A 45,160-nucleotide genomic window follows, 5' to 3' on the forward strand; every position below is an offset into this window, starting at 1 on the left:
CCCTTGCGCCCGTTGTGTCCTGTCGGCACGCAGACATGTCTATATGCTTCAGAATTCCCCTAAAATTGGGCATTCTTCGCATGTGGTGACCTTGGACGTACGGCCTCAGCTGCTCGACACACTCTCCGCCCTGCGCGACCGTGTCGCTGCCGCACGCTTCCCGCTGCCCCTGGCGGGGGCTCCACGCGCGCGTGCCAACCGCGACGAACTCCTCGCCCAGCTCGACGACTATCTGGTGCCCCGCCTCAGAGAGCCCGAAGCGCCTCTGCTGGCCGTCGTGGGCGGCTCCACGGGCGCCGGCAAGTCGACCCTCGTCAACTCACTCGTGGGCCGCCGGGTCAGCGAGGCCGGCGTGCTGCGGCCGACCACCCGCACGCCGGTCCTGGTCTGCCATCCCGAGGACCATCACTGGTTCAGCGGCATGCGCGTGCTGCCCGACCTCACCCGCGAGTGGGTACCACGTCAGGAGCCCTGCGACGACCCCTTCCTTCCCGGAGAGAACCCCGCGCGCATGCTGCGCGTCGAGACCGCGGACAGCATCCCGCGCGGCCTCGCCCTGCTCGACGCCCCCGACATCGACTCCCTGGTCGTCGACAACCGGGTCCTCGCGGCGGAGCTCATCTGCGCCGCCGACATCTGGGTGATGGTGACCACGGCCGCCCGCTACGCCGACGCCATCCCCTGGCACCTGCTGCGCACCGCAAAGGAGTACGACGCCACCCTGGTGACCGTCCTGGACCGGGTCCCGCACACGGTCGTCTCCGAGGTCTCCCGGCAGTACGGCGCCCTCCTCACCAAGGCCGGACTCGGCGACGTACCCCGGTTCACCGTGCCCGAGCTGCCCGAGTCGGCCTGGGGCGGCGGGCTGCTCCCGGCCACCGCGGTCGCCCCGCTGCGCGCCTGGCTCCTCCACCAGGCCCAGGACCCCGGCGCCCGCAGCCACACCCTGGCCCGCACCGCGCACGGCCTCCTCGACTCCCTCAAGGCCCGCATGCCCGAGCTGGCCGCTGCCGCCGCCGCCCAGTACGCCGCCGCGCTGCGCCTGACCTCCGCCGTCGACACGGCGTACGACAGCGAGCACGCGCGCGTGCGCGGACGCCTGCAGAGCGGCGCCGTCCTGGCCGGGGACGCCCTCAAGCGCTGGCGCGCCTACCCCCTGGACTGCACCGCCGGTGAACTCCTGGACGCCCTGGTGGAGAGCCTGGCCGCGCTGCTGCTGTGCGCCGTCACCGCCGCCGACGAACGCGTCGACGACGCCTGGCGCCGCGAACCGGCCTCCGCCGCTCCCGGCCTCGGCGACCGCGACCCCTCCCCGGAGAGCGCCGAGCACCGCATCGGCCTCGCCGTCCGGCGCTGGCGGCGCGAGCTGGAGGAGTACGCCGAGGACGAGGTGCGCGAGCTCGACCGCAGCGTCGCCCCGGACCCCGAGGCCGTCGCCGCCCTGGTGGCCACCGCGCTGCTCGGCGGACGGCGCACCAGGGTGGCGGGGGAGCGGCTGGCCGAGCGCATCGGCGCCCACGGCGCGCTGCGGCTGCGCGACCGGGCGGGACGGCTGCTCACCGAGCACGTCGACCGGGTCCTGTACGCCGAACGCGAGCGCCGCATCGCCCCCCTGGACGCACTCGACGTGCACCCCGAACCCCAGGCCGAACTCATCGCCGCCCTGTCCGTCCTGCAGAAGGAGAGGTGACCGGTGACCGCCGTCACTGACCACGACCACACGGATCGCATGGACCACATGGATCACACCAGTGACTACACCGGTGACTACGCCGGCGACTTCGGGACCGGCCTGACCGCGGCGGACTCCGCACCGGACACCGGCCGGAAGCGCCGGGACGGGGCCGAGACGGAGCCCAGGGCGTCCGCAGCGTCCACAGCGTCGAAAACGTCCGGAGCGTCCGGAGCGTCCGGCGAGCCCCGGGTGCCCAGGGAGGCGAAGGAGGCCGCGGACACGCGCAGGGCCACCGGGAGTCCCCAGGCTTCCGAAGCCGCCGGAACCGCGCAGGCCGTCGAGGAGGCCGGGGCCGTCGAGGGGGCGCCCGCCTCCGCCGCCGGAACGGAGAACGTCCCGCACGCGCGCGTGCGGGAGCGACGGGACCCGGCCGCCGACACCCCTGCTGCCGCTGCCGCTGCCGCTGCCGCTGCCGCTGCCGAGGCCGAAGCCGCCGCTGCCGACGACGATCCGGCCTCGGCCGACGACGTCTGGGACGACGGCCTCATCGCCCGCCGCGTCACCGAGACCGCGAAAGCCGCCGTTCCCGTCCTGGAGACCCGCGGCCCCGGCGCCCCGCCCCCCGCCCCGCTCGCCTACGACGGCCCGCTGCGCTCCCGCCTCGACGCCCTGCGCGAGCTCGTCGGCCTCTCCCGCACCCGCCTCGACAGCGCCACCCTCGCCGAGGCCGGCCGGGTCCTGGACGAGGCGGCCAGCCGGCGCCGGCTCTCCGGCCAGCACACCGTCGTCGCCCTCGCCGGCGCCACCGGCAGCGGCAAGTCCCAGCTGTTCAACGCGCTCGCCGGGGTCGCCATCTCGGAGACCGGAGTACGCCGGCCCACCACCGCCGCGCCCATCGCGTGCAGTTGGAGCGACGGCAGCGCGGCCCTGATCGACCGGCTCGGCATCCCGGGCCGGCTGCGCCGCCGCCCCGTGCACAACCCGGAGGCGGACGCGCAGCTGCGCGGCCTGATCCTGATCGACCTGCCCGACCACGACTCGGCCGCCGTTCAGCACCGCGAACAGGTCGACCGGATCCTGAAACTGGTCGACGCGGTGATCTGGGTCGTCGACCCCGAGAAGTACGCCGACGCGGTCCTCCACGAACGCTATCTGCGGCCCATGGCGGGCCACGCCGAGGTCATGTTCATCGTCCTCAACCAGACCGACCGGCTGCCCGGCGAGGCCACCGACCAGGTCCTGGACGACCTGCGCCGACTGCTCGACGACGACGGCATCGCGCTCGGCGAGTACGGCGACCCGGGCGCGACCGTGCTCGCGCTGTCCGCCCTCACCGGCGACGGCGTCGGCGAACTGCGCGAAGTGCTCGGCCAGTTCGTGTCCGAGCGGGGCGCCGCGGCCCGCCGTGTCGCCGCCGACGTGGACGCCGCCGCGGCCCGGCTGCGGCCCGTCTACGCCACCGGGCGGCGCGCCGGACTCAGCGAGGAGGCGCGCGACGAGTTCGCGGCGCGGCTCGCGGACGCGGTCGGCGCCACCGCCGCCGGCGAGGCCGCCGAACGGGCCTGGCGGCGCAATGCCAACCGGGCCTGCGGCACACCCTGGCTGCGACTGCTGCGCTGGTACCAGAAGCGCGGCGAGCCGCCGACCGGCCGCCTGCAGAAGGCCCAGCCGGAGGAGGAGGCCGCGGCGCGGCAGCGCGTCGAGCAGGCGGTGCGCACGGTCTCCGAGCGTGCCTCGGCCGGGCTGCCTGCGCCCTGGGCGCAGGCGGTGCGCGAGGCGGCGGTACGCGGCTCGCAGGGCCTTCCCGAGGCGCTCGACGAGCTGGCCGCACGGGCCGGGCTGCCGCCGGGGCGGCCACCGCGGCCGGGCTGGTGGCCGGTGGCGGTGCTCGCCCAGGCCGCCATGACGCTCCTTCAGGTGCTCGGCGGGCTGTGGCTGGTGGGGCAGATCGCCGGGGTGATGGCGCCCAACCTGGGCGTTCCGGTGCTGCTGATGGTCGCCGGGATCGCCGGCGGACCGCTGGTCGAGTGGGGCTGCCGGATCGCCGCCCGCGGACCGGCCCGCCGGTACGGCCTGGAGGCGGAACGCCGGCTCCGGGAGGCGGCGGCCGGCTGCGGCCGGGCCCGCGTACTGGACCCGGTGGCCGCGGAGCTGTTGCGCTACCAGGAGGTGCGGGAGCAGTACGGGCGGGTGACGGGGGCGAGCGCCGGGGTGCGCTGACGGAGCGGCGCGGGGCGGGGGAGGCTCCGCCCGGGGGAGGCAGGCTCCGCCCGGGGGACGCGGCTCACTCTGCGGGGTGGCGGAGTTCTCCACAGGGCGACGGCGGTCCACAGCGCCCGGCGGTCCCGGGCCGACGGCGGCAGTCTGGTTCCGCGGCGATCACGACGCACAGGGATGAACCGGGGCCCGAACGGACGCCCACGGGCTCACACGAGCCCCTTGGTGCCCGCAAGCCCCATGGGGCCCACGGAGCACGCACGGATCCGCTCCGCGCACACGGGCGCGCACGCATCCCCGGCACGCGGTCGCCGCGGTGGAGACAGCCGTACGGGACGGACCCGTACGCGGATCCGCCCGGCCCCGGCGGCCGGGCGAGGGAGGGGTTCGTGATGAACGAGACGATGGTCTGCGCGGTGGGCAACGTGGCGACGCAGCCGGTCTTCCGCGAGCTGGCGGCGGGAGCGTCGGCGCGCTTCCGGCTGGCGGTGACCGCGCGTTACTGGGACCGCGAGAAGAACGCCTGGACCGACGGCCACACCAACTTCTTCACGGTCTGGGCCAACCGGCAGCTCGCCACCAACGCGGCTACCTCGCTGGCGGTCGGCGACCCGGTCGTCGTGCAGGGACGCCTGAAGGTGCGCACCGAGACCCGGGAGGGCCAGCAGTGGACCTCCGCCGACATCGACGCGGTGGCGATCGGCCACGACCTCGCCCGCGGCACGACCGCCTTCCGGCGCACCGGCAAGCCGGACGCGCCGACATCGGCAACGGCACCGCCACCACCGCGCCCGGAACCGCACTGGGAGACACCGGCGGAGTCCTCCGACCCGCCCGCGCAGGCACTGCCGGAGCCGGTGGCGGTGGCCTGACACGACGCCGGCCGACCTCACGGCCCGCTCCGGCCGACGGCCCGCCACGGCCGACCGGCCCGCCGTGGAAGGCCTCTGACGACACGGCGGCCTCTGGCGGCGGAGCGGCATTGACGGCACGACGGCCTTTGACGGCGGAGCGGCGTTCGACGGCACGACGGCCCGTTGACGGCACGACGGCGTTGGCGAAGCGAAGGCCGTTGACGAAGCGAAGGCCGTCGTCGACCAGAGTGCCGTGCACGGCCTTTGACGGCTCGTCGGCGCACGCGCTCCCCGGCGCAGGCCCCACCACCGCTGCTGCCGAAGCGACTTGCCGACGACCTCGCTCGCCGGCGCTCCCGCGATAACGATTGCGGATCGGATCGCTCATCGGACCATCTCACCGGGAAAGGCCGGTCCGGCTGATCCATAGGATGCCGGGCATGGCCCCTGGGGCCGCTGATTCTGCTGGTGGGACCATCCCCCCCGTCCAACGGGTCCTGCTCGAAGGGGAGTTCTGTGCTCGCTGCGTTCTCTGGTTCCTCGGCGCCCCGCGCGTCCACCAGGCCCTACGGCACCGCCGTGGCCGCGAGAGGCACGGCCCGCCTCGCCGCCGCGACCCTGGTGTCCGGGCTGGTGGCCGTCGTCGCGCTGACCTGCGCCGGCCGGGCCGCGGCCGACGACGGGACCGCCGCGAGCCAGAGCGGGGCGACGGCGACCATGAGCGGGCTGAAGACCTACGGCGAAGCCGTCGTCCACGGCGGCAGCGGCGACGAGCAGGTGGCCGCCGGTCTGTTCGAGATGTCCGTGGACGGCGGCGGGACGCTCCAGACGTACTGCGTCGATCTCCACAACCCCGCCCAGCGGGACGCCAAGTACCACGAGACGGCGTGGAGCGGCACCTCGCTCGGTGCCAACCGGAACGCCGGCAACATCCGCTGGATCCTGCAGAACTCCTACCCGCAGGTCAACGATCTCGCCGCGCTGGCCCGCAAGGCCGGCGCCGGCAGCCTCACCGAGCAGGACGCGGCGGCCGGCACCCAGGTGGCGATCTGGCGCTACTCGGACGGCGCGGACGTCGACGCCGTCGACCCGCAGGCCGAGAAGCTGGCCGACTACCTGGAGAAGAGCGCCCGCGGGCAGAACGAGCCGCCGGCCTCGCTGACCTTCTCCCCGGCGGCCGTCTCCGGCCGTCCGGGCGGCCTGCTCGGCCCGGTGACGGTGCACACCAACGCGCGCACGGTCACCGTGATCCCGCCGTCGGACGCGGCCCTGACCGGTGTACGGATCACCGACAAGGCCGGCAAGCCGGTCACCACCGCCCAGGACGGCAGCCGTCTCTACTTCAAGGTCCCCGACGACGCCGCGGACGGCTCCGCCGAACTGACCGTCCAGGCGTCGACGACGGTCCCCGTCGGCCGTGCCTTCACCTCCGACAGCCGCAGCCAGACGCAGATCCTGGCCGGCTCCAGCGAGTCGACGGTCGCCGCCACCGCGAACGCGACGTGGGCGGAGCAGGGCGCGATACCGGCGCTGTCGGCCGAGAAGGACTGCGTCCGCGGCAGCGTGGACATCACCGCGGCCAACACCGGGGACAAGCCGTTCACCTTCGAGCTGGTGAGCACCGAGTACACCATCCCGGCCGGCACCTCGCGGACGGTGACCGTCCCGCTCCAGGAGGACCAGGCCTACGACTTCACGATCACCGGCGCGAACGGTCTCGAGCGCCGCTTCACCGGTGTCCTCGACTGCAAGACCCAGGGCAACGCCGGCCTGACCGCCCAGACCCTCAGCGAGCCCAGCCCGGCCTCGGTCGGCGGCACCGGGACCGGCGTCAACCTCGCCGCGACCGGCGGCGGCTCCGCGAGCGGTGCGATCGCGGGGGTGGCCATCGGCCTGGTGGTTATCGGCGGCGCCGTCCTGGTGATCCTGCGCGGGCGTGAGAACCAGCGGACGGACTGAGCCCGGGAGGGGCACCATGACGTCATGACCAACTCTCCCGCACCAGGCGCACCCGGCAGGCCGTGGTCATCCTCGGACTCCATCCTGTCCCTGTGGTCGCACGACTCGGTGCTGTCGATCGGCTCGGTGGGCTCCGTGCTCTCCATCGGCTCGGTGGGTTCGGCCCTCTCCGTCGGCTCGATCGGCAGCGCCCTCTCGGCGGGCTCGATCGGCTCGGCGCTGTCCCTCGTCTCGGCCGGCTCCTGGCTGAGCACGGGCTCGGTGCTCTCGGCCAACTCCCGCTGGTCCACCCTGTCCTGGCGCTCCACCCGCGCCTTCCGCTCGACCGGCCCCGGGGAAGCGGTGGGGGTGCTGGCGACGGTGGGAACCTTGGCCGCGACCGCCCTCCTCCTCCACAAAGCCCTGCACAAGCCCGCCACCTAGGGCGTGAACCGGGGCCGCCGGCACCCGGATCCCCGACTGGCCGGCCCCCAGCAGTGGGGACCGGCCGGGACTCCAGCCGCACCAGCGCTTCGCCTGATAAGTACTCGCCCGCGCCACCTCCGGTGCCCCAGAATTCCCTCGTGGCAGACACGGAACCCACCGAAGGAACGGGACCCGCCGAAGAAGAGGAGAAGGCCGGGCTGCTGGGCTGGTGCTTGGTGGCCAACGTGGCGCGGGAGACCCTGCACGGCGAGGGCGGCCTCGACCTCCAGCACGGCATGAAGCACTTCGCCGCGGGCGCCCTGCTGTGGATCCCGCCCGTCCCCTGGGACCCCGGCCACTGCCGCTGGCCTGCCGTGGGACGGCACCGCGGCAACAGCCGCCGGTACGTCAGCATGGTCGTACGCGCCGAAGACCTGGAGAACTTCCGGGTCAAGGGTGTCTACAGCGAGGCCCTCGTCCGCAGGCTCAACGGGCGCCGGCACGACCCGGCCGCCCCGCGGACCCTGCAGAACCCGTGGTCCCGCGAGGACGCCCAGAACTGGGCGGACAGGTGGAACCAGCCCCGGGAAGCCCTCCGCATCGACGGCCGCTCGTACCCGTGGATGACCGTCACCAACCCTCCGCCGGCCGAACTGTGCGTGGACGGCGAAACGCTGCACCTCGCCCACTACGGCACCAGGGGAGCCCACTACAGCCGCACCCCACCTCCGGTGGAACGAACGCCTGGGCCCTGAACGGGTCCTGGCGGTTCACGCGGTGGCGACGGCCGTCGCGGCGTGTACGACCGTCAGCAGCGCGGCACCCGCGATCTGCTCGCGGTCCCGCGGTCGGCGACCCGCAGCGACGACCCGGTCGAACGGATCGGTCAGGCCGCGGAGATCCTGGGCCGGGCGGTGCTGCGCAGGCAGGGCACCGTACGGGTGGTCGTCGCCTCGACGATCGCGAAGCCCTCGGCCGCCAAGGAGCGCCCCGCCCACCGTTTCGGGTTCATCAGGCACGCCCTGGCCCCCTGGGCCGACAGGTGTGACCCCGCGGCCCATGCGGACGTGGAACGACTGGTCCACGGCCTCGCCCTCGTGATCAGCGCCGAGTCCCTGTTCGCCCTCATCGACCTCTGCGACCTGCCCCCCGACGACGCGATCACCACCCTGGCGGCCACCGCACGACACATGACCGCGGCAGCGGTCGCGGCCATCCCCACCGTCCCCGCCGCCGACTGAACCCCCTCGCGTCTCACGCCGGGGTGACGTCCGTACCGCCGTCGGCCAGGACGTCCAGGACCTCGGCGAACGCCGCCGGCCGGTCGCGGTGGGGGCGTCCGCAGGCCCGATCGCGGACAGGATCGAGCCAGGCCCGGCGGCGGTGGGCGCCGAGGTCCGCCCAGGCAGGTGACCCGTTCCCCCGCACACCGGCCATCATGCCCAGGTCGGCCACCTGCGGCGAAGTCGTTCTCCTGTGCGGCGCTTTTCACCCGAACGGCCCAACAGTGCGTGCCACCCGCATGGGTGAAGATCAAGCTGACTAGTGCCCCAAGACGAGGCAATCCGTGAAAGGGGAACCACATGCGCATCCGACGAATCCTCGCCGCCGTCATCGCGACGGCGGCCCTCACCGGAGTCGGCCTCACCGGCGCCGCCAGCGCCACCGCTGCCACTGCACAGGGCCCGTCCTATGTCACCCCGTCCCAGTGCAGGCAGGGCGGCGGAACGCCCGCGATCAACGAGCCGGGCAACCTGTGCAAGGGCGGTATGTACGACGGGGAGCAGGTCGACTGAACCCCGCAGAGCGCCCCGCCGCCACCCGCGGCGGGGCGCTCCCGCCTGAGCGCGGCGTCTGCGGGACGCCGTCCACATCGGGCACTCCAGGGGCGGCGGCGAGGTCGGAGTCATCGACAACTGGTGGCGGCAGGCCATGGACTCATGCGACAGTCCCATTCGAGCCACCAAGCGGTTTAAACCCGTATAGAGTCCCCCTGCACTTGTTCGATTTCAAAAGGGGGGGTCCCTTTGCGTACTCGTCTTGCCACCTCAGCCATAGCCGTCGCCGTGGCCGGCGTCTTCTTCAGCGCACCGACCGCCTTCGCGGCGACGCTGCCGTCCACCAACACCGCCCATCACTGTGTCTCCCACACCACGGGCCTGTGCGGCTGGACGCACCACCAGAAGCCCAAGGACAAGTACGAGACCGCGAAGTGCAAGGACGCCACGCTGTCCTACTCACGGCACTCGCAGGGCACGTGCTCCCACCACCATGGCGTCCACTACTGGTTCAAGTAGACCGCCGGACAAGCGCCGCACGCACCCGAGTGGCCCCGTGCCCGCAGCTTCCCAAGCTGAGAGCTGCAGCCGGATGTCTGACGAACGGTCGTTGACCTGCTGTCCAGTGCGTTACTGATCTCCCGAAGGTGCCCCCCGGGTAGAGCAAAGGCGTTGCTGGGGTTTCGGTACGAGTGCCCGCCGTCGTTGACCCGGACCCCGTTTGCCAGCCTCCAGCGAGCAGGAGCCCATTGGCCCTGGTTCTCCAGGAGCATGCTTGCCACGTCGGCCGGCTCCTCGATCAGGGTGAGAGCGGCGAGAGCGGTGGTGAGGGTGACGGCCGCGTCGTCGGGAAGTCGCGCATCGCCGAGTGTCGGGAAGAGCAGCAAGAGACGGGCGTCGGGATCGTCAACGCCCTCGGTGGCCGGCTGTCGGGCAGCGGACAGCAACTCCGGCCAGGCCATTCCAGGCCCCATGAAGTGACCGTCATCCACGGCGAGGGTTTCCGCCGCGGACCACGCCGGGTGATGTATCAGGTAGTCCACCCCGCGGTCGCCCTCGATGTTGCGGTAAACGACGTGGATGGTGTGCCCCGAGGACAGAGGCACGCTGAACACCGGCCACTCACGCTCGGAAGACAGCACGCGATACAGCTCCATGGCCGCGTCCCAGTCGGCCCCGAACGCAGCTCGCTGCGCGTCCTCACCGCGCAAGGAGCTGCCGAGGTGCACGGGCCAGAACAACGGATTGTCCAGGTAGGCACTGCCGTGGACCAGAGGGCCATCTTCGTATCCGGGGATCTTCAGCACGCGAGGATGATGGCACGAGGGACAGACACCACCCCGGGGTGCGAGGTTCGGCCGCCCCGTCTCAGTTTCCGTCTCATTCACCACCGTTCGCTGACGTTCAGCCGAGATCAGAACGCCGCTCCCGCCCCGGGCCAGCCGCCCATGAACGCAGGTGAACGCCCCTGCACGCATCCCAACACCCCACCACCACAGTTGGAAAGCGTGTTGGTCTTCACGACAACGCCGGCCCACGACACCGCCAGTCGCGACAGCTAGGTTGAGGGCGTGGACGAGGAAGCGATCACCATCAAGCTCACGCGCGATCAAGCGTTCGTGCTGTCGGACTGGCTCTACCAAGTCATGTTCCAGTCCGACGACCTTGAAGGGATCGTGCACGACCGAGCCGTCTGGTCGCCGATCTACGCGATCTCCGGAACGCTGGACAAGACCCTGAGCGAGATCTTCATGCCCGACTACGGCCCACGCCTCGAAGCGGCCAAGGAGCGTCTCCACGCCGATCTGTACGGGGGAGCAGACGAGCCGACGACGCCAGGCCAGGACACGACCGACGCACCACAAGCGCACCAGATGGAGCGGGGAACAGCGGGGAACCACGGTGAAAGCGACCGAGGGCAATGAGACCCGGTGCCAGGTGAAAGACCAGTTCAGCGGCCCTACCAGCCGCAAATGCCCCCAGCTTCCCAAGCTGAGAGCGCGATGCAGCCTACTTATCCGCCAGTGACCAGAGTGATGTCTCCGACTTCCAAGACCTCCGGGAGATCGGGGAACTCGGCCGAAGCAAGCATGCGCGTCAGGGCGTGCTCGATCTGGAGAGCCGCCAGGTCGGGCATGTCGTCCCATGCTCCGAGGTCGGTGACATGAGCGAACAGTCGTTTGGCCGGCAGCCAGCGGAAGCTCACGATGACCAGTCGGCCAGATGCGCCGACATCCAGTACCTCGACCTGGTCCCAGGGTGACGGCGGTTGGTATGGCGGCGCATCGCTGTTGAGAGGAGCGTAGGCGTGCCATCCGGGCTGATCATCTGTGTTCTCAGGTGAAGGTTGGAGCCCTACGACCTCACCGCCGGCACCCTCGTCGTCCTCCCCGAGGGCGGCCCGCACGCCGGGACAGGCGTCGTCGACCGCATGGCCGCCATCGGTATCACGGTCAGCCACGCCGTGGAGCAGCCCGAGCCCCGGCAGGCGACCGCCGAGGAGGCATCGCTCCTCGGTGTTCAGAAAGCCGCTCTCGTCACCCCTATCCGGCGGACGTACTACAGCGATCAAGGGCGGCCCGTGGAGACGGCGGACATCGTGGTGCCCGTGGCTCACTGCGAAATCGTGTACGAGATCCCGATCAACCGTCAGCCGGCGCCCTCGGCGTCGAGCCAAGCGGAGAGCGCGGAGAAGTCGGCGTCCACGAGCCCTTTGGCCGGGTCGACGCGATGAAGCAGCGACGCCCCGGGGTGTTGTGCAGAGACCCAGAGACGGTCCAGGGCGCTGATTTCGTCGTCGACCCAGACGAACGGCCGGCCGTCGGCCCACTCGACCAAAGGACGGGTCTTCCAGTGCAGGCCACGGGGCTCATCGTCGCCCCCGGAGTCCGGCCACTCCACCACGAGGAGTTTCGGCAGCCCGAGGCGTGGCGCGACCGCCTCGTTCGCATCCTCCATCCAAGTCGTGGCCCACACGAGAGGGCATCCCAGGGCCAGGAGGCGCGGTCCGATTTCGGGATCAAGCCGATCGAGCAGCGGGTTCCCCTGATCGAGAGACACTGAGGAGTCGGAAACAGCGGCTTTCAGCGGACCACCCGATGAACCGAACGGGATCAGCGGACCGTCGACGTCGAGGAAGAGGATGGGCCGGTCCGCTGCGCTTGTCACAGCGGCACGATAGCTCCGGAGCGGTGGGAGGACTTTGCTTCCCGGGCCGTCCCCGGGCCGTCCCCGGGCCGCCCCTGGGCCGTCTGAGGCTCCCCGAGGCCTCTCGACGGCGACCGACAGTGACCGGCGAGTGACCGTCGCCGCCGGCGAACCCCCAGGTCACAGCCCCCGGACCAAACGGGTTAACACCCGAGGCTGGACGTCAGGCAAGATGGGGTGTATCTGCCCACTGCCAGATTTCAAGCTGCCGGACGGTTTCTCTTGGCTGAGTTCATTTACACCATGCGCAAGACGCGCAAGGCGCACGGCGACAAGGTGATTCTCGATGACGTCACCCTGAACTTCCTGCCCGGGGCCAAGATCGGCGTCGTCGGTCCGAACGGTGCCGGCAAGTCGACCGTGCTGAAGATCATGGCGGGGATCGAGCAGCCGTCCAACGGCGACGCCTTCATCTCGCCCGGGTACAGCGTCGGCATCCTCATGCAGGAGCCCGAGCTCAACGAGGAGAAGACCGTCCTGGAGAACGTCCAGGAGGGTGTCGCCGAGATCAAGGGCAAGCTCGACCGGTTCAACGAGATCGCCGAGCTCATGGCGACCGACTACTCCGACGCCCTGCTCGACGAGATGGGCAAGCTGCAGGAGGAGCTGGACCACGCAGGCGCCTGGGACCTCGACGCCCAGCTGGAGCAGGCCATGGACGCCCTCGGCTGCCCGCCCGGCGACTGGCCCGTCACCACCCTCTCCGGTGGTGAGAAGCGGCGCGTGGCGCTCTGCAAGCTGCTGCTCGAAGCCCCCGACCTGCTGCTGCTCGACGAGCCCACCAACCACCTCGACGCCGAGTCGGTGAACTGGCTGGAGCAGCACCTCGCCAAGTACGCGGGGACCGTCGTGGCCATCACCCACGACCGGTACTTCCTCGACAACGTGGCGCAGTGGATCCTGGAGCTCGACCGCGGCCGCGCCTACCCCTATGAGGGCAACTACTCCACCTACCTGGAGACCAAGGCCACCCGCCTCAAGGTCGAGGGCCAGAAGGACGCCAAGCGGCAGAAGCGGCTCAAGGAAGAGCTGGAATGGGTGCGGTCGAACGCCAAGGGGCGCCAGGCCAAGTCCAAGGCCCGTCTCGCGCGGTACGAGGAGATGGCCGCCGAGGCCGACAAGATGCGGAAGCTGGACTTCGAGGAGATCCAGATCCCGCCGGGCCCGCGTCTCGGCAACGTCGTCGTCGAGGTCGACAAGCTGAACAAGGCCTTCGGAGAGAAGGTCCTCGTCGACGGGCTCAGCTTCACGCTGCCGCGGAACGGGATCGTGGGCGTCATCGGCCCGAACGGCGCCGGCAAGACCACCCTGTTCAAGATGATCCAGGGGCTCGAGACGCCGGACTCCGGTGACATCAAGGTCGGCGAGACCGTCAAGATCTCGTACGTCGACCAGGGCCGCGCCAACATCGATCCCAAGAAGACCCTGTGGGAGGTCGTCTCCGACGGGCTCGACTACATCAACGTCGGCCAGGTCGAGATGCCGAGCCGGGCGTACGTGTCCGCGTTCGGGTTCAAGGGCCCGGACCAGCAGAAGCCGGCAGGCGTCCTCTCCGGCGGTGAGCGCAACCGCCTCAACCTCGCGCTCACCCTCAAGCAGGGCGGCAACCTGCTGCTCCTCGACGAGCCGACCAACGACCTCGACGTGGAGACCCTCTCCAGCCTGGAGAACGCGCTGCTGGAGTTCCCCGGCTGCGCCGTCGTCGTCTCCCACGACCGGTGGTTCCTCGACCGGGTCGCCACCCACATCCTCGCCTACGAGGGCGACTCCAAGTGGTTCTGGTTCGAGGGCAACTTCGAGTCGTACGAGAAGAACAAGATCGAGCGGCTGGGACCGGACGCCGCGCGTCCGCACCGCGCCACCTACAAGAAGCTGACCCGGGGCTGATCGGTCTTGCGCCACATCTATCGCTGCCCCCTGCGCTGGTCCGACATGGACGCGTACGGCCACGTCAACAACGCGGTCTTCGTCCGCTACCTGGAGGAGGCCAGGATCGACTGGCTGTTCCGCCCGGACAAGGAGTTCAAGCAGGGGTCGGTGGTGGCGCGCCACGAGATCGACTACAAGCGGCAGCTCGTGCACCGGCACCACCCGGTCGACATCGAGCTGTGGGTCACCGAGATCAGGGCCGCGTCCTTCACCGTCACCTACGAGGTGAAGGACGACGACCAGATCTACGTGCGGGCCTCCACGGTGGTCGTGCCGTTCGACTTCGAGGCGGGCCGGCCGCGCCGGCTCACCTCCGAGGAGCGGGACTTCCTGGCGGAGTACCGCGACGACGACAAGGAGGAGGCCGTCGCCGCATGACGGTGCTCCACCTCGCTGACGACGGGGAGGCGGCGGACCTCGCGGCCTTCCTCTCCCGGCTGCTGCACTACGACCGCTCGGCCGCGGTGCGCCTCCAGGCGGCCGGGACCGCGCTCGCCGTCTTCGGGCGGCCACCGTCCTTCGAGGTGCTGGCGATCCGCGCGGTACGGCTCGCCAAGCCCTACGAGGACGGCCTGGACGTCACCCTCGACGTCACCGTGTCGGCGGGGGAGCTGCTGGAGTCGGTGGACGAGCGGGCCGCCACGGCCGCCGTGCCGAAGGCCGTGACCGGGCCGCCGTGGGCCGGGGTGCTGCCCCCGCGCGCCGGCTGGCAGGCCGAGCCGGGGCTGCCCGCGCCGGCCGCCCTGCGCGCCTTGGTCGCCGCCGCGGTCGGCGAATTCCGGTCCCGTACCGAGGAGTTGGCCCCGGACGGCCGGACCCGGGCCGAACTCGACCGGATCGGGCGGGACATCTGGTCCCGGACGGTCGGCGGCACCCCGCTGCCGGTCCGGGCCGTGCACGCGGCGCAGTCCCTGGGCTTCCTGCGCCCGGTCGCGCCCGCTGCGGCCGGCGCGACCGACGAGGCCGTGCTGCTCTCCGCGGGGCCGTGGCTGCGCCTGCGGACGCCGTTCGGGTCGATCGCCGTACGCCGGGCGGGACTCGGGACGCTGGGCGTCAGCGTCCGCTGAGCGCCGACGGCGGTCAGTCGGGGGTGTTGACCATCGAGGCGGCCGCGTAGGTGAGGTAGTTCCACAGCTGCTCGCGGTGCTCCGCGGAGAGGCCCAGCTCGTCCACGGCCACCCGCATGTGCCGCAGCCAGGCGTCGTGCGCCGCCCGGTCCACGGTGAACGGCGCGTGCCGCATCCGCAGCCGGGGGTGGCCGCGGTTGTCGCTGTACGTCGTGGGACCGCCCCAGTACTGGATCAGGAACAGGGTGAGCCGCTCCTCGGCCGGTCCCAGGTCCTCCTCCGGGTACATCGGCCGCAGCAGCTCGTCCTCGGCGACGCCCTCGTAGAAACGGTGGACCAGCCGGCGGAAGGTCTCCTCCCCGCCGACCTGCTCGTAGAAGGTCTTCTCCTGAAGCGTGCCGCGCCGAATCTCTCTCACCCGTACATGGTCTCAGACAGGGCGGCCCAGGACTCAAGGCCTAGGACCACGGAAGGACGGGGCCCCGCGCCCCTCGCGGGGCGCCGCGGGCTCAGCCCCGCCGGACCGTGATCGTCGTCCAGGCCCCGACGTGCACCCGGTCCCCGTCCTGCAGCGGTACCGGGACGAACGGCTGGATCGGCTCCTCGCCGCCGTTGACCGTGGTGCCGTTGGTCGAGTTCTGGTCGACGATCGCCCAGCCGCCGTCCGGCTGCTGGACCAGGACCGCGTGCTGGTGCGAGACGCCCGGGTCCTCCGGGGGCACCGACAGGTCGATGTCGGGGGTGTCGCCGGTGGAGTGCCGGCGGCGGCCGATGGTGACCTGGTTGCCGGTGAGCGTGCGCTGCTGTTCCGGGGAGTACGCGGGCAGGTTGAGGCCGGCCGCCTCCGGGCCCGAGCGCTGCATCATCGCCATGAAGTAGTCGCGGTCCGGGCCGATCGTCGCCGTCCACGTCGCCGGGCCCTGGGGGGCCTGCGGGAAGGCGGGACCGGGCGGGGCCTGGGTGGCGCCGGGCTGCGGGTAGCCGTAGCCGCCCTGGCGGGCGGGCGCGCCGGGGCCCCCGGCCTGCCCCGGAGGGGAGATCACCCAGTCGTCGTCACCGCCGCCGAAGGACGGGCCGCCGGCCGGCGGCCTGGTCTCCTGCGGGAAGCCGGGCGGCGCGGGCGGGGCCGACTGCTGGAAGGCCCCGGGAGCGCCACCGCTGGTCGCGCCGGGACCCCCGGGCGGCGGGACGGGCGGCCGGGACGGGTCCTGGCCGAAGGGACCGGCGGCGGGGCCGCCGGACGGCTCGCGGGTGTAGGGGCCGGACGCCTGTCCGGCGCCGGGCGGCCCGCCGAACGCGGACGCGCCGCCGGCGTTCTGGCCCGGGGCGCCGCCGAAGGGCGGGGGACCCGACTGGCCACGGTCGCCGCCGAACGCCGGGGGGCCGGACTGCTGGCCTCGGTCGCCGCCGCCGAACGCGGGGGGCCCGGACTGCTGGCCACGGTCGCCGCCTCCGAAGGGCGGGGGACCGGACTGCCGACCGCCGTCGCCACCCCCGAACGCCGGGGGACCCGACTGCCGGCCGCCGTCGCCGCCGAAGGGCGGGGGACCGGACTGCTGACCCCGGTCACCGCCACCGAACCCCTGCGGATCGGGCTGGCCGGGACGGCCCCGGTCGGCGCCGTAGCCGGGCTGGCCGCCGCGCTCGCCGGCGAACGGTGTCGGGCCCGAGGGCTCGCTGCCGAAGGACGGGATCGGCTCGGCCGGGCGGTTCACCTGCGAGGGGCGCGAGCCCTGGTACTCGTAGGAGTCGCCGCCGCCGAACGACGGCGGGGCCGGCGGCCGGAAGGAGGGCGCGGCGGGGCCGCCGCCGGCCGGCGGGCGCGGGGCGGCCGGGGTGTACGAGGTGGCCGTGTTCGTCAGGAAGTTCCAGCGGCACTCCTCGCAGAACGGCGCACCGCCCTCACGGGGCGTACGGCACTGCGGGCACAGCTCCGGCTCGGCGGCGTTCGGCACGGCCGACAGATGGCGGCCACCGCCCATCGGGCCGCCTGCCGGGGCACCGGGCGCGGGCGGCGGGAAACCGTAGCCGCCGGCGGTCGGCGGGGGCGGCGGAGGTACGGCACCGGCCATGCGGTGACCGCACACCTCGCACCAGTCGTCGGAACCCGACTGGTGTCCGTTCGGGCAGGTCGGCATGGCGGGCTTCCCTCTCTGTCAGGTTCGTCCTGAGCCTGTCTGGGTGTCCTGCGTGGAAACGTTCAGGTCACTTCTTTACACGAACAGTCTTTGTGGACCGTGTCTCGAGAGTCATCTCGTCGGCCTCCTCGACCTTCGCCTTCAGTCGCACAGTACCGGTCGTGGCATCGACCACGTCCACCACCTTCGCAAGCAGTTTCGCAGTATCCGCGTTCCCCGAAGCGCTTGCCAACTGAACGGCCCGACCCAGTTTGGCCGTTGCCCCATCCATATCGCCCGCTTTGCGGAGGTCCAGACCCTGTTGGATGGCCTGGGCCAGTTCGGCCTGACCTGTGTAGTGGGCGACCTGGGGGTTGATGGAGGTCGAGGCGGCCATGTCGTCCGTCCAGACCGCCCTGATCAGACCCTGCGCGCCGAGGTTCTGGACGCTGCCGTCGGGCTGCGGGACGACCAGCGAGACGCGCGCGGCGAGCATCTCCTGGCCGAGTCCGGCCGCGGGGACCTCCACGCAGACGTGGTAGTCGCGGGACTCGTCGCCCCAGGAACCGGTCGGATAGTCCCCGGCGCGGGGCCCCGCCTCGGTGCGCCGGTCGGTCAACGCCTCGACGGTGGGCGCCACTTGCTTGACGAACTTGATGGTCGTGCCGACCGGCGTCCACAGCCGCAGCGCGACGTCCGCGACCTCCTTGCCCATCGCCGTCTCCATCATCTGCGTGAAGTCGGCGGCCAGCCCCGCGGGGTCGGCGACTATGTCGGCGGTGCCGAGGAGCGCGGAGGCGATCCCTGTGACTTCTTTCACTTCCCAGTCGGTACCGACCCCGCGCGCGTCACAGGTGAACCGTCCGGCGCAGGAGTCCAGGGCGGCCTTCAGGTCCTCCGGCGACTCGTGCTCGTTGCGGCCGTCGGTGAGCAGGATGCCGTGCCGGATGGTGACGTCCGCGGAGGACAGGAGACGGTCGGCGAGCCGGAGCCAGGTGCCGATCGCCGTGCCGCCGCCCGCGCCGAGTCTGCGCAGCGCCTGCTTGGCCTGCTCCCGGGTGGTGCGGTCGGCCACCGCGAGCCGGCCGCCGCCCGGGTAGATCTCCTTGGCGACGTGCGTGCCGCCGATCACCGCGAAGTGGGTGCCGTCGCGCAGGGTGTCGACGGCGGCCGCCGTGGCGTCGCGGGCGTTGCGCATCTTGGTGGGCGGGTAGTCCATCGAGCCCGAGCAGTCGACCATGATCGCGACTCCGGCCGACGGCCCCTGCCCGGGGGCGTACGACGCCCCGGCCGCGGTCCCGACGGTGCCGCCGCCGGTCGCCGTCACCGTGACGATCGCGTTGACCTCGCGGCCGCCGTCGGGCAGGTACTCGTTCTGGTACACGTCCACCGAGAACTGCGGCACGCTCGACTTCGAGAAATTGGCCATGACTGCTCTGCTCCCCCTCCAGCCCACCCGTGGTGGGTACTGACGGTGCGGCGGACCGGTCCCCTCCGGTCCGCCGGTGCTTCCCCGTACGCCTTGGCGCGTACGCCTCGTCCCCGTAGGCCTCGTCGCCGTACGTCTGTCTACCGTTTGCGGCCGTTTTGCGGTGGCCTCAGGCGGATCCTGCCCCCTGCGGCGGTTCCGGGAACGGCAGCAGCGCCACTGTTACGTTGTCGTGGCCCCCGCCGTCCAGGGCGTGGCCGACCAGCACCCGGGCCGCGTGCAGCGGCCGTACGGCCGCGTCGGCGGGCACGACCTCGGACATCTCCTCGGCCGTCTCGGCGTAGTTCCACAGGCCGTCGGTGCAGACCACCACCACACCGGGCCGGTCCGGTTTGAAGGAGGCGGTGTGCGGCTCCAGTTCGTAGGCGTCCGCGCCGAGCCAGCCGGTGATCGCGTGGGCGCGCTCGTCGGCGTACGCCTGGGCCTCGCTCATCAGGCCCGCGGCGACCATCTGGGCGGCCCAGGAGTCGTCCTCGGTGAGCCGGGCCGCCGGCGCGCTCCGGTCGACCGGCACCCAGTAGACGCGGCTGTCGCCGACCCAGCCGACCACCAGCAGCCCCGAGGCCACCACTGAGCCGACGAGCGTGCACGCCGGTGCGTTCTGGTGCGGGGCGTGCTCACGCGCCGAGGAGGGTTCCTCCGCGAGGGCGTTGACGGCCAGGGAGGCGGCGACGATCGCGTCGTGCATCGCCTGCTGCGGGTGGCTGCCCTGCGCCAGCGCGGCCAGCAGCGACTCGATCGCGGCACGGGAGGCGGCCATGGAGGCCTCGTCGGGACGGGTCGCCGAGGAGACGCCGTCGCAGACGACCGCCACCGAGGCCGGGGTGCCGTCGGGCAGCGCGGTGTGGCCGACGGCGAACGCGTCCTCGTTGCGGTGGTGGCGCAGCCCGCGGTCGCTGACGGCGGCCACCGGGCCCGCCTCCTGCTCCATGTGGTCGCGTTCCCGGGGCTGGGCGTGCCCGCAGTTCTCGCAGTAGCCGTCGTCGTCGACCCGGCCCGCGCGGCAGGCCACGCACACCTTCGGCAGCTCGGTCGTCTCACCGGCCTCGCCGGCCCCACCGGCCTCGTCGGTCCCGGCCGTCTCGGCGGTCTCCGCGGCGGAGGCGGCCACCCGCGGGTCCGGCGCCTGGAGCGGGTAGTCGTCGGGCTCCGGCGGCCGGTCGAACCGCACCCCGGAGGCCGGCGGCACCGGCGAACCGTGCGCGGGCGAACCGTGCGGCGGCGGGGAGGCCGGCGAGCCGTGCGGCGGGGTCGACCCCGGCAGCGGCTTGCCGCCCGAGTCGGTGCCGGGCAGGTCGGTCGGCAGATGCGGGGCAGGGGGCGTGCCGGAGCCCTCCGGCTCGGGCGGTGGCCATTCCACACCGGAGGGTCCCACGCCGGCGGCGCCCATGGTGAGGGTCGGGTGGTCCGGCGGCGCGGCGGGCACGGCCGACAGGTCGTACCCGCACGCACCGCAGAACAGGTCACCCGATTCGAGCGGCTCCGCGCAGCTCGGGCACTTCGCCGGTGCGGCCTGCTGGGGCATCTGCGACATCAACTACACCCACGTCCGGGGGCGGTAACGGTTGGCCCGTTCCACCAGGTCGATCCTCTCCTCACCGCCGGTCGCCAGTCTGGCCAGCGTGCGGTACGAGCGTTCCAGGCCGAAGCGGAGGCCCCGCTCGTCCAGACCGCTGCCCAGCAGCACCCGGCCGCCGGCGGCGGGCTGGGAGTCCTGGCCCTCGGAGAGTATCCAGTCCAGCGCGCAGCCGAGGACTTCCGCCGACAACTGCTCGCGCCGGGCCGGATCCAGACCGTACGCGTCCAGCGCCTCGATCTGCGCGGCGGCGGCCGTCAGGTCGTCCAGGAACGGCGTGTCGTCGGCCGCCGCCGTCCGGTGCCGCAGCCGCGCCCGTACGGCCGCCACCCGGGCCGCCGTGTAGTGGATCGAGGCCTCCGGCACCGACTCCAGCGTCCGTACCGCGCCCCGCCGGTCCCCGGCCGCCAGCTGCACCCGGCCCAGCCCGAACGCGGAGCTGACGAAGCCCGGGTCGGTCACCCACACCAGCCGGTAGTACTCGGCCGCGTTGTCCAGCTGGCCGAGCACCTCCGCGCACAGGCCGAGCGCCAGCTTGGGCGCGCTCTCGCCCGGGAAGGCGTCGTAGATCGCGTCGAAGGAGAGCGCCGCGCCCTCGTGGTCGCCGGTGACCAGGGCGGCCACGCCCCGGTACCAGACCACCCGCCAGTCGTCGGGCCGCTCCTCCTCCAGCTCGGCGAGGCCCGCCAGCGCGGCCTCGACGTCGCCGTTCTCCAGCCGGGCGCGGACCTGCCGCAACCGGGTCTCGACGGTCTGGACCGGCGCCGCGGCCAGCGCGCCGAGCAGGCCGGCCTCGCCCACCAGCGAGGTGGACAGGCCCGCCAGGAACCCGGCGTTCGGGTCGCTCTGGTCGACCAGCGGGACCGGCAGCGCGAGCGCGGCCGCCGGGACGGCGATGGGCCTGACCAGGGCCGGGTCGGCCGGGGGCGCTCCCGGCGGGTCCAGCGCCAGGGTTCTCGACGCCACCGGCCGCGCCCCCAGCCGGGACACGTCCCCGTCCAGCTTCGGGAACAGCTCGGTGTCCGTGACCTTCACCTCGGGTCCGAACAGCGTGGACAGCGCGGGCCGGGCCGTGCCGGTCTGCACCGACACGACCTCGCGCAGCACACCGGTCAGCTGCTCGGCCATCTCCTGGGCGGAGGCGAACCGGCGGGCCGGGTCCGGGTCGGTGGCCCGGACCAGCAGCCGGTAGAACGACTCGTACTGCCGGAACACCTCGATGGTGTCCGGGTCGGGCAGCGAGTCCACGAAGACCGTCGTGTAGCCCTGGAAGTCGAAGGTGAGGACGGCGAGGGTGCGGCCCACCGTGTACAGGTCGGAGGCGACCGACGGGCCGACCTCGGCGACCTCCGGGGCCTGGTAGCCGACCGTGCCGTAGATGGCCGACTCCTCGTCGTCCATCCGGCGCACCGCGCCCATGTCGATCAGCTTGAGCTGGTCCTCGGTCTGGATGGCGTTGTCGACCTTGAAGTCGCAGTAGAGCAGGTTGCGGCTGTGCAGGTGGCCGAGGGCCTCCAGGGCCTCGATGCCGTAGGCACAGGCCTGCTCCACCGGCAGCGGGTCCCGGCGGCCCTCCGGCGTACGGCGGGCGTTGGCGATCTCCTTCAGGGACTTGCCGCCGACGTACTCCATGACGATGTAGCCGTCGAGGGAGCCGGTGCGCTTGTCGAGATGCTCGACGAAGTTGTAGATCCGCACGATGTTGGCGTGCTCGATCTCCGCGAGGAACCGCCGTTCGGAGATCGCGGCCGCCATCGCGTCCTGGTCGCCGGTGTCCAGCAGGCCCTTGAGGACCACCCAGCGGTCGGAGACGGCCCGGTCCACCGCGAGGTAGATCCAGCCCAGGCCGCCGTGTGCGAGACAGCCCATGACCTCGTACTGGCCGTGCACCACGTCGCCGCCCTTGAGCTTGGGCACGAACGAGTACGGGTTGCCGCACTTGGTGCAGAACCCCTCGGTCCGGCCCGGCCGCTCGCCGCGGGCCCGGCCCACCGGCGCCCCGCAGTCCGACCGCGAGCAGAACCGCTTCCGCTCCGGCACCTCGGGGTTCTCCAGGACCATCTCGCGCGGGTCCGGCTTCGGCACCCGCTCCACCGTGACCAGGCCCGCGCCCAGCCGGCTGCGCCCGGACGCGCCCGTCGACGAACCGGAGCTGCGCACCGACACCGAACGGCCCGTCGACGTGCCGGACACCGACCGCGACAGCCGCCCCGAGACCGACCGCCGTGACTTCGACGACTGCGACGACGTACGCGAACTGCCGCGGCTGCCGGACCCCGAACGCCCGCTGCCCGTCGAGCCCTTGCCGCCGGCCGTGATCCCGGTGGGCGGCGATTCCAGCGTCCCCTCCGCCGACACGACCGGGGCCAGCCCGCACGTGTCGCAGTACAGCTCACCGCCGCCCACGTCCTCGTACGACCCCTCGCAGCCCGGCCGCTGGCACGACTCTCCCGCCTGACTCACGGCTTACTCCCCCCTCCGGTCCTCGGGCCCGCTCTGCCGCGGGACCCGGGGCGCCCCCAGCGCCTCGGCCACCGACTGCTGGTAGCGCAGCACCGCCTGCTCCGCGACCCGCAGGTCGCAGGGCGCGCTCCACAGCATCCGCCGGGCCGCGTCGTACCGCTCGACCAGAAACGGGTCCTCCGCCAGCCCGTGCCGGGCCACCTTCGCCTTGTACGCGTCCAGCCGGCCGCGCAGCTCCGCGCGGACCGCCAGCGGCGCGGTGACCGCCGTCAACGACTCACGGGCGCGCAGCAGTTCGTCCTCCGCCTTCTGCTCCAGCGACTCCAGCAGCGGCGACAGGCGGTGCCACTGGCCCCCCCTGCGGTACTCGGCGGCCGTCGCCAGCTGCTCCTGCAGCGCGGTCGGCGGGCCGCTGACCACCGGCACCTCGGTCGCCGCGATCTTCGCCAGCACCTCGACCCGCGCCGTGCGCGCCTCGGCGAGGGTGCGGTCCGCGCGGGACAGCACGTCCCGCAGCTTGATCAGCCGGGCCTCGGCGTCCTGCCGTACCGTCAGCACGGCCTCGATCTCCCGCCGGACCTCCTCCAGCGCCCGCGCCTCCCGGTCGTACACCGCGGTGTCGGGACGACCGCCGCCGGGCGCCGAACTCCCAGGCGTCGGCACCCAGAACGCCAGCGGATCGGAGACCACCTCCTCGCGGAGCCTGGTCAGGGTGCGGGTGATGCGCTCCAGGTCGTCGCCCGCCGGGTGCTCGCCGGGGCGCACGCCGACCGAGTGCGCCAGCTTGCGGGTGCGCTGCAGCTCCGCGGCGAGTAAATCGATCCGCGCGGGCAGCGCCGACCACACCGCGTCGGCGGTGACGACCATGTCCAGCGAGGTCGCGTACAGCTCGTTCATCCGCTCGACCAGGGCCGCCAGCGAGAACCGCTCGCTGAGCCGGCCGGCCGCCGACAGCAGGGTCGGCGCGTTCGCCGTCGCCGTCGCGCTGCCCGCCACCGTCACCGACTCGCCGCGCAGCAGCTCGGTCAGCTCCACCAGGTCCTCACGGCTGGACCAGCGGCGCCGGGACCTGATCTCCCGGGCGGCCCGCAACGCGTCCGTGTAGGCGTCGAAATAGGCCCACAGCAGGGTGATCGAGGCCTCGGCGGCCGTCCAGCGCTCCCGGGTCGTCCCGGTCAGCTCGGCGCCTTCGAGGAGTCTGCGGCCCGCGTGGTCCTGCAGGGCGAGCAGCGAGGTCTCGATCGCCTCGTGCTCCGCGCCGAGCCGCGCCAGCGCACGGTCCACCTCGTCCCGGTCCATCACCGGCCCGGCGGGGTCCGTGACGCCCATCGATCACCTCTCGCTCTCTAGTCGGTGCTGGGCCGGCGGATGCGGGTCAGCTCGTGCGCAGGTACTGCGCGGCGGGCGGCTTCGACGCCGACGAGTCCGCTCCCAGTGTCGCCGAGAGCCACTTGTCGTACGAGGCCTGCCAGCCGTCGGACCGGTACTCCACCAGGATCTGGTTGACCCGGCGCACCAGATCGGTCGCGTCCTTCTTCATCGCCACCCCGTAGTACTCGGTCGTGAAGGCGGCGCCCTTGAGCTCGACCGTCGGGTCCTGGGCGGCCTGGCTGGCGGCCAGCGCGCCGTCGGTGACCACCGCGTCGACCTCGCCGAGCTGCAGCCGTACCAGGCAGTCGAGTTGGTTGGGGACGGTGGTGGAGATGTCCGCCGAGGCGACCAGCCTCCCGGCCTTCCGGTCGGCGTCCAGCTTCGCGTACGCCGTCGAACCGGCCGCCGTGCAGATCCTCTTGTGCGCCAGCGTGCCGTTGTACCCCGTGATCGACGACGACTTGGGGGCGAGGACCTGCTGCCCGGTCTTGAAGTACGGCGCGGAGAACGCGACGTCCTTCAGCCGGTCGCAGTTGATGGTCATCGTGCGCACCACCATGTCGACGCGTCCGTCCTGGATCGCCGGTATCCGCTGGCTCGTCGGTATCGCCTTGAACTGCACCGCGTCCGGGTCGCCGAGGATGTCCTGGGCGATCCGGTGCACCAGGTCGATGTCGAAGCCCTCCAGCTCCGCGTCCGAGGTGTTCGGGTTGCGGTAGCCCCAGCGGTAGCTGTTCTGGTCGACGCCGACGACCAGCTTCCGCTTGGCGCCGGTCCGCGCCTTGATGGCCGCTATGGTCGGGCCGTCCGCACCCGACGGCGACCAGGTCTCGTTCTGCGCCTGGGAGTCGACGCAGTCGTCGGCCCTGGCCGGGCTGCCGGTGGCCAGCCCCGGCCCGCCGAGCCCCGCGCCCCGCCCGCCCGCACCGCCGGACTGCGTGAGCGGCAGCAGCAGGACGAACGCCAGCGCCAGGACGCAGCCGACCGCCATCGCGCCCACCCCGCCCCAGCCGCGCAGGGAGACCCTCATCCGCCGCACGAACATCGCCACGCCCCCTCTCACCGGTACTCCGACAGCCTGCGTCCGATGCCGAAGAGCGCGCCGGCCGCCGCCGCGACTCCCAGCATGGCGGCACCGATCGGCAGCCCGGCCATGGCGTCCCGGCCCTGGGTGGCCTGCTCCTTGAACCGGGCCTCTTCATGGGCAAGGGCGGTCTTCAGGTTCGTGTCGACGCCGTCGAAGCACTCGGCGGTCGCGTCCTTCGTGCCGATCACCTTGTCCAGCGCCGCCTGGTAGTCGCCGTTCTCGTCCTCGGTGCGGGCGTCGGCGTGCCGCTCCTTCCACACCTTCATGCCGCCCTCGGCCGCCGCCACCGGCTTGCTGCCCGCCGTGTCGTCCGCGAGCGCCGCCGCCTCGGTGAGGCCCTTGCCGAGCGCGGTCATGTCCTTGTCGAAGTCGTAGTAGTACGCGTCGTACGTCCGGCCGCCGACGGTGACCGTCTCGGCGCCGCGCGCCACCAGGCTCAGGTTCTCGTTGCCCCGCGCCTTCAGGGACGCGATCCGCGCGTCGTGCAGCACGGTCAGCGAGCGGACGCCGTGGTCGTAGGAGTCGTCCAGGCCGACCCGGGCCACGGTGTGGCCGACGACCAGCCACAGCAGCGTGACGACGGTGGCCGCCGAGGCCGCGACCAGGCCGTGGTTCAGCAGGCGGTTCGTACGGCGGTAGTGGCGCAGCTGGGCCCAGCCGAGCGCGGCGAGCGCGAGGAGCCCGAGGACGATCGCCGCCCACGGGTAGGGCGTCGCGTCCGCGTAGTCGGAGGCGAGGCGCGCGTTCTCCTTCGTGTAGAGATCCTCGGCGGCCGGGAGCATCTCCTGCTCCATCTTCTCGTTCGCGTACCGCAGGTAGGCGCCGCCGACCGGGTAACCCTGCCGGTTGTACACCCGGGCCCGCTCCACCAGCCCCTTGTACTCCGGCAGCAGCGTGTTCAGCTTCGCCACGGCCGCCTCCGAGGGCGAACCGGGCTCGGAGTTGGCGGCGGCGGTGACCAGCTTGGCGGCGGCGGTGGTGATGTCGTTCTCGTACCGGGCACGGGAGGCGGCCGTCTCCTGACCGCCCGCCAGGAAGCCGCTGGAGGCGGTGGTGTTGGCGTCCGCCAGCGAACGGTAGATGTCGGCGGCGCCCGAACTGAGCGGCTGGCTGCGGTGCAGCACGTCGTCGGCGGCGGCCGCGCGGTCGGTCATCTGCCAGGCGGTGACGGCGCCGAACGCGACGATCAGCGCGGCCAGGACGGCGCCGATGAGGCGGAGCCGGCCGGGCTCGGTGGTGGCGGCGGCACGGAGCCGGTCGGCGCCCTCGGCGAACGCGGTGCGGCGGGGCGGCGTGGGGGAGCCGGCCCGCTGCGCGGGCACGCCCGGCGGTGCCGCGCTCTTCGTCGGCGGGTGTGTCACGTGACCTCCCCCATGGTCATCCGGTCGCCGCCCAGTATCGCCGCCCGGACTGACATTCGGCACCGGCCTTCACTGGATCTTGATCGGATCGCAGCGGAACCCCTGCCCATGAATACGCCGGGGGCATCGGTTCGGTTCCGGAGGGGTGGTGACGGTGCGTTTCCGGGGCGCGAGCCGGTAGGGGCTGGTAGCGCCCCATCCCGGCTCACCCCTCGAAGTACGCCCGCAGCCTCCCCTGCACATCGGCTCCCGCCCCCACCGCGTCCAGCCCCAGCAGCGCAGCGCCCAGCACCGGTCGTGCCGTCACCACCCTCGGTACCGCCTTCGGCGCCCGCGCCGCCAGCAACTCGCGCACTCCGTCGTCCAGTTGTGGATGGCCGCCGGCCAGCACCCCACCGCCCAGCAACACCGGCGTCTCCTCGTCCAGCAGATCGAGGCGGGTCAGCGCGACCATCGCCATGGCCACCACCTCCTGCGCCAGCCGGTCCACGACCGACCGGGCGACCGGGTCGCCGTCGGCCGCCGTCGCGAACAGCACCGGCGTCAGCTCGTGCCGCCGGACCGGCTCGACCTCCTCCCGGTGCAGCGCCTCGATGAGCGCGAGCATGCTGCCGTACCCGAAGTACTCCGGAAGGGCGCGCGCCAAGGCCGTGTCCGCGCCGCGGCCGTCCTCCGCGCGTGCCGCGTGCCACAGGGCCTCCTCCGCCAGTCCCCAGCCGCCGCCCCAGTCACCGGAGATGCGGCCCAGGGCGGGGAAGCGGGCGGTACGGCCGTCGGGGCGCATGCCGACGCAGTTGATGCCGGCGCCGCACACGACGGCGACCCCGCGCGGCTCGGTGACGCCGGACCTGAGGATCGCGAAGGTGTCGTTGCGGACCGCCACCGTCGCCCCCCACGCGCGCGTGGCCAGCGCGGCGGCCAGCTGCTCCTCCTCGAAGGGGAAGTCGGCGTTGGCCAGGCACGCCGAGACGTGGGCGGCCGAGGTGACCCCGGCGGCGCCGTACGCCTCGGCGACCGCCGTGGCCACCTCGTCCACGGCCTGCTCCACGCCCACCACCGGCGGCCGGAAGCCGCCGGCCCGGGCCGTGGCGAGGACCTCGCCGTCCGCCGCCACCACCGCGACGTCGGTCTTGCTGTTGCCCGCGTCGATGGCGAGGACACTTGCGGTCAGGCCCACGCGAGGTGCTCCCGGTTGTGCGCGATCAGTCGGTCGGTCAGGGCGTCGGCGTACTCGTACTGGCCGATCAGGGGATGGGACAGCAGGGCCCGGAAGACGCGGTCCCGGCCGCCGCGCAGGGCCGCCTCCAGGGCCAGCTCCTCGTAGGCCGTCACGTTCGCGACGAGCCCGGCGAACAGCGGGTCGACGTCCCCGACGGGCAACGGCCGCGGACCCGCCGGGCCCACCGCCGCCTGGACCTCGATCACCGCGTCGTCGGGGAGGAAGGGCAGCGTGCCGCCGTTGTAGGTGTTCACCACCTGGTAGGGGTTGCCGGAGCCGCCGAGCAGGGCCGCTGCCAGGTCGACCGCCGCCTCCGAGTAGTAGGCGCCGCCCCGCCTGGCGAGCAGCTCCGGCTTCTCGTCCAGGGCCGGGTCGCCGTACATCTCCAGCAACTGCTTCTCCATGGCGGCCACTTCCTCCGCCCTGGACGGCCTGGTGCGCAGCTCCCGCACCACCTCGTCGTGCGCGTAGTAGTAGCGCAGGTAGTAGGAGGGGATGACGCCGCCGAGGCGGTCGAGGAGCGCGGGGGACAGCTTCAGGTCGGCGGCGATGGTGTCGCCGTGCTCCGCGAGCAGTTTGGGCAGGACGTTCTCGCCCTCGGGGCCGCCGAGACGGACCGCCGTCTCCCAGGTGAGGTGGTTGAGGCCGAGGTGGTCCAGGTGGATCTCGGACGGCGTGACGCCGAGCAGGTGCGCGAACTTGCGCTGGAAGCCGATCGCCACATTGCACAGGCCGACCGCCTTGTGGCCGGCCTGGAGCAGGGCGCGGGTCACGATCCCCACCGGGTTGGTGAAGTCGATGATCCAGGCGTTCGGGTTGGCGCGGCGGACGCGTTCGGCGATGTCCAGGACGACGGGGACCGTGCGCAGCGCCTTGGCGAGGCCGCCGGCGCCGGTGGTCTCCTGGCCGATGCAGCCGCACTCCAGCGGCCAGGTCTCGTCCTGCTGCCTGGCCGCCTGGCCGCCGACGCGCAGCTGGAGCAGCACCGCGTCGGCGCCCTCGACGCCCGCGTCCAGGTCGGAGGTGGTGACGATGCGGCCGTCGTGGCCCTGCCTGGCGAAGATCCGGCGGGCCAGTCCGCCGACCAGTTCCAGGCGTTCGGCGGCCGGGTCCACGAGGACCAGTTCCTCGATGGGCAGGGTGTCCCGCAGGCGGGCGAATCCGTCGATGAGTTCGGGGGTGTAGGTCGAGCCTCCGCCGACCACGGTGAGTTTCATAAAAGGGTTAACCCTTCACTCCGGTGAGCGTGACGCCCTCGACGAACGCCTTCTGGGCGAAGAAGAAGACGAGGATCACGGGGGCCATGACCAGCACGGTCGCGGCCATGGTCAGGTTCCAGTCGGTGTGGTGCATGCCCTTGAACGACTCCAGGCCGTAGGACAGGGTCCAGGCGCCCGGGTTCTCCGAGGCGTAGATCTGGGGGCCGAAGTAGTCGTTCCAGGCGTAGAAGAACTGGAAGAGGGCGACGGCGGCGATGCCCGGTCTCGCCATCGGGACCACCACCCTGAGCAGCGTCCTGAGGTCACCGCAGCCGTCCACCTTCGCCGCGTCCAGGTACTCGTTCGGGATCGTCATCAGGAACTGGCGCAGCAGGAAGATGGAGAACGCGTCGCCGAACGCCATCGGCACGATCAGCGGCCACAGGGTGCCGGAGAGGTCCAGCTGCTTCGCCCAGAAGAGGTACATCGGGATGATGACGACCTGCGGCGGCAGCATCATCATCGAGATCACCAGCATCAGGGACAGGTTGCGGCCGCGGAAGCGGAACTTGGCGAGCGCGTACGCCACCGGGAGCGAGGACACGACGGTCAGCACGGTGCCGAGGCCCGCGTAGATCAGGGTGTTCTTCCACCAGATCAAAAAGCCCGGGGTGTCGAACACCTTCCGGTAGTTGCCCCACTCCCAGGTGTGCGGGATCAGGTCCCGGCTCAGCGCCTGGCTGTCGCTCATCAGCGAGGTCAGGAACACGAACACGAAGGGCAGGGTGAAGAACAGGGCGGCGGCGACGCCGAGCGAGTGGACCGCCACCCAGTTCAGCACCTCCTTGCGGCGTGCGGTGCGTTCGGCGTCCGACACCGGCGCCTTCTTCAGCTCCGCCGGCCGGTCCAGCACTTGGGTCATCGTCAGTCACCTGCCTGGATGAGACCGCCCCGGCGCCGCATCAGGAACGCGGTGAACACCATGGACAGGGCGAAGAGCACGAGGGCGACGACACACGCGGAGCCGTAGTCGAAGCGCTGGAAGCCGAGGTTGTAGACCAGTTGGGGAAGAGTGAGCGTCGACTTCTCGGGATAGCCGGGCTCGAACTGGGTGCCCGCGCCCTGGATCACGCCCGAGGCGACCTTTCCGGCGATGAGCGGCTGCGTGTAGTACTGCATCGTCTGGATGACCCCGGTGACGACCGCGAACATCACGATCGGCGAGATGTTCGGGAGCGTGACGTACCGGAAGCGCTGCCAGGCGGAGGCGCCGTCCAGCTCCGCCGCCTCGTACTGCTCCGTCGGCACGTCGAGCAGCGCGGCCATGAAGATGACCATCAGGTCGCCCACGCCCCACAGGGCCAGCAGGGTCAGGGCCGGCTTGGACCAGGTCGGGTCGTTGAACCAGCCCGGCGCCGGGATGCCGATCTTCTCCAGGATCGAGTTGACCGGCCCGGTCCCGGGGTTGAGCAGGAACGCGAACGCCATGGTCGCCGCGACCGGCGGGGCCAGGTAGGGCAGGTAGAAGAGGGTGCGGAAGACCCCCGTACCCGTCTTGATCTTCGTGATGAGCATGCCGACGCCGAGGCCGAAGACGACCCGGAGCGACACCATCACGATCACCAGCCACAGGGTGTTGCGCAGCGCCGGCCAGAAGTACGGGTAGTGCTCGAAGACGTACGTCCAGTTCTTGGTCCCGGTCCACGTCGGCGCCTTGAAGCCGTCGTAGTGCATGAAGGAGAAGTAGACGGTGGAGATCAACGGGTAGGCGAAGAACACCGCGAACCCGATCAGCCAGGGCGACATGAAGGCGACGGTGCGCAGGGCCTGCTTCCTGCGCTTCGCCGCGAGGTCGGACCTGCGGCGCTTCGACGCCAGTGTGACGGTGCTCATCGCGGTCCTACTTCGCCTGCGCGATGTCGGTGTCGATCTGCTTGGCCGTGGCCTCCAGGCCGGACTTGAGATCCTTGACCTTGCCGCTCTCGTAGTCGTACCCGAAGTTCTGGATCGTCGTCAGGTACACACCGCCGTTGACGGAGGCGGGGGACGTCGTGGAGTTCGGGTTGGCGGCGATGTCCAGGAACGTCTTGAAGCGCGGGTCGTACGTCAGCTTCGGCGACTTCAGGGCGGCCAGCGTGGAGGGCACGTTGTGGATGGCGTTGGAGAAGTTCACCACCGCGTCCGTGTCCGTGGTGATGTACTTGACGAACTCCCAGGCCGCGTTCTGCTTCCTGCTGTTCGCGGCGATGCCGGCGATGGTCCCGGTGATGTAGCCCTTGCCGTACTGGGCGACCTGGTCGTCCGGCACGGGCAGCGGGGCGACGCCGATGTCGAACTTCGGTTTGGTCGCGAGGGCCATGCCGAGCCGCCACTCGCCGTCGAGCTGCATGGCGACCTGACCGGTCTGGAAGGGGTGCTTGTCGCCCCACTCGTCGCCGAGCGTCGCCCGGTACTTCTCCAGCTTCTGGAAGCCGCCGAGTTCGTCGACAAGGTCCTTCTGCAGCGTGAACGCCTCGGTGAAGGCGGGGTCCTTGGCGATGTCCGACTTGCCGTCGGCGGTGAAGTAGGTCGGCGAGAACTGCGCCGCGTAGTGCTCGGTCGTGGTCTCCCAGCCGTGGTAGTCCGGCATGAATCCGAGCTGCCTGTAGCTGTCGCCCTGGTCGATCGTCAGCTTCTTGGCGTCCGCCTTGAACTCGGTCCACGTCTTCGGCGGGCTGGTGATGCCGGCCTTCTGGAACGCCGTCTTGTTGTAGTAGAGGCCGTACGCGTCCCCGAGCAGCGGCGCCGTGCAGCGGTTGCCGTCGTACTGGGTGTACTCGTTCATCGCCTTCGGGAACGTCGTCTCCGGGTCGATGCCGGACTTCTTGAAGAACGGGTTCAGGTCGACCAGCGCGCCCGAGGAGCAGAACTTGCCCACGTTGTTGGTGGTGAACGACGAGATGACGTCCGGGGCCTTGTCGCCGCCGCTGCGCAGCGCCTGGTTGATCTTGTCGTCGGTCATGTTGCTGACGACGTTGACGTGGATGTTGGGGTGCGCCTTCTCGAAGCCGGCGATCAGCGCGTTGACCGCCTTCACCTCGTTCGGGGCGCTCCAGGCGTGCCAGAAGTTGATGGTGGTGTTCGCGGAGGCGTCGTCGTCGGCTCCGGAGGAGGACTGACCCGTGCAGGCGGTGAGCAGGGCCAGCGAACTGACTGCCACGGTCAGGGCAAAAGCCGTCTTTCGGGCAGCTGAGGGTATGGGCATGGCGAGATCTCCCGGGGCGGGCGGTGAGCGAGGGAAGGAACTGGCTGTGCGGGGGTCTGCGGGGGCTCAGCGCGAGGTGTCGAAGACCTCGTCGCGGGTGGTCGCGAGCGCGCTCTCCAGCGCGCCGCGCAGCACGGGGTGGGTACGGACGTCGCCGACGACGAGCCGCGGCCGCGCGGCCGCCAGCTCCTCCAGCTCGGCCTGGACGAGGGCGCGCAGCACTTCGCCGCCCGAGGTCAGGGCGGTGCCGCTGAGGACGACGAGTTCGGGGTCGAGGACGGAGACGAGGGAGGCCAGACCGGTGGCGAGCCGGGTCGCGTAGGTCCGCAGAAGCTGGTGGTAGGGCCCGGTGGCGTGGTCGGCGGCGCGCGCGACGAGTTCGGCGGCCACCTCGTCGTACGGACCGTCCGGCAGGTCCTCGATGCCCAGCTCGCGCGCCAGCCGGGGCACGGCCTGCGAACCGGCGAGCTCCTGGTAGCCACCGCTGTTGGCCTTGGTGACCTGGCGGACCAACGGGGTGCCCGGCACCGGCAGGAAGCCGACCTCGCCGGCGCCGCCGGTCCAGCCGCGGTGCAGCCGGCCGCCGAGGACCAGGGCGGCGCCGAGGCCCTCCTGGCTCCACAGCAGCACGAAGTCGCCGTGGCCGCGGGCCGCGCCGAGCCGCTGTTCGGCGATGGCGGCGAGGTTGACGTCGTTCTCGTACTCGACCGGCATCGGCAGCGCGGCGGCGAGGTCGTCGAGCAGTGCGGGGGAGTGCCAGCCGGGCAGGTGCGAGGCGTACCGCAGCCGGCCGGTGTTGGGGTCGAAGGCGCCGGGCGTGCCGATGACGACCCGGTGCACGTCGTCCCGGGCCAGCCCGGCCGCCTTCACGGCGCCGTCGAGGGCGTCGGTCACCTGCCGGACGACGGACTGGGCGGAGCGGCGGCCGGGGGTCGGCAGCTCGTACTCGCCGACGGTACGGCCGGTGACGTCGGCGACGGCGGCTCGGATCCGGCCCGGGTTGACGTCCAGGCCGGCGGCGTGGGCCGCGCTCGGGTTCACCGAGTACAGCTGGGCGTTGGGGCCCGGCCGGCCCTCGCTGGTGCCGGTCGCCAGGACCAGTCCGGCCGCCTCCAGGCGGGCCAGCAGCTGGGAGGCGGTCGGCTTGGAGAGGCCGGTGAGCTTGCCGATCCGGGTGCGCGAGAGCGGGCCGTGCTCCAGCAGCAGGTCCAGTGCGGCGCGGTCGTTCATGGCGCGCAGCACACGCGGGGTGCCCGGCGTACCGGCGGTTCCTGCCATGGGGTTCGACACCTGCCTTTCCAGCCGCTCAGTTTCCCAGTGACCTGGGGCTTCGGTCCAGCCGGGTGCACGGCTTCGGCCGTCCACCCGGCTGATCACTGTTAGGAAAGTTTCCTGTTGGCTGGAAAACGTAGGCCGCCGGACGGGGGTCGTCAATAGCCCGCAAGGGCGGCAACCCAGTCGTTACCTGGGCTTGGACATGTGAAGGGCGGCGCCGAGGGCGATGCGGAGGGCGGCGCCGAGGACGGAGCGAAGGGGCATGGGAAGGGCCCGCCCGGAAGATCCGGACGGGCCCTGCGGTGTGTGGACGGCTGCTGAGCAGGAACGTCACTTCACCGCGATGTAGTCCCCGGTGGCCGTCGCCGCCGCGGTGGTCGCCGTACCCGCGAAGACGTACCGGTAGTAGCCGCTCTTCGACGCCTTCACCGTGGTGGAGAGGGCGCCGCCGGTGCCGGAGGTGATGCCCTTGACGTTCGTGTAGGTCGTGCTGCCCGCGGCGCGGAACTGCAGGACGGCCTTCTGCCCCGAGTAGCCCTTGTACGACGTGGATTCCCAGTCCGCCCGGGTCAGCTTGCCCCGGACGGTGATCGTCTTCCCCTTGGCCACCGGCTCCGGCGAGGCGTCGGCGGTCAGCCTGGCCGCGCGCTGCACCTTCGCGGTGGTCAGGTTGCCCCAGATGGCCACGTCGGACTCGGCGCTGAGGAAGTCGTCCGAGGCGGTGCCGTCGGTGTGGGCGTACAGGCCCCCGGCCTTCCAGGTGGTGGCGTCCCCGGCCTCGAACAGGTCGAGGCCCGGGGCGACCTGGATGGTCTCGGAGCAGCTCTCGGTGACCGTGGTGTCCGTGGTGGCGGTCGTCGTGCAGGCGGGCATGGTGGTCGGGTCCAGCTCGTTGTCGAGCGCCCGCAGGGTGCCGCGGTAGAGGATCACCGCGGCGAACGTCTTCTTGTTGTCGATGACCAGGTCGGCGGGCCGGGTCATGGTGTACGTCACCGGCACGCTCACCGTCTTGGCGGTGCCGACGACGATCGCCTTGCCCTTGTTCACGGTCACGGCGGAGAAGACCAGGTTCGGCGTGGCCGCGGAGGCGGCGGGCGCCGCGATGCCGGCCAGGGCCAGGGCACCGGTCAGGGCGGTGCCTATGGCGAGCTTTCTCATGTATCCCCACATTCGAGACGGGCCCCCGGGGCGACGTCGCGCTCCAGATCAAGGGCCCGTGGTGGGGCGACCATAGATCATCACGCGGACGGGGGAGTGCGGGGGTCCTGTGAAGGCCGTCTGCATCGCCGTCCGCAGCACCGTCTGAATCCGGCCACAGGCCGATTCGTGATCACGGCTGCGTCACGATCTTCGTTCGCGCTGGCGGAGACGGCCCCTCTCACCGTTTCCTGCTGGTGGTCCGGCTGCCGACCAGCAGAACCCGGACAACCCGGAGAACTCAGAGAACCCGGAGAACCCGGAGAACGGGGATGTGCGTGGCCCACCGAAGACGGCTGTTCGCCCGGCTGCTGCGGCGCGGCTTCGTCGACTCCGTGCCCTTGGTGCTGGGGATGTACGTCATCGCCGTCATGGACGAAGGCCTCACCTGGTCGGCGCTGCGCGAGGCGACCGCGCTCCCGGCGGTCGTGGCAGTGGCCTGCCCGCTGTGGGCGGCCTGGCGGACCCGTTCCCTGGTGCGCTGCGCCCGCGAACTGGGCGTCGAGGCCACCGAGGGGCTGCTTGACGGCACCCAGACCCACACCGTCACCGGCATCCCGCTCGACCGCGTCCGCGCCCGGCTGGAGGCGGCCCGGCGGGCGTCGGATCTCACCGGCGGCAACCCGCTCCGCTTCCGGTGGCACCCGTACCGCACCCGGGTGTCGGTACAGGGCGAGGTCGCCTACATCGCCGTCACGGGCGAGGCGCATGTGGAGGTCAGCGCCGCCGGAAACCTGGAGCACGGCCTCTTCCGGGGGGCCGCGTTCACGGCGCTCTGCGCGATAGTGCGCGCGGTGGCGGGCCGTTGAGCCGAGGGCCGCTCAGTCGCCGAGGAAGGGAGCCGTGTCCAGGGTGGGGTAGGGGGCAGGGAGGGGGAGCGGGTCGCCGAGGCTCACCTTCTCGTCGGTCCTGTAGTACGCCTCGGTGGGGTCGTCGCCGGGGAGGACGGGGTCGGTGTAGCAGTGGGCGGTCCCGGCGTGGCGGTCGATGAGGACGTAGACGGGGATGCCGACTGCGGCATAGGTCGCCAGTTTGGCGCCGGTGTCGACCGCGTGGTTGGTCGACGTCACCTCGCCGACCAGCGCAACCATGTCGATGGGGTACCAGCCCTTGTGGGCTTTGCGGTAGGCCTCGTCGAGTTCCGTCGGATTGCGTCGCAGCACGTAGAAGTCAGGGATGACGAGGGCCGTCGTGCTGCCGTCCTGGTGCGCTCCTCGATAGCCATTGCCCATGCCCGCCAGGTCGAACCCCGCCGTGAAGAACTGGACAGCGAGCTTGAAGGCACCAGCGTTGTGCTGGTTGTTCGGTTGCGGCGGCACGATGACCGTCCCCTCGACGTACTCGGGTCGAATCGGCGCCACCGACGCCTCCTCGATCGCGATCAACAGATCGATGGGGTCCTGCTCCGTCATGACCTTCTCCATGATCGGTTCGGCGCTCATCCCTGGGTCTCCTTGTCGCACTGGTGCCAGGCTAAGCCCGCGCCGGGCGCCCCGGCAGAACGATGGGGCACCCCGGGCGTCGTAGGACGCCGGAATGCCCCACCGTTCACTCGAACGAGCGTGCTGAACCGTTCCGCTACCGGCCGCCCGTCGCCGACCGCGGCGGAGTGATCGGGGTCGTCGCCGCCACCTGCGGCGAGTCCGAGTCGGCGAACACCGACGGCGCCGCCACCGCGTCCGTGCGGTCGGGGGTCTCCTCGTCCAGGAGTACCGCCGTCTCGCCGCCCACGATGCGGATGTGCGCCGCGTCGAACGCCCGCTTGATCCGCCAGCGCAGCTCGCGCTCCACGGCCAGCGCCTTGCCCGGCATGGTCTTCGCGGAGACGCGGACCACCATCGAGTCGATGAGCACGGAGTCCAGGCCGAGCACCTCGATGGGGCTCCACAGGACCTCGTTCCAGGGCTCTTCCTTGGACATCTTCTCGGCGACCTCGTCCAGGGTGGCGCGTACCTTGTCCAGGTCCTCGCTGGCCCGCACGGTGACGTCGACGCCCGCCGTGGCCCAGCCCTGCGAGAGGTTGCCGATGCGCTTGATCTCGCCGTTGCGGACGTACCAGATCTCACCGCTCGACCCGCGCAGCTTGGTCACGCGCAGGCCGACCTCGACCACCTCCCCGGAGGCCACCCCGGAGTCGATGGTGTCGCCGACGCCGTACTGGTCCTCCAGGATCATGAACACGCCGGACAGGAAGTCGGTGACCAGGTTCCGGGCGCCGAAACCGATCGCCACACCGGCGACACCGGCGGAGGCCAGCAGCGGCGCGAGGTTGATTTGGAAGGCCGACAGCACGGTCAGCGCGGCCGTGCCCAGGATCACGAAGCTCGCCACCGACCGCAGCACGGACCCGATCGCCTGCGAGCGCTGCCGCCGCCGCTCGGCGTTGACCAGCAGCCCGCCGAGGGTCGTGCCCTCGGCGGACTCGACGGTCCGGTTCATCCGGTCGATGAGCTTGGTGATCGCCCGCAGCACGACCCTTCTGAGCACCACCGCGATCACCAGGATCAGCAGCACCTTCAGCCCGATCGCCAGCCAGGTCGACCAGTTCTGCTCGACCCAGCTCGCGGCGTTGGTGGCGCTCTCCTGGGCGTCCTGGAGCGTGGGCACCGCCGGGGCCGTCGAGCCCGAGGGGCTCGGCGACGGCGACGAACCGGCGGCCAGTAGGACGGCGGGCAAGGACACGGCGGGTACCTCCAGGCGGTGCGGTACTGCCCTCCGGTACGGCGATCAGGGTCGGGCACGGCGTTCAAGGTCACGGAAAGGTCACCGGACGGACAGGAACACCACACTAACGGGGCATCGTGTGTGGGCCCGGCCGTTAGGAGAAGGAGAGACCGTGCTCACGCCCGCTTCTCGCCACGGTCTGAACAGGTCTGCTTGAAAAGGGGCGCGACCGGGGGATGAATGCGGTGTGGTCGAAAACACTCCCAGCCCGTTACCGGGAGATGGTGGCGCGTCCACCAGGCAGGAGGGGAGACTGGCCACAGATCGTCCCGGCGCGAGCCACGCGCCGCCGACGCCCAAGGAGGCACCCGTGCCGCATGTCCTGGTCCTCAACGCGTCGTACGAGCCGCTCGGCGTCGTACCGCTCCGCCGCGCGCTCGTCCTCGTCCTGGAGAACAAGGCTGTCGCCTTGGAGGAATCCGGCGCCTATATGCACAGCGCGACCGTCACAGTCCCCGCACCCAGCGTGGTCCGGCTCAAGCGATTCGTACGGGTTCCCTACCGGGGGCCCGTTCCTCTCACCCGCAGGGCGCTCTTCGCGCGCGACGGGGGCCGGTGCATGTACTGCGGTGGCGTCGCAACCAGCGTCGACCACGTCATCCCGCGCAGCCGCGGGGGTCAGCACGCCTGGGACAACGTGGTGGCGTCCTGCCGCCGCTGCAACCACGTCAAGGCCGACCGGCATCTCTTCGAGATCGGCTGGCGGCTGCGCCACAAACCGGCCCCGCCCACCGGCCTCGCCTGGCGCATCATCGGGACCGGCCATAGGGACCCGCGCTGGCTGCCCTACCTGCAGCCGTACGGCGCGGACGACGCCCTGGCCCGGATCGACGGCATCTCCGCCTGACGATCCGGGCCTTCGCACACCCCGTGGCTGTCCGTCCGGCCACGGGGCCTTCCGCCGTGCACGGAGTGCCCCACGGCCGGGCCGGCTCGCCTGGACGGTCGCGATCCGCTCGCCTCGTACGTCACGTGCCGCGCGGCGCGCACTCGATGCCGGCGACCAGCGTGCCCGGCGGGGCGGCCCGGCCGGGTGCGGGGGCGGCCTGCTCGTCGAGCCCGCGGGCGGCGTGGACCCGCAGCAGTCCTTCGATACCGCGCAGCAGGGTCTCACCGGCCGCGACGGGGTCGCCGAGGTAGCCGGCGCTCATCGCGCCGTCGCGGAGCATGACGAAGTGCCGCCCGGCGTGCTCGGCCTGGGCGGCCGTGATCTCGGCGAACAGTCCGGTGATCGTCTGCAGGAACCATGCGCGGTGCTGCACGACGGCCCGGTGGACCGGGTGCTCGGGGTCGGGGAACTCCGCTGCGGCGTTGAGGAAGGCGCATCCGCGGTAACCGGGTGAGCGGATCTGCTCGACCAGGGACGCGCCGATGCCCCGCAGGATGCCGTCGGGCGGCAGGTCCGCGGCCGTCAGGGAGCCGATCTGGGTGCGGATCGCCTGGTCGACGCTTCCGAGGTAGGCGACGGCGAGGTCTTCCTTGCTGCGGAAGTGGCGGTAGAAGGTGGCGTTGGTGACCTTCGCCTCGGCGACCAGGCGGTCGACGCCCACTTTGTGGATGCCCTCCGCGTAGAAGAGCTGTCCGGCGGTCCTCAGGAGCCGTTCCCGGGCCGCGGAGGCTCGCCTGCCGGTGCCTGTGGCGGCTTCCGTCTTCGTCATGCCGCCCATGGTAGCGGGTAGAACGCTCTCTCTTGTTTTCGTGGAGGGTCTGTGCCAGGGTCAAAAGAGAAAGAGCGTTCTACCTACCTCTTGGTCACTGGAGTACCCATGGCATCCACCGCCTCCGCCGAGCCCCTCGCCGCCGCACCCTCGCTGCGCCGGCTGTACGTCGTCCGCTTCCTCTTCGCCGCCGCGTGGGCCGCGCTCCTGCTGGTGTCCGGCTCCGGGCTCACCACCGGGGCCAGGCTGCTGCTGTTCGTCTATCCCGCCTTCGACGTGGCCGCGGCCGTCGTCGACGCGAGGTCGGCGCGCGCCGCCGGGCCGCTCAAGGGCCTGTACGCCAACATGGCCGTCAGCGTGCTCGCCGCCGTCGGCCTCGCGATCGCCGGCACCTCGGGCGTCGCCGACGTGCTGCGCGTCTGGGGCGCGTGGGCGATCGTCTCCGGCCTCGTCCAGCTCCTCGTGGGCGTCGCGCGCCGGCCGATGGGCGGCCAGTGGGCGATGATCCTCAGCGGTGGCATCTCCGTCCTCGCCGGCGCGTCCTTCATCCGAAGCGCCGCACAGGACGACCCCTCGCTGACCGCCCTCGCGGGCTACGCCGCTTTCGGCGGGATCTTCTTCCTCGTCTCGGCGCTGCGCCTGCCCCGCCCGACCTCCAGGAGCTGACCCGCCCCGCCCGAGGACCGCTCCGGCCGGCCGCGGCGTGCGAGCCGGGACATGCCCGCCGAGGTCCGGCTCGGGTCGCAGGTCGCTCCGATGGGGCGCGACAGTCGCACGCCGTCTCTGTCGGTCGCCCGGACGCGGTCGGTTCGCGCGGCGCGCGGTCCCGTCGTCACGCGTGCCCTCGCGCCGACGGGGTAGGGCTCCTTCGACCCGGCGTTCGCCGCCGTACCCGACGTCAGACGAGGAGGCCGCCGTGGCCGCAACGGTTCATCATCCGATCCCGGCCCAGTTCAAACCCCCGGTGCGGGCCGAGGAGGAGCCCGACCTGTGCGTGTTCAGCGCCGAGAGCGCGTGCGCCGAGGCACCGCTGACCAGTGAGCCGCCGCTGCCCGTCGCCGAGCCCCTCACCAGCGAACCGCCGCTGGCCGACGCGGTGCCGCTGACCAGCGAGCCGGGGTTGTAGATGAACGAAGCCCTGGACCCGGGGCTGTGCCGGCTCGCGGAGCTGCACGGCGTCGCCACCTCCTACAGCCCGGCCCCGGACCGCACGGTCGCCGCCTCCGCCGGTGCCGTGATCGCCGTACTGGGCGCCCTGGGCGTCGACGCGAGCGGCCCGGAGGCCGTCCGCACCGCCCTCGCCGACCGGGAGCGGGAACTCGCCGCGCGGCTGCTGCCCCCGACGGTCGTCCACTGGGCGGGCACCGGCGAACCCGACCTCGGCCTGCCCGCAGGCACCCGGCTCCAGGTGCGGACGGAGGACGGGCAGAGCAAGGACGACGTGCGGGACCTGCCGCCCGGCGCGCACCTGGTGACCGCCACCGCGCCCGACGGCCGTACCGCCCGCGCCCACCTGATCGTCGCCCCCGACCGGCTGCCCACCCCCGCCGGCCGCTCCTACGGCATCCTCGTCCAGCTCTACTCGCTGCTCTCCCGCCACTCCTGGGGCATGGGCGACCTCGGCGACCTCGCCCGGCTGGCCGACTGGGCCGGACGCACGGCCGGAGCGGGGTTCGTGCAGGTCAACCCCCTGCACGCGGCCGTACCCGGAGCCCCGACCGACCCCTCGCCCTACCGCCCCTCCTCCCGCCGCTTCCCCGACCCGGTGCACCTGCGGCCGGAGGCCGTCCCCGAGTACGCCGCGGACCCCGCCGTCGCGGACCGGGCCGGGCAGCTGCGCTCCGCCGTCCTCGACCAGGGCGCTCTCATCGACCGGGACGCCGTGTGGGAGCTGAAGCGGGAGGCGCTGGAGACGGCGGCCGCCGCGCCCCTCACGCCCGACCGGCAGGCCGCCTACGACGCCTTCCGCGCCGCGGAGGGACAGGCCCTGGAGGACCACGCCACCTGGTACGCGCTCGCCGAACGGCACGGCTCCGACTGGCACCGCTGGCCCGAGGCCCTGCGCGACCCCCGCTCACCCGAGACCGCCCGCGCCCGCGCCGAGCTGGCCGACCGCGTCGGCTTCCACGCCCGCCTCGCCTGGCTCACCGTCACCCAGCTCACCGCAGCCCAGCGCGCCGCCCGCGAGGCCGGCATGCCGGTCGGGATCGTGCACGACCTCGCCGTCGGCGTGCACCCCGCGGGCGCCGACGCCTGGGCCCAGCAGGACCACTTCGCCGCCGGGATGTCCGTCGGCGCCCCGCCCGACGCCTTCAACGCCCGCGGCCAGGACTGGGGCCTGCCGCCCTGGCGCCCCGACCGCCTCGCCGCCTCCGGCCACGCCCCCTTCCGCGAACTCCTGCGCGCCCTCTTCCGCTACGCGGGCGCCCTGCGCATCGACCACGTGATGGGCCTGTTCCGGCTCTGGTGGGTGCCCGAGGGGCGGCCGCCCACCGAGGGCACCTACGTCCGCTACGACGCCGAGGCCATGCTCGCCCTGCTGGCCCTGGAGGCGACCCGCGCCGGAGCGGTGGTGATCGGCGAGGACCTGGGCACGGTGGAGCCGGGGGTGCGCGAGACGCTCCAGCGGCACGGCGTGCTCGGCACCTCCGTGCTCTGGTTCGAACGGGACTGGGACGGCGACGGCCGCCCGCTGCCCCCGGAAGGCTGGCGTGCCGACTGCCTCGCCACCGCCACCACCCACGACCTGCCGCCCACCGCCGCCCGCCTCACCGGCGAGCACGTCGAACTCCGCGACCGGCTCGGCCTGCTCACCCGCCCGCTCGCGGAGGAACGGGCCGAGGCGGCGGCCGACATCGCGGAGTGGCTGGCCCTGCTGACCCGCCTCGGCCTGCTCGCCGTGTCCGAGTCCGGGGACGAGGAGGCCGAGATCCGCGCCGTTCACCGGTTCCTGCTGCGCACCCCGGCCCGCATGATCGGCGTCTGGTTCCCGGACACGGTCGGCGACCGCCGCCCGCAGAACCTCCCCGGCACCTGGGACCAGTACCCGAACTGGCGGCTGCCCATCGCCGACACCAAGGGCCGCCCGGTGACCCTGGAGGAACTGACGGCCTCCGAGCGAGTCCGGGCGCTGTTCCGGACCCTGCACACGGACGGCCCGTCCACGGCATGACGACGACCCGCCTCGGGCCTCGCGCCCCCGGCCACCGGCGGCGACCGGGGGTCGGGGGTCGGGGGCTGGGGCGACGGTCGGGTTCCGGCGGTGTCCGGGGTCGGGGGTCCGACGGGTGTTCGGGTGCCGGGGGTGTCCGGGGTCGGGGCAGGCGGCCTGCGGTGAGGGGCGAGCGCGAGGGGCGAGGTCGGGGGTCCGGCGGGTGTTCGGGTGCCGGTCCGCGATCCTTGAGCCATGCGTGCCGCCCGTCTGATCCGCATGGCGCTTCTCGTCCAGTCGAGCCCCGGGATGACCGCCGACTCCCTCGCCCGTGAGCTGGACGTCTCCCGGCGCACGGTGATCCGCGACGCCCAGGCGCTGCAGGAGGCCGGCGTTCCCATCCGCGCCGAGCGCGGCCGCGCGGGCGGCTACCGGCTGGCGCCGGGCCACCGGACCCGGCTCACCACGCTGCACCCCACCGAGGCGGAGACGCTCTACCTCTCCGGTCTGCCCACCGCCCTGCGCGACCTGGGTCTGTCCGACGCGGCGGACACCGCAAGGCTGAAGCTGTCGGCCACCCTGCTGCCCTCACTGCGCGCGGCCGCCGAGTCGTCGGAGCGCCGCTTCCACCTGGACGCCCCGGCCTGGTTCCGCGAACCGTCGGCACCACAACTCCTGCCGGAGCTGGCGCGCGCCGTGTGGTCCGACCGCACCGTCGAGCTGGCCTACGCGCGACCCGCCCGGGACGGCACGCCGCCCCGCACGGTCACCCGCCTCCTGGAGCCGTACGGGCTCGTCCTCAAAGCCGGCGTCTGGTACGTCGTGGGCCGGGTCCCGGCCGAGCGGACGACCGGCCGGGAGGGCGCCTGGCGCACCTACCGCGTCGACCGCGTCACGGCGCTCTCGCCCGCGCCCGGCGCCGACGGACCCTTCGTCCGCGACCCGTCCTTCGACCTCGCCGCGCACTGGCAGGCCCACGCGGACGCGTTCGCACGGGCGCTGCTGCGCACGACCGTCACCGTGCGGCTGACCGGGCGCGGCCTGCGCCGCCTGCCCGCGGTGGTGGACCCGGCGGGGGCGGGCGAGACGCTGGCGGCCGCGGCGGCGGGCGTGCCGGACGCCGCCGGGCGGGTCACGCTCGACATTCCCGTGGAGTCGGAGGACGTGGCCTTCGGCCAGCTCACCGGACTCGGCGCGGACGTGGAGGTGCTGGCCCCGGCGGGCCTGCGCGCCCGCTTCCGCGAGCACGCGCGGGCCCTGGCCGCGCTGTACGACGCGGCGCCGGGGGACCGGCCACCGGTGGAGCAGTCGCCTGGGGACCGGCCGCCGGTGGAGCAGTCGCCTGGGGACCGGCCGCCGGTGGAGCAGTCGCCTGGGGACCGGCCGCCGGTCGAGCAGTCGCCTGGGGACCGGCCGCCGGGGAAGGCGCAGGACGACGGCGGGTCGGTCGTGGATCAGCGGTAGTCGTCCGGCGAGCCGGCCTTCCCGCCGAACACGACGTCCTCGAAGTAGGCCATGGCGTCCGGCCGGCTGCCGTCCACGTCCCGTACCCCGTAAGCCCTGGCGAGCTCCCCGCTGGAGGTGGACCCGCCGTTCCAGCGGGCGGCCCGGTCCGGGTCGGCGGCGAGCGCGGCGACGGCGCGGGCGAGGTAGTACGGCGACTCGGCGACCGCGAAGTGCGGATCCCGGGCGACGGCGTCGCGCCAGTTCTCCTCGGTCACGCCGAAATGGGCGAGCATCTGCTCCGAGCGCAGGAAGCCCGGCGTGACGGCGACCGCCGTGCCGCCGTACTCCGCCAGCTCCTGGCCCAACCCGAAGGCGATCCGGATCGGCGCGTTCTTCGCGAGGTCGTAGTAGAGGTTCTCGCGGTAGCGGCGGTTGAAGGCCGCCGTGCCGTCGGTGACCTCCACGTGCAGGGGCGCGTCCGAGCGGACCAGGAGCGGAAGGGCGAGCGCGGCGGTGATCACGTGCGAGCGCACCCCGAGGTCCAGGATGCGCAGGCCGTCGGCGAGCGGTGTCTCCCAGCTCTTCTTGCCGAACACGGAGCCGACGAGCAGGTGTTCGCCGCCCCACAGGTCGTTGACGAGGATGTCGAGCCGCCCCTGTTCGCGGTCGATGCGCTCGACGAGGATCCGGACCTGGTCCGGGGCCAGATGGTCGGTGGGGACGGCGACGCCGGTGCCGCCTGCCGCCGTGACCAGCTCCGCGGTCTCCTCGATGGTCTCCGTCGTCCGGCCGACCTCGCTGGCGTGACCTCGGGTGGTGCGGCCCGTGACGTAGACGGTGGCGCCGACCCGGCCGAGTTCGACGGCGAGGGCCCGCCCGGCGCCGCGGGTGGCCCCGGCGACGAGCGCGATCCGGCCGGCGAGCGGGCCGTCCCCGCCGATGTCCCGGGTGCGGGTCTCCTGCGTGCCGATGCCCTGGGTGCTGCTGTCCTGGGTGGTGCTGGCATGGGTGGTGCTGCTGTCCTGCTCCATGCCACTCACGGTGCCCGTCAAAGGTGACAGTTCGCGTCACTCTTTTCCGGCGATCCGCGCCGGCGCCGGACGGTGGCGGCCTTGAGGTACCCCCGGGCGCGCGTCCCCCGGACGGGCCAGCTAACTTTGGCTTCGTGGACAAGAAGAACGCCCTGCGCGCCGGCGCCCTGGCTGCCGGTACGACGCTGATGATGCTGCTCATGTCGTCGCCCGCCCTCGCGCTCGCGCGTGACGACGGTGACGACCCCGGCAAGGGCCTGAGCGTCATCCAGACGCTGGGTCTCTACGTCCTGACCCCGCTCGTGCTGTTCGCGGTCATCGCCGGCCTCGTGATGGTGCTGGACAAGTCCAAGGTCCGGGTCACCAAGCCGAAGGCGAAGGCGTAGGTCCGAGGCTCCCTGCTCCACCGAGGGCGCCGGTCGGCTCCCGTACGTACCGGGCGTCCAGAAGTAACCGCACAT

General features: G+C 72.4%; 42 protein-coding genes and 2 pseudogenes. 21 read left to right on the forward strand and 23 right to left on the reverse strand.

The features are described 5' to 3' along the window. Positions 1 to 82 precede the first annotated feature (82 nt). The 7 genes from AB0M11_RS17075 (at position 83) to AB0M11_RS17105 (ending at position 8,351) form a co-directional block, all read left to right on the forward strand. Positions 83 to 1,690, forward strand: coding sequence for a dynamin family protein (locus tag AB0M11_RS17075; RefSeq protein WP_365706074.1), 1,608 nt, complete (start codon positions 83 to 85; stop codon positions 1,688 to 1,690). 3 nt (positions 1,691 to 1,693) lie between these two features. Continuing rightward, the gene (locus AB0M11_RS17080) at positions 1,694 to 3,895 is read left to right on the forward strand and encodes a YfjP family GTPase (RefSeq protein ID WP_365706076.1); all 2,202 of its coding nucleotides are present in this window, start codon (positions 1,694 to 1,696) and stop codon (positions 3,893 to 3,895) included. A gap of 389 nt (positions 3,896 to 4,284) precedes the next feature. Further along, positions 4,285 to 4,764, forward strand: coding sequence for a single-stranded DNA-binding protein (locus tag AB0M11_RS17085; protein WP_365706078.1), 480 nt, complete (start codon positions 4,285 to 4,287; stop codon positions 4,762 to 4,764). A 561-nt stretch (positions 4,765 to 5,325) separates the two neighbouring features. Continuing rightward, positions 5,326 to 6,705, forward strand: coding sequence for a Cys-Gln thioester bond-forming surface protein (locus tag AB0M11_RS17090; RefSeq protein WP_365706151.1), 1,380 nt, complete (start codon positions 5,326 to 5,328; stop codon positions 6,703 to 6,705). 24 nt (positions 6,706 to 6,729) lie between these two features. Then, entirely contained in the window at positions 6,730 to 7,128 is a 399-nt protein-coding gene (locus AB0M11_RS17095) for a hypothetical protein (RefSeq protein WP_365706080.1), read from the forward strand. A gap of 140 nt (positions 7,129 to 7,268) precedes the next feature. After that, the gene (locus AB0M11_RS17100; RefSeq protein WP_365706082.1) at positions 7,269 to 7,865 is read left to right on the forward strand and encodes a hypothetical protein; all 597 of its coding nucleotides are present in this window, start codon (positions 7,269 to 7,271) and stop codon (positions 7,863 to 7,865) included. A 42-nt stretch (positions 7,866 to 7,907) separates the two neighbouring features. Continuing rightward, complete coding sequence (locus AB0M11_RS17105) at positions 7,908 to 8,351, forward strand: hypothetical protein (RefSeq protein WP_365706084.1); 444 nt, start codon at positions 7,908 to 7,910, stop codon at positions 8,349 to 8,351. A gap of 13 nt (positions 8,352 to 8,364) precedes the next feature. On the opposite strand, the gene AB0M11_RS17110 is transcribed toward AB0M11_RS17105, so the two are convergent. Then, the gene (locus tag AB0M11_RS17110) at positions 8,365 to 8,565 is read right to left on the reverse strand and encodes a hypothetical protein (protein ID WP_365706086.1); all 201 of its coding nucleotides are present in this window, start codon (positions 8,563 to 8,565) and stop codon (positions 8,365 to 8,367) included. 128 nt (positions 8,566 to 8,693) lie between these two features. Between AB0M11_RS17110 and AB0M11_RS17115 the strand changes: the two genes are divergently transcribed. Both AB0M11_RS17115 and AB0M11_RS17120 read left to right on the forward strand, forming a co-directional pair. After that, positions 8,694 to 8,906: a hypothetical protein gene (locus tag AB0M11_RS17115; protein ID WP_365706088.1), complete on the forward strand. Its 213-nt coding sequence runs from the start codon at positions 8,694 to 8,696 to the stop codon at positions 8,904 to 8,906. A 231-nt stretch (positions 8,907 to 9,137) separates the two neighbouring features. Continuing rightward, on the forward strand, positions 9,138 to 9,407 hold the full coding sequence (locus AB0M11_RS17120; protein WP_365706090.1) for a DUF3761 domain-containing protein: 270 nt from the start codon (positions 9,138 to 9,140) through the stop codon (positions 9,405 to 9,407). On the opposite strand, the gene AB0M11_RS17125 is transcribed toward AB0M11_RS17120, so the two are convergent. Further along, positions 9,392 to 10,195: a hypothetical protein gene (locus tag AB0M11_RS17125; protein ID WP_365706092.1), complete on the reverse strand. Its 804-nt coding sequence runs from the start codon at positions 10,193 to 10,195 to the stop codon at positions 9,392 to 9,394. The genes AB0M11_RS17120 and AB0M11_RS17125 overlap by 16 nt on opposite strands. Before the next feature lie 264 nt (positions 10,196 to 10,459). Here AB0M11_RS17125 and AB0M11_RS17130 point away from each other — a divergent pair, with 264 nt between their 5' ends. Then, positions 10,460 to 10,813, forward strand: coding sequence for a hypothetical protein (locus AB0M11_RS17130; protein WP_365706094.1), 354 nt, complete (start codon positions 10,460 to 10,462; stop codon positions 10,811 to 10,813). Positions 10,814 to 10,902: 89 nt separating this feature from the next. Here the strand turns inward: AB0M11_RS17130 and AB0M11_RS17135 are convergent, their stop codons facing one another. Next, entirely contained in the window at positions 10,903 to 11,094 is a 192-nt protein-coding gene (locus AB0M11_RS17135) for a hypothetical protein (RefSeq protein ID WP_365706096.1), read from the reverse strand. Between the two features lie 144 nt (positions 11,095 to 11,238). Between AB0M11_RS17135 and AB0M11_RS17140 the strand changes: the two are divergent. After that, positions 11,239 to 11,538, forward strand: a pseudogene (locus tag AB0M11_RS17140) (UTRA domain-containing protein); the annotation flags it as partial. On the opposite strand, the gene AB0M11_RS17145 reads toward AB0M11_RS17140, so the two are convergent. Next, positions 11,538 to 12,056: an HAD domain-containing protein gene (locus AB0M11_RS17145; protein ID WP_365706098.1), complete on the reverse strand. Its 519-nt coding sequence runs from the start codon at positions 12,054 to 12,056 to the stop codon at positions 11,538 to 11,540. The pseudogene AB0M11_RS17140 and the gene AB0M11_RS17145 overlap by 1 nt on opposite strands. Positions 12,057 to 12,317: 261 nt before the next feature. Between AB0M11_RS17145 and ettA the strand changes: the two genes are divergently transcribed. Genes ettA through AB0M11_RS17160 form a run of 3 tightly spaced genes read left to right on the forward strand, consistent with a single transcriptional unit; the run spans position 12,318 to position 15,091 of the window. Continuing rightward, complete coding sequence (ettA, locus tag AB0M11_RS17150) at positions 12,318 to 13,982, forward strand: energy-dependent translational throttle protein EttA (protein WP_365706100.1); 1,665 nt, start codon at positions 12,318 to 12,320, stop codon at positions 13,980 to 13,982. Positions 13,983 to 13,988: 6 nt separating this feature from the next. Then, positions 13,989 to 14,402 (forward strand): thioesterase family protein, encoded by a 414-nt coding sequence (locus AB0M11_RS17155; RefSeq protein WP_365706102.1) that lies wholly within the window; start codon positions 13,989 to 13,991, stop codon positions 14,400 to 14,402. Next, complete coding sequence (locus tag AB0M11_RS17160) at positions 14,399 to 15,091, forward strand: hypothetical protein (RefSeq protein ID WP_365706104.1); 693 nt, start codon at positions 14,399 to 14,401, stop codon at positions 15,089 to 15,091. Before AB0M11_RS17155 ends, AB0M11_RS17160 begins: the two co-directional genes overlap by 4 nt. Positions 15,092 to 15,104: 13 nt before the next feature. Here the strand turns inward: AB0M11_RS17160 and AB0M11_RS17165 are convergent, their stop codons facing one another. The 15 genes from AB0M11_RS17165 to AB0M11_RS17235 form a co-directional block, all read right to left on the reverse strand. Further along, positions 15,105 to 15,509, reverse strand: a complete 405-nt coding sequence (locus tag AB0M11_RS17165; RefSeq protein ID WP_365706106.1) for a globin — start codon at positions 15,507 to 15,509, stop codon at positions 15,105 to 15,107. 91 nt (positions 15,510 to 15,600) lie between these two features. Then, the gene (locus AB0M11_RS17170; protein WP_365706108.1) at positions 15,601 to 17,229 is read right to left on the reverse strand and encodes an FHA domain-containing protein; all 1,629 of its coding nucleotides are present in this window, start codon (positions 17,227 to 17,229) and stop codon (positions 15,601 to 15,603) included. Between the two features lie 67 nt (positions 17,230 to 17,296). Beyond that, positions 17,297 to 18,637 (reverse strand): VWA domain-containing protein, encoded by a 1,341-nt coding sequence (locus AB0M11_RS17175; RefSeq protein WP_365706110.1) that lies wholly within the window; start codon positions 18,635 to 18,637, stop codon positions 17,297 to 17,299. A 169-nt stretch (positions 18,638 to 18,806) separates the two neighbouring features. Continuing rightward, positions 18,807 to 20,231, reverse strand: a complete 1,425-nt coding sequence (locus tag AB0M11_RS17180; RefSeq protein WP_365706112.1) for a protein phosphatase 2C domain-containing protein — start codon at positions 20,229 to 20,231, stop codon at positions 18,807 to 18,809. Positions 20,232 to 20,234: 3 nt separating this feature from the next. Continuing rightward, a complete protein-coding gene (locus AB0M11_RS17185) occupies positions 20,235 to 22,736 on the reverse strand; it encodes a tetratricopeptide repeat protein (RefSeq protein WP_365706114.1) in 2,502 nt (833 codons plus the stop codon). Between the two features lie 3 nt (positions 22,737 to 22,739). Further along, the gene (locus AB0M11_RS17190) at positions 22,740 to 24,065 is read right to left on the reverse strand and encodes a hypothetical protein (protein WP_365706116.1); all 1,326 of its coding nucleotides are present in this window, start codon (positions 24,063 to 24,065) and stop codon (positions 22,740 to 22,742) included. 46 nt (positions 24,066 to 24,111) lie between these two features. Continuing rightward, positions 24,112 to 25,152 (reverse strand): glutamate ABC transporter substrate-binding protein, encoded by a 1,041-nt coding sequence (locus AB0M11_RS17195; RefSeq protein WP_365706153.1) that lies wholly within the window; start codon positions 25,150 to 25,152, stop codon positions 24,112 to 24,114. A 14-nt stretch (positions 25,153 to 25,166) separates the two neighbouring features. Then, complete coding sequence (locus AB0M11_RS17200; RefSeq protein ID WP_365706155.1) at positions 25,167 to 26,516, reverse strand: hypothetical protein; 1,350 nt, start codon at positions 26,514 to 26,516, stop codon at positions 25,167 to 25,169. A gap of 244 nt (positions 26,517 to 26,760) precedes the next feature. Further along, positions 26,761 to 27,732: a BadF/BadG/BcrA/BcrD ATPase family protein gene (locus AB0M11_RS17205; RefSeq protein ID WP_365706118.1), complete on the reverse strand. Its 972-nt coding sequence runs from the start codon at positions 27,730 to 27,732 to the stop codon at positions 26,761 to 26,763. Continuing rightward, positions 27,723 to 28,991, reverse strand: a complete 1,269-nt coding sequence (locus tag AB0M11_RS17210; protein WP_365706120.1) for a 6-phospho-beta-glucosidase — start codon at positions 28,989 to 28,991, stop codon at positions 27,723 to 27,725. The genes AB0M11_RS17205 and AB0M11_RS17210 overlap by 10 nt, the downstream gene beginning before the upstream one ends. Positions 28,992 to 28,998: 7 nt before the next feature. After that, complete coding sequence (locus AB0M11_RS17215; RefSeq protein WP_365706122.1) at positions 28,999 to 29,895, reverse strand: carbohydrate ABC transporter permease; 897 nt, start codon at positions 29,893 to 29,895, stop codon at positions 28,999 to 29,001. A 2-nt stretch (positions 29,896 to 29,897) separates the two neighbouring features. Beyond that, positions 29,898 to 30,866, reverse strand: a complete 969-nt coding sequence (locus tag AB0M11_RS17220; protein WP_365706124.1) for a sugar ABC transporter permease — start codon at positions 30,864 to 30,866, stop codon at positions 29,898 to 29,900. 7 nt (positions 30,867 to 30,873) lie between these two features. Then, complete coding sequence (locus tag AB0M11_RS17225; protein WP_365706126.1) at positions 30,874 to 32,217, reverse strand: ABC transporter substrate-binding protein; 1,344 nt, start codon at positions 32,215 to 32,217, stop codon at positions 30,874 to 30,876. 66 nt (positions 32,218 to 32,283) lie between these two features. After that, complete coding sequence (locus AB0M11_RS17230) at positions 32,284 to 33,495, reverse strand: ROK family transcriptional regulator (RefSeq protein WP_365706127.1); 1,212 nt, start codon at positions 33,493 to 33,495, stop codon at positions 32,284 to 32,286. A gap of 327 nt (positions 33,496 to 33,822) precedes the next feature. Further along, the gene (locus AB0M11_RS17235) at positions 33,823 to 34,650 is read right to left on the reverse strand and encodes a hypothetical protein (RefSeq protein ID WP_365706129.1); all 828 of its coding nucleotides are present in this window, start codon (positions 34,648 to 34,650) and stop codon (positions 33,823 to 33,825) included. Positions 34,651 to 34,967: 317 nt separating this feature from the next. On the opposite strand from AB0M11_RS17235, the gene AB0M11_RS17240 reads away from it, so the two are divergent. Next, positions 34,968 to 35,498: a hypothetical protein gene (locus AB0M11_RS17240; protein WP_365706131.1), complete on the forward strand. Its 531-nt coding sequence runs from the start codon at positions 34,968 to 34,970 to the stop codon at positions 35,496 to 35,498. A gap of 12 nt (positions 35,499 to 35,510) precedes the next feature. Here the strand turns inward: AB0M11_RS17240 and AB0M11_RS17245 are convergent, their stop codons facing one another. Together AB0M11_RS17245 and AB0M11_RS17250 are read right to left on the reverse strand one after the other, a co-directional pair. Beyond that, positions 35,511 to 36,131, reverse strand: a complete 621-nt coding sequence (locus tag AB0M11_RS17245; protein ID WP_365706133.1) for a Uma2 family endonuclease — start codon at positions 36,129 to 36,131, stop codon at positions 35,511 to 35,513. 136 nt (positions 36,132 to 36,267) lie between these two features. Then, positions 36,268 to 37,371 (reverse strand): mechanosensitive ion channel family protein, encoded by a 1,104-nt coding sequence (locus AB0M11_RS17250; RefSeq protein ID WP_365706135.1) that lies wholly within the window; start codon positions 37,369 to 37,371, stop codon positions 36,268 to 36,270. A 352-nt stretch (positions 37,372 to 37,723) separates the two neighbouring features. Between AB0M11_RS17250 and AB0M11_RS17255 the strand changes: the two genes are divergently transcribed. Then, entirely contained in the window at positions 37,724 to 38,260 is a 537-nt protein-coding gene (locus AB0M11_RS17255; RefSeq protein WP_365706137.1) for an HNH endonuclease, read from the forward strand. 121 nt (positions 38,261 to 38,381) lie between these two features. On the opposite strand, the gene AB0M11_RS17260 is transcribed toward AB0M11_RS17255, so the two are convergent. After that, positions 38,382 to 39,080, reverse strand: a complete 699-nt coding sequence (locus tag AB0M11_RS17260; RefSeq protein ID WP_365706139.1) for a TetR/AcrR family transcriptional regulator — start codon at positions 39,078 to 39,080, stop codon at positions 38,382 to 38,384. Between the two features lie 99 nt (positions 39,081 to 39,179). Between AB0M11_RS17260 and AB0M11_RS17265 the strand changes: the two genes are divergently transcribed. The 4 genes and pseudogenes from AB0M11_RS17265 to AB0M11_RS17280 all read left to right on the forward strand — a co-directional run. Next, on the forward strand, positions 39,180 to 39,737 hold the full coding sequence (locus tag AB0M11_RS17265; protein ID WP_365706141.1) for a hypothetical protein: 558 nt from the start codon (positions 39,180 to 39,182) through the stop codon (positions 39,735 to 39,737). Positions 39,738 to 39,987: 250 nt separating this feature from the next. After that, the gene (locus tag AB0M11_RS17270; protein ID WP_365706157.1) at positions 39,988 to 40,197 is read left to right on the forward strand and encodes a hypothetical protein; all 210 of its coding nucleotides are present in this window, start codon (positions 39,988 to 39,990) and stop codon (positions 40,195 to 40,197) included. After that, entirely contained in the window at positions 40,198 to 42,243 is a 2,046-nt protein-coding gene (gene malQ, locus AB0M11_RS17275; RefSeq protein ID WP_365706143.1) for a 4-alpha-glucanotransferase, read from the forward strand. It begins immediately after the preceding gene. Between the two features lie 234 nt (positions 42,244 to 42,477). Then, positions 42,478 to 43,494 (forward strand): annotated as a pseudogene (locus tag AB0M11_RS17280) (WYL domain-containing protein); the annotation flags it as partial. A gap of 182 nt (positions 43,495 to 43,676) precedes the next feature. On the opposite strand, the gene AB0M11_RS17285 reads toward AB0M11_RS17280, so the two are convergent. Then, positions 43,677 to 44,699 (reverse strand): SDR family oxidoreductase, encoded by a 1,023-nt coding sequence (locus AB0M11_RS17285; protein WP_365706145.1) that lies wholly within the window; start codon positions 44,697 to 44,699, stop codon positions 43,677 to 43,679. Between the two features lie 134 nt (positions 44,700 to 44,833). Between AB0M11_RS17285 and AB0M11_RS17290 the strand changes: the two genes are divergently transcribed. Then, positions 44,834 to 45,085: a hypothetical protein gene (locus AB0M11_RS17290; protein WP_365706147.1), complete on the forward strand. Its 252-nt coding sequence runs from the start codon at positions 44,834 to 44,836 to the stop codon at positions 45,083 to 45,085. The last annotated feature ends 75 nt before the right edge of the window (positions 45,086 to 45,160 follow it).

Source organism: Streptomyces sp. NPDC051987 (assembly GCF_040680735.1).
In the GTDB taxonomy this organism is placed as follows: Bacteria; Actinomycetota; Actinomycetes; order Streptomycetales; family Streptomycetaceae; genus Streptomyces.

Bases quoted from the DNA above. Each gene is read 5' to 3' on its own strand.
- AB0M11_RS17230 (WP_365706127.1), bottom strand. From the start codon at position 33,495: ATGGCAGGAACCGCCGGTACGCCGGGCACCCCGCGTGTGCTGCGCGCC.
- AB0M11_RS17245 (WP_365706133.1), bottom strand. From the start codon at position 36,131: ATGAGCGCCGAACCGATCATGGAGAAGGTCATGACGGAGCAGGACCCC.
- AB0M11_RS17215 (WP_365706122.1), bottom strand. From the start codon at position 29,895: ATGACCCAAGTGCTGGACCGGCCGGCGGAGCTGAAGAAGGCGCCGGTG.
- AB0M11_RS17225 (WP_365706126.1), bottom strand. From the start codon at position 32,217: ATGCCCATACCCTCAGCTGCCCGAAAGACGGCTTTTGCCCTGACCGTG.
- AB0M11_RS17095 (WP_365706080.1), top strand. From the start codon at position 6,730: ATGACCAACTCTCCCGCACCAGGCGCACCCGGCAGGCCGTGGTCATCC.
- AB0M11_RS17175 (WP_365706110.1), bottom strand. From the start codon at position 18,637: ATGGCCAATTTCTCGAAGTCGAGCGTGCCGCAGTTCTCGGTGGACGTG.
- AB0M11_RS17190 (WP_365706116.1), bottom strand. From the start codon at position 24,065: ATGGGCGTCACGGACCCCGCCGGGCCGGTGATGGACCGGGACGAGGTG.
- AB0M11_RS17195 (WP_365706153.1), bottom strand. From the start codon at position 25,152: ATGTTCGTGCGGCGGATGAGGGTCTCCCTGCGCGGCTGGGGCGGGGTG.
- AB0M11_RS17160 (WP_365706104.1), top strand. From the start codon at position 14,399: ATGACGGTGCTCCACCTCGCTGACGACGGGGAGGCGGCGGACCTCGCG.
- AB0M11_RS17260 (WP_365706139.1), bottom strand. From the start codon at position 39,080: ATGGGCGGCATGACGAAGACGGAAGCCGCCACAGGCACCGGCAGGCGA.
- AB0M11_RS17180 (WP_365706112.1), bottom strand. From the start codon at position 20,231: ATGTCGCAGATGCCCCAGCAGGCCGCACCGGCGAAGTGCCCGAGCTGC.
- AB0M11_RS17085 (WP_365706078.1), top strand. From the start codon at position 4,285: ATGAACGAGACGATGGTCTGCGCGGTGGGCAACGTGGCGACGCAGCCG.
- malQ (WP_365706143.1), top strand. From the start codon at position 40,198: ATGAACGAAGCCCTGGACCCGGGGCTGTGCCGGCTCGCGGAGCTGCAC.
- AB0M11_RS17265 (WP_365706141.1), top strand. From the start codon at position 39,180: ATGGCATCCACCGCCTCCGCCGAGCCCCTCGCCGCCGCACCCTCGCTG.
- AB0M11_RS17115 (WP_365706088.1), top strand. From the start codon at position 8,694: ATGCGCATCCGACGAATCCTCGCCGCCGTCATCGCGACGGCGGCCCTC.
- AB0M11_RS17235 (WP_365706129.1), bottom strand. From the start codon at position 34,650: ATGAGAAAGCTCGCCATAGGCACCGCCCTGACCGGTGCCCTGGCCCTG.
- AB0M11_RS17210 (WP_365706120.1), bottom strand. From the start codon at position 28,991: ATGAAACTCACCGTGGTCGGCGGAGGCTCGACCTACACCCCCGAACTC.
- AB0M11_RS17220 (WP_365706124.1), bottom strand. From the start codon at position 30,866: ATGAGCACCGTCACACTGGCGTCGAAGCGCCGCAGGTCCGACCTCGCG.
- AB0M11_RS17285 (WP_365706145.1), bottom strand. From the start codon at position 44,699: ATGGAGCAGGACAGCAGCACCACCCATGCCAGCACCACCCAGGACAGC.
- AB0M11_RS17170 (WP_365706108.1), bottom strand. From the start codon at position 17,229: ATGCCGACCTGCCCGAACGGACACCAGTCGGGTTCCGACGACTGGTGC.